The sequence below is a fragment of the Micromonospora sp. NPDC049580 genome (genome assembly GCF_040675595.1).
In the GTDB taxonomy this organism is placed as follows: Bacteria; Actinomycetota; Actinomycetes; order Mycobacteriales; family Micromonosporaceae; genus Micromonospora.
In genome coordinates, this window is sequence record NZ_JBFAPG010000001.1 from 1 (window position 1) to 56153 (window position 56153).

The window sequence follows — 56153 nt, forward strand, 5'->3', positions numbered from 1 at the left end:
CTGGCCCGCCTCGGTGGTCCGGCCTGGGAGGCCGACTCGGCCTGGCCCGGCGTCCTCGCCCCGGCCGGCGACGTGGCCCGGCTCGACGTCGGCGGATTCCGGGACGGCGAGCCGGAGGAGCACCTGTCGCATGCCGAGGGCGGTGGCGTCCCGGGTGGTGGTGGCGCGCAGCTCGGCCAGCGTCGCGGCGTCGCCCGGGTGGTCGCGGCCGGCCAGGGCGTTCACCAGCCCGGCGCGGGCGATGAGCGACCAGGGTCGGGAGCCCATCCGGTCGGCGGCCTCGCGGGCCGCAGTGAATCCGGCGATCGCGTCGTCCCAGCGTTCCTCGGCGGCGTCGACCACGGCGAGCCAGTGGTCGATGGGCCCACTGATGTCGCAGCCGAAGAGCCCGACCGCCCACTGCCCCCGGTGCGGGGTCAGCGCGGCCCGCGCGTCGCGGCAGCGCCGCGGATCGCGGGACGCGGCGGCGGCCTGCGCCCGCAGGCGCAGCCACAGCGGTGACACCGGGCGCGGGTAGTGGATGTCGGCGGCCTCGATGACAGCGGTCAGCCGCACCGCCGTCTCGTCATCGCCGCGCTCGGCCGCCGTGATGGCCGACAGCAGCTCCCGGTAGGGGTAGTCGGTCGGCGCCCACTCGCGCAGCAGCGCGTCGATCTCGTCGAACCGCCCCTGCAAGAGCAGCCGGGCCCAGCGCAGGTGATGGCCCATGAAGGCGAACTCGGCGTGCCCCGGGTCGGACAGGTCGGCGATGACGGTGAACCGCTCGTCGGCCTCGGCGAAGTCGCCCCGGAACGCCGCGATGATCCCGCCGTCGACGGCCGCCGCCATTCGGGGACGGGCCAGCTCACCCTGCTGACCCACGGTGACGAAGGCGGTGAACTCCTCGACGAAGCGCGGGTCGCCCAGCTCCAGCAACGCCACCCAGCGCAGCGAGGTGGCCCAGAGCTCGGTCTCCCGGTCGCCCGAGCGGCGGGCCACCTCCCTGATCTCGGCGGTGAGCGCGGCTCTCGCCGCCGCGGTGCCCAGGCCCCAGGTGGTGTCGTGGCGGGCCCACAGGCTGAAGGTGAGCGCCTCGTCGTCGCGGCCGGAACGGGCGATGGTCTCCGTCGCGGTGATCAGATCGGCCACCAGCGTGGCCACCGACGCGGTGGCGGACGGCTCGCCGATCAACCGCTGGTACGCCTCGCGCACCAGATTCGCGGTGTCAACCGAGCGGATGGTGTCCACCTGGCGCGACCGGTGCACGGTGAGCGCGACGCGGGCCAGCAGCACCGGGTCGTCGAGCGTGCGGGCCAGCGCCGCGGCCTCGGCGAGCAGGCGTACGGCCTCGTCCCGACCGGCGTGGTGATATTGCACCTCACCGAAGTCGACGAGCAGCCGGACCCGCTGCGCCGGGTCCTCGACGATCTCCAACGCCCGGCGGAAGTGCACCCCGGCCTCGTCGGCGGCGAGCCGGGCGAACGCGTCCCGCCCGGCGGCGACCAGCAGCTCGACGACCCGGGCCCGGTCGAGCGCGGCGCCGGCCAGGTAGGCGTGTCGGGCCAGGTCGGCCGGGATCAGCCGGTCGGTCAGGGCCGTCGGCGGGTCCACCGCACGGACCACCACGGCGTGGCGAGCCTGCCGGTCGTCGGCGGTGAGCCCGTCGTAGAGGGTCTCTCGGACCAGGTCGTGGGCGAAGGCGAACCGGCCGCCGCTGCGGGCGACCACCAGCCGGGCGGTCACCGCCTGGTCGAGCAGCCGGTCGACCTGCGCCGCCGGGGCCGCCGCGCTGGCCGCCAGGACCTCCCGGTGGAACTCACGGCCGAGCACGGCGGCGACGGTCAGCGCCTCGACCACCGCCGCGGGCAACTGGTCGAGCCGCCGGCGCACCGCCTCCCGTACGCCGGGCGCGATGGTGCCGGTCGTGCCGTCGGCATGCCACAGCCGGGCGGTCTGTTCGACGAAGAAGGGGTTGCCACCGGTACGCCGGTGCACCTCGTCGGCCAGGTCGGCGTCGGGCTCCCGCCCGGCGGTACGCGCCATCAACGCGGCCACCTCGTCGCGGGCGAGGCCGGTGAGGGTGATCGTGGTGGCCTTGGCGACCAGCGGCATCAGCAGCGGGCGCAACGGGTGCTCGCCCGCCTCGACCTCCGCGTCGCGGTACGTGCCGATCAGCAACAGCCGCTCGAACCAGGTGTGCTGGGCGGCGAACGCCAGCAGCCGCAGCGAGGCCGGGTCGGCCCAGTGCAGGTCGTCGAGGACGACCACCACCGGCCGGTGCGCCGAGACCGCGACCAGCGCGGCGGTCACCGCGTCGTACAGGGCGAACGCCTCCTGGTCGGCGACGTGGCTGCCCTCGTCCGGAGCGGTCCAGGTGGCGGCGAGGCCGGGCACGTCACCGGCGCCGGTCTCGCCGAGCAGGGCGGCGAGGGCCGGCTCGGCGTCCGGTCGGGCGAGCGCCCAGTCGTCGGCGGAGCGGCGCAGGGCGCGCAGGACCTGCACCCACGGCCAGTAGCCGGGGGCGCTGTCGGAATCCCAGCAGGCCGCGCCGAGCACGAGCGCGCCACGCCGGCGGGCCTCCCGCGCCACCGACGTGACGAGGGTTGTCTTGCCGATGCCCGGCTCACCGGTGACCAGGACGAAACCGCCGTGACTCGTGGCGGCCCGATCCAACTCGGCGCGCAGCAGAGCCGCGGGGTGATCCCGCCCGATGATGGCGTCGCCGACCCGCGCGTCCATGGTTCCCAGACGGTACTGGACCCCACCGACGCTGGGCGTCGAGATGTGACAAGCCGACGGCGCATAATTCCTCATCGTTCCCTGTAGAGGTAGGATAGGGAACGATGACAGAAGAAATGTACTCGGTAGAGCAGGTTGCCGACCGGCTCGGCCTGCACGTGCGGACGGTGCGCGGCTACATACGCTCGGGCCGGCTGCGCGCCGTGCGGATCGGCAAGCAGTACCGGATCGCCGCCAGCGATCTCGACGCGCTCACCGGGCGGCCGCCCGCCGCCACCGTGGCCGGCCAGGCCGAGGTGTCGAGCATCGTGCAGATCGACGGTGTCGACCGGGCCGCCGCCGACCGGCTCGGCACGCTCGTGCTGGCCAGCGTCAACACCGGGCACGACCCGGCCCGGCCGCTGCGGGTGCAGACCGTGCACGACGATGACCGCCGCCGCCTGAAGATCATCATCCTCGGCGATCCCGCCGGCACCGCCGAGGTGCTGCACCTGCTCGACGCCGTCCTCAATGCCGACAACGGCCTACTCGACCGGGAGGTCCACGATGCCTGACCAGATCCAGGAACGCGCCGGGGTGCCGGTGCTGGTCTGCGACCCGGCCGGCCCGACCGTCGCCACCGAACAGGACGCGCTGGACCTGATCGGCGCGGCCTTCGCCGGCGCACAGGTGGTCGCAGTGCCGGCCAACCGACTCGACGAACGCTTCTTCTCGTTGGGCACCCGCTTCGCCGGCGAGGTGATGCAGAAGTTCGTCAACTACCGGCTGCGCCTGGCCGTCGTCGGTGACATCTCGGCGCACCTGGACGGCAGCTCGGCGCTACGGGCCCTGGTGCACGAGTCGAACCAGGCCGGGCACATCTGGTTCGTCCCCGACCTCGACGCCCTCGACGCCCGCCTGCGCGCTATCTCCTAGCCGCCTCGGCGTCGTGCACGACAGCCATCTCGACCGCGTCCGGTTCAATGCCTCTGGCCTGGGCCTGCTCGGCCGCCCAGCGCAGGTACGCGAGCCACTCCTCCGACAACCAGCCGGAACGACGGCCGACGCCGGCCTCGCTGGGGAGACGGCTGGCCACGACGCGGTCGAGGATCAGCGGCTGCACGCCGCCAACCCCTCGCCGGTAGCCGGCGAAGTAGAGGACCTTGGTGAACAATCCCGGCCCCAACCACGGCAGGCGAGCGTGGTTGGGGTCGCGGAAGCGGCGGTACGCGGTGCGCAACGCGTCCTCGTCGGGTGCTGACGCGGACACCTCCTCAAGCGCGTACGCCAGGCGTTTGCCATCGGGGTCGGCGCCGAGCGACCTGGCGGTGCGCCACGGCCCGTACCCGATGGGTCCGTAACCCCAGACCAGCACAGCGGTCAGCAGTTGCCGGGCGGTGGCCGAGCCGGCTCGGTACGCATCGGCCACCGCGAAGGCGTCGCGCCGCCAGACCTCGCCGCTCGATGGGAAGTTGTCGGGCCAGGCGTCCGGCGGCAACCCCGCCCGCCACCGGTCCAGCTTTACGGTGATCGGGGCCTGCTCCCCCGGTAATGGCCTGGGCATGTCTACCTCCCTCAAGTCGCGGAGCAGTCCGCCCTACGTGGGGATCTCCGCTGCCCGCAGGTTATGGCCGGCCTCGACCATCCGGCGGCCGAGAACGCCATGTCGGGGTATCGAGGGGCGTAAACGCCATCTAGATCCGTAATGTCGATTCGCTACGGTCGAGACGTAGAGCAAGGGCGCGTGCGATTATCGCACCATGACCGAAACCGGCGACTGGACGACGGTCGGCGAGCAGGTGCGCCAGACCCGACTGGGGGCTGGCCTCTCTCAGGCCGAACTGGGTGCTCAACTCGGCCTCGATCGAACGATGATCGCCAAGATCGAGTCCGGCGTTCGGCGGGTAGACGCCTTGGAACTCATCAGGCTCGCGGCCGCACTCGACGTACCTATCGATCACCTGCTTGAGCGACGATCGGCGGTGATCTCGCGCCGCTCGGAACTCATGGCCGAAGACAACGACACAGACGTGGCGAGGCGTTCTCAACGACTGGAGATCACACTCGCCTCCTGGCTCAGGGACGTCCGCCAGCTACTTGACGCCGGCACCCTCACCCTCGTCAGTCCCGTCCGGTACGAGGGGAGTGTCACCTCCGATGATGACGCCCGTATCGCTGCTCGATGGCTGCGTGACAGGCGGGGGATTGGTACGGAGCCGATTGACACCCTGATGGAGTTCTGTGAACGCAGCGGCCAGTACGTCCTCGTCAGTGACCTTCCGGGAGAAGGCGCATCGATGGTGGACGGGGACCTGGCAGTGTCGGTCGTCAGCTTGGAGGGAGATCCTGGCCGGCGTCGAGCTACCGCCGCCCACGAGCTGGGCCACCTGGTTCTGGGCGACGAATACTCCAGCGATCTGGCGGTACACGTTTCCCGCGCCGATCGGGAAAGTCTGATCAACGCTTTCGCCGCCGAGCTGCTCCTTCCGGTCGCCGCGTTCGGCGATGTCAACAGCCGTCCAGCCTCCCGCGAAGAGATGATCCAGCTCACCGCGCGCTACCGCACGTCATGGTCCCTGACCGTGCGCCAGGCGGAACGCGCTGGGTGGCTCGATGCGTCAGCGGTGCGCTGGAGCCGAACCACCCCAACCCGGGCGGAGATCATGGATGCGGTTGGCTGGGCCCCCCAGCCAGATCTCGACGCCATTCGCGTACCGCCGGGTTATTCGCACGCCGTCATGGAGGCGTGGCGCCGGTATCTCGTATCGGACGCCCGCGCGGTCGAACTCCTGCATGGCCAGATCGGGCTGGATGACCTGCCCGCGCGCGATGAAACAGACCTGGCACCGTGAGCAACGCAGGTCAGGATTGCGAGCCACTGCTCGTCTTCGACACCACCGTGCTGCACCATTTCGCCCTCGCCGACCGGCTCGACGTGCTGGCGGACCTGATCGTTGGAAGGCGCGCGGCTACCACCGCCGTCGTGCTCGATGAGCTCCGCACCAGTGCGCAGCGGGAGCCGGCTCTCACCGCGGCGCTGAAGCTTGCCTGGATCGACGTCATCGCACTCGACACAATCACCGAGATCCGGTGCTTTTCGGATTGGGTACGCCGTATCGGCGCCGACAGACGAGACGTCGGTGAGGCGAGCGTCTTCGCAGCGGCCGAGATACACGGCGGTACGGCGGTCACCGATGACCGCATTGCCACCAAAGTGGGCCGTGCCTACGGGCTGGAGGTGCACGGGACGATCTGGCTTCTCGCAGATCGGTGCCGATCCGGCAGGCTCACCGAAGTCAACGCCGGTGCCATCATCGACGCACTGCGCGAGACACAGCACCGACTGCCGTGTACCGGGGCGGAGTTTCCCTCATACGCACGAAAGGCCGGGCTGCTCCAGATCGGCCGTCCGCCCTACATTCCGGGTCCGACACGGCCGCCGACCTGGGTCCATGACTAGCCGCAGGGTGACCGGGTACGCGCAAGCCATGGGTAGCCACAAGCAGAACAAACACGACAGCGGCGGCGAGTCGGCACGAGGCCGGCGCCATCCGGGCAGCGGCGCTCCGGGCCGCCAGGGTTCGCCCGTGGAGCACTCGCCCGACCAGCGGCACCGCCGTACCGCGACCGGCCCCGCCGGCACTGAACGCGACCTGGATCGGGCCAAGGTCTCCGGCGACGGACGGGTCCAACGCCAGGGCGGCGCCTGAGCCGACCGGTCAACGGTGCAGCCGCTCCGCGGACGCGCGGGGCGGCCACACCGGATGAGTGACTGCTACGCCGTGGCGCAGATGGCGTACGCCGTGTCGGACCAGTTGCCGGCGAACGCGTCCTCCTCGTACGCACCCGAGGTGGCCGACGTCGGGGCGGTCGCGGGACCACCGTTGGGGCGGAAGTCGTCCACGATGCCCTCGCCGGTGACCCCGTTCAGCTCGGAGCCCGCGCCGGTCAACACCTTCCCGACCGGGCAGGTCGCGACGCCGCTGGGGGAAGTCGAGGGAGTTGGTCCAATAATCCGACCAACGCTGGGCAAGCTCGACAACGTCGACGTCCGCGACGTCTGGGCGCACACCTTCACGCCATGGCTGCTCGCCAACGCCGAGGTTCTCGGTGATGTGCTGGGAATGGAGTTGGCGCTCTCGGCCGCGGAGCACCCGGTGGGCGGCTTTTCCCTGGACCTCCTCGGCTTCGACGAGGCGACGAACGAAACGGTAATCATCGAGAACCAGCTGGAGAGGACGGACCACAGCCATCTGGGCCAGCTGCTCACCTATGCCGGCGGGACCGACCCCGTAAACGTGGTCTGGATCGCGACCAGCTTCCGGGAGGAGCATCGCGCGGCCCTCGACTGGCTGAACACCAGGACCGACGAGAACACCCGCTTCTTCGGCATCGAGATCAGCGCCGTACGGATCGGCCAGTCCATTCCCGCACCGCTCATGCGCTTGGTCGTGCAGCCCAACGACTGGGGCAAGAGGGTAAGGGCGAGCACCCACGACGCCGCGACGAGCGGCCGCAACCCGGCCTACCAGTCGTTCTGGACGATGTTTCTGGCGGCTATCCAGCAGCGCCAGCTCCAGTGGACGACCTCAACCAAGGGGTACCCGCAGAACTGGTACTCGTTGCTCAGCGGCATGAGCGGGGTGTCCTACGCCTGCACGTTCGGTCGCGCCGGGTTGTCGAGCGAGATCTTCTTCCAGCACCCCGATCCGGCCGTCAATGACACTCGCTTCGCGTCGGCACAGTCGAAGCTCGAACCGGCCTACCCGGCATCCCTGTCCTTCGAACCGCTGACTGGCAGGAAGGGGTGCCGCATCGCCGAATACCGGGAAGGCGACATCGTGAACACCGACGAGTGGGACGACTACGTCGAGTGGTTCACGCTGCTCAGCTCCGCCTCCGCCAGGCGGTGGCCGCCGCTGGCGGCCTGCCCTCCCTCATTTTCTAGCCACGCCAAGGAAGACGCATGCCGCTGTACGAGATCCATGGGGACCGGCTACGCCGGCATGACGCCGCACGGTTCGCGGCTCTCGGCATCTACGAGCGCAACGATCTGCAGCGGCTTCTCCGCGACGACATCGCTGTGCTCAGTCCGGATCTGCTCGTCATCGCCGAGGAGTTCGGGAACTGGGAGGACTCCCGGCGTCGCATCGACCTGCTCGCGGTGGACAAAGCCGGGCACCTGGTGGTCGTCGAGCTGAAGCGCACCGACGACGGCGGCCACATGGAGCTGCAAGCTCTGCGGTACGCCGCGATGGTGTCCGCGATGAGCTTCGACGAGGTTGTCGCCGCGTTCGAGGTGCACCTGTCGAAGGTGCGACCGGATGCGGATGCCGACAAGTCGCTGTACCTCATGCGTCCAGCGTTGTTCCCCATCCTCGACAGCCGCCTGCTTCCTGTACCGAGAGTCGGCAAAGCAGGCCGCGCGGGACCTCGGGCGGCTGCAAGGGCGTTAGGCTGCACCACGGCGGTGCCTACTGGGCGGCACATACGGACGGGACGTGGTTCGGGCTCGCGATCCTTCGTGAGGTCGCTGGCCGACACCAGGATCGCCTTGTCGTCGAGGCAGCGAGCCGGCTCACCGACGTGCGAATCATCGATATTCTTGCGTGGTCTTCAGACCAGCCCTGGTTGCCCGCCGGAGCCCCCACCTATCAACAACTAGCCACTTACCATTGCCTGCTATCCCGGCAGTGCAACGTCATCGGTACGGATCATCTCCTGCAGGTCCAGGAGGTGCTTCTCCGTGTAGTCAATGGTCGCAAGCTCGCCGCAGAGCTCGACCCGCAAGCTGTCACCGAGCCCACCCTCGACACTTGTCTTCCATTGCTGGATCTGCGACAGGAGATCCTCGGATCGGACCTCGCCGTAGAGAAATTTGCTGGCGCAAGTCGGGCAGAGGCACAGTATGTTACCCGGGCGACCGATCCATGCGGCAGCCGTGTGCGAGACAAGATGGATAACCTCGAAGTACGGCATACCGTCGCGCTTCGGAAAGGTAGCAGTGCAGATCTGGCAGCCGCCGGCATACTGCTCCAACAAGAACTGCCGGACTGCCGGGTCCTTGCCGTCCCAGACCTTGCGCCCGATGACTCGGAACCGGTCCCGCCGCGCGGGCTCCTCCGACAAGTCATCGCTGATCGCCTCCCGGGTGCGCTGCCTACGCGCTGCTGGGGCTACAACTCGACCTCCGGACGGCACCGGGGCAGCTTCCGGCTCATCCTGTACCGCCGGCTTGTCGAAAGCATCCTGTAGGGCGTCGGCGTAACCCTCAGGAGTAAAGGCGGCGCCGGCTGCCGCCTGAGCACCATCCTGTTCCTTCTGTTCGTAGCGTTGGCGCAATTGGTCGAGCTCGACGGCCGCGTCCGGGTTCTCGGCCAGGAAGCGCAGCGTTGCCACGGACAGGTTGAGTTCTGTGCTCACCTGCACAATGGCGGAGGAGACCATACCGAGTGCGTCGGCAAGGGCTTGGCTCGGCTCGAAGTCGTCGGGTAGGTCGTCCAGCGACAGCTTGGCGGGCTCGACGAACTCGCCCGTCTTTCTGGGAAGCCATGCGTGAGCGACAGCGACTTCCAGCGCCTTGGACATCGTCTCGACGGACCTGCTGTTGGAGTAGTCCTGCCGACCTGAGGACTCCACGATTCCGCGCAGCCGGCTCGCGTACGGCAGCAGCAGCCGATTCCACACGTACGCCGACCGCTGGCGATCGGGCTGGGTCACGGCAGCTTCGAGGCCGGCGAAGCGCAGGTTCGGGTCGAAACCGTGCAGTCCTCGGCTGTGGTCGCCCCAGTCTGCGCGGAGGACGACGTGCCCGAGTGGGTTCGGCGGCGACGACAGCACCCGGACCCCCTGCGCCACTCCCACCGGGCCCAGCTCCTGTTGGTAGGGCCGATAGCGCTCGTGCAGGAACCAGCCGTGCGGGGTTGGTAGAAAGTAGTGCTCCAGGTCCTCGTGGGGCCAGTAGGCGACGGAGGGAGACCGGAACGAAAAGGCCGAAGCCCCAGCTGACCGGCACTGCAGGAACGGCGTGTTGCGTAGCACCTCGACCAAGGTGTCTCTGCGTCTTCTCGTCGCAGCCTGCATCGCGCGGAGAATCTTTGCAAGATCGTCGTCGTGCTGCTCGTCGGCAATCGCAGTGGATGGATTGCCGTACTTCGGCACGACGTATTCGAGAACCTCGTCCACGGCGTCGGGCTCGGACAGGCCGAGTTCTTCGAGGAAGGCCCGCGCCTCTGCATTGGCAGCGACCTCCGCCCGCACCATCGGAAAGCTCGACGACACGGGTCCGGGCAGGTACGCCCGCGGACGTCCGTCGGCACCGAACGGCACCACCTGCCGACCGTCTTCCAGCCGGATCAGCGGTAGCTCCCGCGCGGGTCCCGGCCGGTTCCAGGGCGGCCGCGGCCTGCGCCACAGTGCGGGGCTCTGAGCGAGGAATCGGTACAGCTGAACGAGCCACGCGTCCTGAGCTACCTCCAGAAACGTCCTGTCAAGCTTGTCGACGAGCCACTCGGCGTCGAGCTCGTCGATGTTTACAACGTCGTGCAGGTAATCCCACAGGTCGCGATTCCGTTCCCGGGTGAGCCGCGCCGGCTGCCATTGCAGCGGATCGCCCGTCCCCTCCAGGACACCGAGTTGCTCCGGCGTCAACAAGTCGCGCAGGCCCGAGCTCCGGGCAAGACGCATCCGTGTGGCGGGAGCGTGGCCCAACGGTCCGGCGACCGGAAGAAGTGGTCGGGTCCGCACCGCGTCGAGAAGTGCGTCGAACAACGGCCGCAACAAGGATCCGGCGGGGAAGTCCACCACAGTGATGGGCAGAACGTCGAACACGTCGATCCCAAGACGCCCCTTACGGCGCAGCTCCTCGAGACCTTCGATCAGCAGGTGGCCGGCTTCCAGGATGACTCGGGCGTTGTCCGGATCCCGCTCCGGGATGTTGTCCCGTGCCGGGGTCGTTCGCAGCGGCGCCTGCAACAGGAACCCCAGGCCGCTCGGCTTGTCGGTGGGGAAGTACACCACCAGCGGCGCGTGGGGGATGCGCTCGACAGGGGCGTCCGGTGCCCCACTCGTCCGCTTGAACGCCATCTCGACCCGCCGTCCGGGGTGGCCGATGCCGTCCAAGCTCCGGCGGTACACCCCCAGTACTGGTGATGGATCACCCGATCGTTCTGGCGGACCACCAGCTCCACGTCTGGCGACAACTCGCCGCGCGCCAGCCGGGTGAACGTGACCGCTCCGCTGCCTGCCAGCACTATGACCTGTCGAACATGCTGGAGGAACAACAGGGCAACCGGATCGAACCTCTTCAGACCGCCGCCGATCTCGGTATAGGCGGTCTCGGCAGGCACACTCTCGCGGTCGAACGGGAACTCAAAGCGGGTGAGGCCAGCGGGGAGGTCCGGCGGACCATCAGCGGCCTCAGGGCGTACGTAGTGGCGGATGCGAAAATGCTCGGAGCCGGAGTGCACCATAGGTGCGAGGGTGTAGGCGTAGACGGATTTGAAGCCGATGCCGAAATTGCCGATGCTGGTCAGCTCGCTGGTCTTGGTAGAGGCGTCGACCCCGCAGATGCCCCGAACGTCCTCGTCGTTGAACGCGCGGCCGTCGTGCTCCACGACCAGTCGGTCCGGGTGCAGGGTGAACGTGACGTGCGATGCCCGAGCGTCCTCAGCGTTCTGCAAAAGCTCGAGGATGAAGTGGGTGCGGTCGGCGTACAGCCGTTGCAGGAAGTCCAGGTGGCGGGTGCCCTCGCCGTACTCCCGGATGTTGTCCTCGCGGATGCGCGTGTAGTCACTCGGCATGGCCGATCGTCAACACTCCCTCCGCGATCCGATGGCTGACGATGTCGACCCGACGTCGTCCTTCCAGTTGTTCACGGCGCTGCTCGAATTTCCGCACGGCGCGTGCGCGTTGTGCCGTGAGCATGGTCCGCATTCGAGGCTCGGTCTCGCCAGTGAGACGGTCGTTGAGGCGCTGCAGGGCTCGCTGGTGGTGAGCCTCGAGGCTTCCGGTTCGGCGGGCCAGCAGTACCTGGTTGAGGGCATGTGCGTCCCTCGCGGCGTCTCGGCGGCGCTGCTCGGCGTAGCTGTCAAGTGCCGCTCCCGCATCCGGCAGGTCGGCGGCGGGCCCGGCCTCCCCCGGCAACGCGTCGGCCAGCAGCGCAAAGAGGCGACGTTCCACGGTCTTGCTGGCCGTCAGCCGGGCTGCGTCCACGACGAACGACACGGTGCGGAACTCCGGCCGCACGGCGATCGTCTCCCAGGTGTCGCAGGCAAAGACATAGCGGCCTTCTGGCAGATCCGGATCGACGATGCGAAGCTGCGGGCGTAGCTGCTCGTCCTCGGCGGGCGCGAGGGCCGCCACCGCGAGGCGAATGAGCGGGTGGGTGGCGGTCAGGAAGGTGATCGACCGGTCCCGGCTGGCGGCCTCGGCGGAGAAGGTCAGCCGCAGGCCGCTGTCCTTCTCAAGGAGCCAGTGGCGTAGCTGCTGGACGGGCCGGCCGCCGCCGAGCCGGGCTTCGTTCCGACTGATGGCGGCGAGCAGTTCGGACCGCGCGGACTGAGGCAGTCGGAGCCGCAGCTCGTCCTCGGACAGCCGGTCCAGGTGCCCGGAGACAGGGGGCCGCGTCAGGTACGCGCGGACCAGTTCCTCCAACTGCTGCTCGGTGACCGCCCGGCCCTCCTCGACGAGGGCGTCGAGGTCCTGAGTGATGCTGTCGTCCAGGCCGAGAAGGTCCTGGCTCGCGTCCTCGACGCCTCGGGTCTCGGCGACCAGCCGGACGGCGTTGTCGGCGAGCTGTCGAGCTCGCTCCTCCATCTGCTCGGGCGTCAGGTCCGGGCTGGTGGCGATGGCCGCCAGGTCCTGCGTCATCTCGCCGAGCACGCCTTCGAGGTCGCCGACGGTGTCCCGGAAGAGGTCCAGCCGTTCCCAGCAACGATAGAAGACCCGCTCCTCGACGGTGTCGGGGGTCACGAAGTTGAGGATCAGCACCTTCGGGCTGCGCTGCCCGAACCGGTCGATGCGGCCGATGCGCTGTTCGATCCGCATCGGGTTCCAGGGGATGTCGTAGTTGACTAGCCGATCACAGAACTCGTAGTCGAGGCCCTCACAGCCGACCTCGCTGGAGAGCAGGACGTCGATGGACTCCGCATCGTCCCGGTCGAGGCGGAACCGGTCGCGCAGGCGCTGTCGGTCGGGCTCGGCTACTCGTCCGGTGACGACCCCGACGCGGACGCCGGCCGCCGTCAGGTGCTCGGCGAGGTAGTCGAGGGTGCCGAGGAAGAATGAGAAGACGAGGAGCTTTCCGGGACCGTCGATCGCACGGGCTTCGCTGACGGCCTGGAGGAGCCGCTCGAGTTTGGGATCATCCGGCGGCAGTTGACGGGCCAGCTCACGGAGGTCCGGGTCCGTCGGAAGGGGAAGCCTCGGCGGATCTTCGTCCGGTTGGGCCTCGGGGGCGTCGGTCAGATCCGTGATGGCCGGCTCGCCGGCCGCCACGATGCGTCGAGCGAGTGCGGGCAGGCAGCTCGACGCCTGCCGCTCGAGGGTGTCGAGAATCAGGCGGACCACGACCGGGTTGTAGCGGGTGAGCAGCTGGTCGCGGCGGGCTTCGAGCAGGCGGTCGTAGAACTGGCGCTGCACCGGTGTGAACGGCACCGACACGGTGTGGGGCTCACGGATGGTGAACCCTCCGATGTCCCGTCGGCGGGTACGGTTCACCACTGGCGCGAGAGTGTTCAGCTCCTCGATCTCGCGCATGCAGCGGACCCGGTCGTCGGTCGTCAAGGTGGCCGCGTCCAGACGCCTGCGCACGTCGTCATACCGGGGGTCAATGGCGATCGCCTGCTGGCCCCAACTGGTGTACGCCGCAGTGTCCAACGCCTTGAGCGCCTCCTTGGCGGCCTCGGGCGCACCGCTGCGCAAAGCCCGTACGGCGGCGTTGAGGTGTCGGTTGGGCTCGACGACCTCGAAGAACGTCTGCCGGTCCGGAAAAGGTCGGGACGAAGGAGGTTGAGCAGGGTGAACAGGTCCCGGGCCTGCGTCTGCACCGGTGTCGCGGAGAGCAGGACGAGGGCGGTGCTGATCTCGCTGAGGTACGCGGCGAGTTCGTGCGAGTTCGTGCCCGGCGTACGCAGATGGTGGGCCTCGTCGGCGATGACCAGGTCGAAGGCGGGCGGTGGGTCCAGCTCGCGCAGGCCTTTGTCCTTCTTCCGCTTGCCATCCCCCTTCAGGTATGCCGTGCGGGCGAAGAGCTCATAGTGCACGATCGCCCGCCGGTACTCCTCGGGCCAGGCGCCGTCCAGGTGAGCCTCGTTGAGGCAGTAGCGCAAGCTCGACGAGTCGAGCACCCGGAAGTCCTCGTCGAATCGGCGCATTTCTTCGCGCCACTTGACCGTGAGCGCCTTCGGGCAGAGCACGAGCACGTGGTCCAGCGGCTGTCGGGCAGCCAACTCCTTCATGATCAAGCCCGCTTCGATTGTTTTACCGACGCCGACGTCGTCGGCAATGAGCAGCCGCGGCTCGTCGGCGCGGGCGAGGCGCAGGAGTGGCCGGAACTGAAATGGCACGTACTTGATTCGCGCTGCCCGCAGCGAATAGACGTGATCGGTGAGCGGGTGACTGAGCCGGGCGGCGACCAGGCGGGCTCGGAACTCTTCGGGAGACAGGCCAGCAGTCGTTGCCTCCTGTTGCGCCGCTGCGAGCACCAGCTGGTCCTCCGCGTACTCGCGCATGCTTCCCGCTTCGTGGAAGACGCGATAGCGGCCGAACCCATCGACGCTCTGAAGAATCTGGATGACCGGTCCGACTCGACTGGGGTCGGCTTGAACGGCAACGATGTCGCCGACGTTGAATCCCACGCGCGCCCCTCGAACTCGCCCCACGCGGCTGGCCCCTAACCGCAGCCTCGCCCGATGCCGAGAGCATAGGCGCGCTTCTGCCCCGTTGACCGGCCCGCTCAAACGAAACGACATCGATCTGCGCCGAAGGGGCGAGCTCAGGGAGGCCTTTGCCGGAAGCACCCAGCAAGGATCGACTCGTACGGTCGATCTTTACGCTGACGTGTTGGCGCAAGCTGGGGAGGACGGGCGGATGAAGCCGAGAAGAGTCAGCCTGCTGGACCTCGGGCTGGATTCATCGTTCGACGCGGCGATGACCTTCGTGCAGTCAACGCTGCAGAACATCAACGCCGGGGGTGACGAGCCGATCGTGGACATCGACTTCGTCCGGTCACGTGACCCCGACACGGTACTCTCCGCCTTCACCGCACCGTGCGATGTCCTGCACGTCATGGCACATGGCGACCATAGCGTGACCCCCAGCTTCACCAGCTCCGACGGCAAGGTGACGGTTTCGCTCGAGACGCTGGGTGAGGTTGCGGCGGACCGAGGACAGGGCATCTCGGCGGGTGCCATCATCGCGGACGGGTGCAAGACAGGCATCGGAGTGTGGCAGAAGGCGGTGCGGGACTGCCTCCAGGGCGACGTGACCTACATCGGCACGTCCGCCATGATTGGCTGGCACGAGAGTGGGGTCTTCTGTTCCGCCTTCTACGGCGCCCTCTTCCGCAACCGGGGCAGGGGCATGAGCCCGGCGGAGCAGGCCCGGGACGCGGCGGAACGCGCCATCGAGGCGTACCGGCTGCTGACCGACAGGGCCCTGCCCGTTCCGGGTGATGACGCTGGGACCGAGCAGGAGGGCCCGCATCCTGCTGACGTGAACCGGCCGCTGCGACACTTCAGCGGAGATTGTCGTCGTGCCGTCTGGCGAGCCCGCTCAACCTGCCTGAACGGCCGCCCGGCCGAGCACCTGGTCGGCGAGCTGGTAGTTGTGATGCCGGGCGTTGTTGGTGACACCGGTCAGGAGCGAAGCCGCCAGCTCGCGGGCGGCGACGGCGAACGGCTCCTCGGCCAGGGCGGCGATCAGCTCGTCGTACCAGCCCCAGATCCTGACCTGGTCGTCGCCGGCATCCCGGTAGCGCCGACTCCGATCGAAGGTCAGGTGCGGGTTGAGTTCCTCCACGCCCTGCCCCGAGCCGGAGTACCGGCGCAGGACCGATTCGCGCACAACCATGAACCCGTGGACGGCGGTGTCATCCTCGGGCTCCTCAGTCCGAAGCAGGACGAAGACCTCCATCCGCTTCATGTTCACGGTCGAGAACCGACGCCCCCTGTTTGTGTCGGGCAAGCAGGACAAGGCCCAGCGATCACGTTCGGTCGCCGTCAGGTGGGCACGGCGGCCCGAAGGTACGCCTGGTTGGCCGAGACGACGTGCGCGAAGTAGGGGTCGGCCGCCAGTCTGGCGAAACTCTCCTGCTTCTTTGGATCGGCGCGCATCTCCGCTTCGAGGTCCGTGGGGAGTGGCAACGGGGCGGTCCGTTCAGTTCGGGCGTCGGTCGAAGGGACACTGTAGACAGTGCTGGCGGATGAGCTCCTCCACCGAAGGAAGGCTTCGCACTACCGGTGCGGCAGGGCCGGCATTTCGTCCGGCCGGTAGCCGCTCTGCCATTCGCCACCGTCCACGTGGCGTGGCTTCGGCAGCTGCCGGTTGAAGCGCGGCTTGAGGGCGACGACCAGGGCTTCCTTCGTACCCTCCGGGTTGTCGGTCTCCTGCCAGCGGACCTCGCGCCGACTCAGCCAGCCGGCGATGTCGGCGGCCGACGCCGCGTTATCCGGGGTGTCGAGGAGCTGTCCGACCTGGTCGTGCAGCACCGACGAGTCTCGGTTACCGGTCAGGTGCTGCCGGAGGCGGTCCCGTAGGCCCCGCCTGGTCCGGCCGACGTAGATGACCACACCGCCGTCGAGGACCACGTGCACCCCGGGGGCGGGGGGAGCGTCGGCGACGGCCTCCATGGTGTACGGCTGGGGAGTCGTGAAGCCGGCCAGCAGGTCGTCGTGCGCGGTGTCGGGCATCCCCGGACGCTACCGGCGTGGGCCCTCATCCGTGGCCCCGCACGGGCCGTCGTGGTCGTCGCGGCGTCGGCAGCGGTCGGCCCCGTCGAGCTTGGCGTCACACCAGATTCGGGTACGCAGGAACTGCTGACCTTCCTCGCTGAGGGTGGTCTCGCCAAAGTCGATGGCGGTGACGTGGCCGAGTGAGTCGCGTAGGGCTGCGGCCAGGGTGATGGCCTCGTCGAGGCTGGCCAGAGTCGTGGGAAGGTGGATGATCCAGGGGGGTGAGGTCCGCCCAGCGACTCGTCATGCAGAGAAAGGCAGCCGCCGTCCCGATCGTTGACGATACGGCAGTTGCGGGGCTCCTCAGCCCTCTACCAGGGCCGTAGTACGCGCAACCTTGCGCACGGCACCCTTCACCGCTGCGACGTGCTCCACGACTGTCGCACCTACAGCCCTCGCCAACAGTGGCGGCACTGCATTGCCAATGAGACGTCCAAGCGGCGCGAACTGCGCCGGCTCACCCGGTCGGACGAATTCATAGTCCTCGGGAAAGCTCTGCAAGATGGCAGCCTCCCTGAGTGTCATCGCTCGGTCCTGCTCGGGGTGCCCGAATCGTCCCGCACCGAAGCTGTACGCCAAGGTGGTGATGGTGGGCGACGGCTCGTCCCACATCATGCGGGCATACACGTTCCTGAACGTTGCACCTGACGCCTTGCGGTGACAAGGAGCGCGCAGTTCTTCCGGCCACTCCTCCCAACTGCCGCCGGGGCTGGACCGCTTGATTCGCTCGAGGTTCAGCGGTGTCAGAGTGCGGCTCTTGTGAAGGGGGTCCCCGGAGTGGGTTTCGCCGTTTCCGATCGGCGGCAGGCTGCCGATCGCCCGGCGGACGGTGGTGTATTCGGCGGGAGTGATGGAACCCTTGGGCACGGCAATGTCACCAAGCAATGAGGCGACCAGGACCAGACGTCGGCGGTGCTGAGGGACGCCGTAGGCCGGGCAATAGCAGGACCCGAAGTCCACCTGGTATCCGTACTCGCGCAACTGCTCGACGAAGTCCCTGAAGATCCGCGTGCCGCCGATCCGAGGGACGTTCTCCATGGTGACGATTTCTGGCATCGTGCCTTGGACCAGCCTGCGAACCTCATCTACGAGGGGCCACTGGGCTTCCTTCGACGTGTCGACGCCGCGGCGGTAAGAGGAAAATGGTTGACACGGCGCGCACCCAGCGAGGACGCGGACGGCGCCGGCGGGCCACATGGCCGAAAGTTCCTCGACGGTGAGGTCACGGACGTCTCGCCTATGGAATGGGGCCCCAACGTTCCGTCGGTACGGATAGTCACACGTACGGTCGAGGTCCACGCCGGCAGCTACGTGGATGCCTGCATCCTGCAGCCCGTGCGAGAGCCCTCCGACGCCGCAGAAGAGATCGACGGCGGAGATCCTGACAGCTCGGGCGGGCATGCTGGGACTGTAGTAGATCACGGAGCGGAGGCGGTGTCGGGCGGGTGCGCGACGTGGGCTCCATCGCATGGACAAAAGTCAGCCGACCCTACCGTTCTCACGCACGGCTGGGAGTAAAGATCAGCAGCAACTGACAGCAGGACATGCCGGGGCGACTGTGAGCCCGACTCCTTCAGGTTGATAGGACCGTTTGGGCTGGTTTGCACCTCGATCACGACCGTTGATAGATGTTCGCGTAGTGCCAGGCCAGATAGCGCTCTGCAGGTGCCGTGGCTCCCTCTGGCAGCAGCAGCCGACGTGATAGCGGTGGACTTCCGAAGGACGAACGCGCCGCCGGATCCGCTCGGACCGCCTCCTGCACGTCTGGACGGACGTGCACCCGCAGCTCGTGGTCGATTGCTAGGAGCCCAGTGTCGAAGGCGACGTCGTGCGTGGGGCAGGCAGCAACACCGTTCTGCGGGTCTAGCCGCTCGGCGGAGGTACTCACCCGCCACGGCTTGATGTGACTGGCGACGAGCATCCGTTGGGCCGCGCGGCCCTTCGTCTTCACGCCCAAGCCACAGAAGGCGCACCGATGGCCATGGTTATGGAGGACGTCGCGCGCGAACCGATGCTGGCCCACCCGCACCGCAGCCATGAGCAGTCTTTCGGTCACTCGCTCCGAAAGGTCCGGTGCCTTCCGCGACCAGGCGGCGACCTTCTCCCGGACCGCCATCTCCAGGTCCGAGTGGGTCAGCTCTTCCTGCCCGAGGAGCTGCAGCTCGCCGCCGCTCTCCAAACCTAGGAAGTCGGGCAGGTCGTCCGGCCCGATCCCTGCCTCACGGCCTGCTTCCAGGATGAGCCGGTAGGTCGCTTCCAGCCGCCCGGGGTCGGCGAGGAGGGTCGATGCGACATGGACCTCGTACCTGGCCCCGTGGGCCAGGCCACCATCGAGGTTCCCCATCTTGGCGATCAGGCTGCCGTTCGGGCGCCTGAACAGCCGGGCGAGCGTAGGGATCGGTTCTTCGGCGAGGTGGGCGGTCGATCCGCGGTACCGGCGATGGTTGAAGACGAGACTGGCCGCAAGGCACAGGAGGGTCTCGACGGGAGTAAAGTCCTCTTGCCTGGCGCCAGGCCTGGGAGTCCGTCGGAGGATCGACCTCCACTGACTCACCGCCTGCCCGGCGCTCAGATCGAGATAGTCGCCGATGGTCGGCATCGATGTGCTCCTTTGCATGCCCTTCGACCGCGGGCACAGCCGCAACTTCCGCCAGCTGTCGCCGCCACGGTCCCGATCCTTTCGCTCGCCTGCTGGCGGGGGCACCTGCCTCCCGGACCTCCGCTCAGCCTCGGGTCACCACCACCAGTCGGTCTCGGGCTCGGGTAGCTGCCACGTACCTCAGGGATCGGGCCCGCAATTGCGCATCCGCCCGTTCAGACGGGTCCAACGACTCGATGCGTGCCAATTCGGCGGGCGACGGGTTGCCAGTCACGAGGACGACCTTGGAGAACTCCGTGCCCTTCGCCCGATGCATGGTCATGACCGGCACTCTCTCGGCTTGCGGCCGTTCACGATCGACGGCGCGGGCCGGGACGTCCGCGTCGGTGAGGGCGGTGACCACGCGGTCTCGGTGGAACCGGTCCGGCACCAGGACCGCTACGGTCTCGGGGGTGTCTCCGTCGTCGAGCCAGGCGCGGACGTGGTCGACGATGGCCCGCAGCTCGCCGGTGAGTGAGTCGACCGACTCGATGGCGGGTGCCGGCCCGGTGCGAGCGGAACGGTAGCCCGTCGTCTCGCCTTCTTCCTCGAGGTCGACGTACTGGCCGCCGTCGAGGATGCTCATCGCGTAGTGCAGGTTCTGCGCGGTGGTGCGGTAGTTCAGCGTGAGCCGCTGGGACCGACCGACGATGGCGACGCCGTATCGACCGAGGACGACCCGTGTGCCGTAGATGCGCTGGTGGGAATCCTCGGCGATGAACAGGTCGTCGGCGTGTTCCCCGACGAGGGCACGCAGGAACAGCCAGTGGGCGGGAGAGAGGTCTTGCCCCTCGTCGACGAGCACATGATCGGCGGGGTGGTCGCCCTGCTGCGCCAAGTGGGTGGCAGCGACGGCAGCGGCCTCGGTGAAGTCGAGGCTTCCGTCGGTGCGGCTCTGGGACCGATACGCGGAGATCAACGCCCACACGGCCGACCGCTTTGCGCGGTCGAGGGCGACGCTGCGCCCGGGGCGGCGTACCCGGAGGTAGCCGGCCTCGTCGTGAATCTTGTTCGGCAGCACGACGTGGGCGTACTCGGTGGACAGGAAGGTCTCGTTGGCCAGCTCGTGCGGCAGGGTGGTGCCGGTCGACTCGACAACCTCACGCCACCGCGTCCCAACCGTGCGAGCCAGCGGGGCGGAGCGTTCCTCGCCGAGCACTTTGCGAACGGCCTCGGTGAGGCTGCTGCCGGCCCCGCGGAGCACCGCGGCGGCAAGGGCGTCGACGCCGGCGACGTGGACACCGGGCTGGCCGAGCGCCTTGGCTTGCCGCACGCGCGGGTCGAGCTCGGTGAGACCGTCGCCGAGAGCTTCGGCGAGGTTCGTGGTGAAGGTCGTCAGGACGATGCGTGCATCTGGGTTGCGCTGGGCGAGAGCGCGGGCGCGGTGGATGAGCACCACCGTCTTGCCGGTGCCGGCCCCGCCGGCGAGACGGAAGGGGCCCTTGTAGCTGCGGTCTACGTAGCGACGCTGCTCGGGGTGCAGGAAGATGCGCCACGCACTGAAGTCGCCCCCTTCGATGACCCTGCGAAGCTCGTCTTGGTCGTCGATGAACGCGTACTGCAGCGCAGCGGCGGGTCGTCTTAGGGACTGGAGGACATCGGCGTCGGCGTCTCCGGACGACGGGGTCTTCTCGAGCTGCATGCGGGCGACGATCGAGTCGACCGTATCGCCGGCGGCGAGGTCGACGAGGATGGTGCCGATCCACCCTTCGTGACGTTGAGCGAGATCGAGCACGGCGTCCTCGTCGGCGGCGGCCATCGCCCGATCGACGATGTCGTCGGGTAGGCCAAGGGTCTCGACGAGATCGACGGGATCGTGCCCCAGGCGAACGAAGAGCGGCTTCGCCGGCTGTTCCGCCGCCGGCGGGGCGGCGGGCAAGGCCGCCGTCGGCAAGGCGATCTCGTCGATCTGCGGTAGGCCGTTGATGGGGTTGACCTTGAGCCGTACACGTCGGGCGACGGCGATCGCGTCGTCGTGCGCCCAGATGCCGTGGATGACGTAGTGGGTCTCGCCGTCTCCATCGAGCCGGAACATGACCGCTCGCCAGAAGTCGTCGACGCGACCGGTGCGCACCCGCGGGTCGACGCAGTCGTTGATCGGTTCGACGTGCAGGCCCGGCGTCGTGTCGTCGGCGCCGAGCTTCTGCAGGAAGGTCATCGCCTTGCCGCGGATCGAGCCATCGATCTTGCTGGCGAGCTTGCCCATGATGATCGTCGGCATCAGCCGTCTCCGTGCTTCTCAGGGGCGGCGCCGGCCAAGGTGGCGGCCACGCGGTCGGGCGAGGGATCGAGGACGCGCCAACCCGCAGCGGCAAGATCGACTCGATCTTGGCGTGGCATGTGTGGGAACGCAACCGCGACCCGTTGGTCGGGCCAGGAGAGGTCGAGCGGGATGCCGTCGGGGCCTTCGGCACCGACCACGGGTGGAGCGAGGCCGTCCTGGGCGGCGAGGGCGGCGACGAGGTTGCGCTCGTCGCCGGGGGCGGCTGCGTCGTAGACGTCCGCCCACGCACCCAATGGACGGCCAGGTCCGACAGGGTCTGCGACGGAGGTGCTGCCCGACGGTCCAGCAACCAGGCTCGTCGTCGTCACGACGGTCGGCCAATCGCGCAGCGCGAGGGCGTTGGAGAAGCGGAGCCACGCCCGCCACGCCTTCGCGTGGGCGTCGTCGAGGACCTCGTCACGGTCGTCGAGGACGGCGGCGACGTGCACGACCATGGTCGACGACATCTCGACCACGACAGCGAGCGCGCCCGCGCGGTGGACGAACAGACGCCGGTCACCGGCCGGCAGGTGTTCGTCGACCAGGACCGCCCGGCCGACCTCCTCCAGCGCCACCGTCTTGGGGACCTGGACGGGCTGTGCCTTGCTGGAGACGAACATGGGTACGGCTCGGGCCACGGCCCGGACCGCGGACGGGTTCGGATCGACGACCCAGTCGATGAGCCAGTCGACGGGACCCCTCCCGAGCGACTTGTAGGCCTCGGGCGGCGCCTGGAGCTGCGGGATGTTCATCAGGTTGCCGGCCAGTCCAGGGTTGTACCAGTCCGGGGCGGACCCGCTGCCGTCCTCGACGGCGACGTCCTGCATGGTGACGCCGAGGACGATCAGCCCTTCGTCCCGCAGGTCCGCGCGTTTCCGGGCGTCGTCTGCGAGCCGGTTGACCGCCGCACTCGCGTGGTAGGCCCGGCCGTCGGTGAAGATGGCGACCTCGGGCACGTTCATGTCGTTCGTCTCGAGCAGGAAGTCGGGCCGGGAGCCTGCGACGTTGACCTGCGGGGTGAGCGTCCACTGGCGGTGTGCGCCGGGCAGGGTGAAGCGCACGATGTTTCCGCTCGGTCCGGGCACCTCCGTGACCGCCGCACCGTTCCTCCGCAGCCGACCGACGATCAGCCGATGGAACGCGCGCTCCAGGTGCGATTCGGGCTCCTCGTGGGGTGGCACCTCGGTCACCGTCCAGGTCGTTCCTTCGGCGGTCTCCGCGTCGGGAGCCAAGCCGAGGAGGGTACGCAGGTGCCGCTCTGCCGACGCCCGCGAGACCCGCCGGACGGCGCCCGGAGCAGTGAAGGGTAGCAGGCATCGATGGCAGGCGAGCCGCTCCTCGTGCCGGCATTCGCAGTCACGGACCCGGTTCCACGCGAGGACCAGCAGGTCGCGCAGGCGTGCCGGGTCGGCGGTCTCGGCGAGGTAGCCGGTGCCGCCGGGCACCACGTCGTGCAGCAGAAGCGCTTCGTGGTTGTCGGTGCCGTCCGAGAGCGTCGGATCGACGACGTGTTCGACGCGGATGTGGTCGGGGTGGCCCCCCATCTGCTCCCGCAGGCCGAGCAGGAGTGCAGCGGAGAGGCTGGGCAGGGCAAAGTCGTCACCGAGGCTGACCACCTGCGGCAGCCGGATCAACAGGCCCTGGGTGCGCAGCGTCCGGGACAGCGCGACGGTCTTGGTCGTCTCCTTCGGCGACTTCCGGTACGGGCACCAGGGCCGGTGCTCGTGGGGCCGGTTTCGCCCGGACTCGGTGTCCTTCTTGCCGCAGCCGGCGCAGACCCGGAAGAGCGTGCCCTGACGTTCGGCGCCAGCGATGGTGCGGGTCGTTCCGTGGCCGGACGGGCCCATGTTGAGCCATCGCAGGTCGACGGTTCGCAGGTAGGTGCAGCCGAGGCCGGTGCTCTCGGCGAACCATCGACGGGTGACGTTGGCGGGATCGACGTCGGCGGTCGGGACGATCTGGAAGGCGACCCTTCCTCGCTCGTCCTTGCGGTCGGAGATCGCCACCTCGTCGCGCCGCACTTCCGCCGACACGCGGGTCAGCTCCACCACGTCCAGGCGCTGACCAGTGTCACCGATTCCGGTGCTGCCGCAGCGCGGGCACGACGAGACCGGCAGCTCTCGGCCGGACTCCGCGACGTCGACCGCGTATCCGCAGTCGGGGCAGAAGGCCCAGGTGCGGATGGAGGCACCGTCGAGGCCAAGGTCGACCGCGTCGATTTCGATCTCCCAGCCACGGGCGTAGAAGGTCGCACCAGGGGCGAACTCGACGAGGGCCTGCGCGGAGCCCCGCTCGAAACGGGCGCTGCCGTACTCGTGGGTGCCGCTGTCGGGATCGGTCCAGGACAACCCGACGTCGAGGGTGACGGTGTCGTCGAGGAGGGTGTAGTTGGGCAACAGCCCATACTCTTCCAGGACGCTGATCCAGTAGACGCTCCGCAGGTGGGCGAGCTGGCCGGCGGTGAGCTTCCGGGTGGCCTTGGCAGACCGCAGGGCCTGCTCGTCGTCGTCGGTCTTGGCCGGTGACTGGAAGCGTGCCTCAAGCTCGGGCAGAAGTGTGTCGATGTCCTTCTGCCGACGCGTCAGCGTCTCGACGGTGTCCTGCCAGCGTCGACTGGCCACCCGAACGTGGTCGGCGAAACCACTGGTCCGCGGGCCGTTGACGGGACGTAGCCAGTCGCGCAGCCCGGCCGCGACCTCCTCCGGCAGCTCGCCGAAGGTGGCGAGGAACCGGGGTAGGTTCTGGTCCACGGTCTGCTCGGCGTGCAGCACCAGGTCGCCGAGGAAGGTGCCCGGCGCACTCGATTTGATGGCGCCGACCGCCGACTGTGGGGTTCGCCGCCTGGGGTTCCGAGCGAAGCCGTCCACCAGGTAGGCCGTGTACTGCCGGCGCAGGATCTCCTCTGCCGCCAGGTACGTGGCGGGTGGCCGTACCTCGCCGTCGACGACGGAAAGGGGGTCGCCGAGCTTGGGAAGGTGCTCGCCGCGGCCGGCGACGAAGGCGAGGTTGAGCGCGTTGCCGGAGAGACGCCCGGCACGCCCGACGCGCTGAAGGTAGGAGGCGACGGTGCGGGGCAGCGAGGCGAGGAAGACCGCCGACAGGTCGCCGATGTCGATGCCCATCTCCAGGGTGGGCGTGGCAACGAGCACGTTGGGTGCCTGCGGGCTGGTGGCGGCGTCCCTGAAGCCGTCCTCGTACTGCAGCCGGGTCTCGTCGTCGAGGAGACTCGTGTGCTCGCGCGCGACGATCCGGCGCATGTCCGGGGAGGCATAGAGACGCCGGTAGAAGTTGTCGGGCACCCTGCTGGTCTCGAGGTGACCGCCGCAGCGGACGTTGAGACAGGGTGCGCCGAGGAGCTGTTCGACAGTGGCGGCCGCACCCGGCGTAGCGGCACGGCAGGTGCCGCAGACGAGGAGATGACGCCCTTCGTCAAGGTCGTCCTTGCTGGTGGGAGCGACGACGACCCCTGATGGCGGAATCGCGTAGACGGTCGCACCGGAGTCACTCGTCGTGGTGGTGAGCAGGCCTTCCCGGGCGAGCCGGTCGAGCAAGCCGCGGGCGAGGCGTCCACCGTCTGGCGGCGAGACGTCGAGCACCCGGGAGGTCCAGCGGGCGTACCAGGACTTCGGCGAGGTGACCGGGTCCAGCCCTCCGCCGCGGACCGGTTCGTTGGAACCCCCCACCTTCGGGTACGCCGGGGCGGGGCGGCCGTGGGGAAACGCCGGCATGCCGTCGCTACGGGGGCGTCCGATCCAGATCGACCAGCGGCGCCCGTCTTCCATCCGGTACCGGGTGAACCACGGGTGATCGATGGCGCCTTGGGCCCGCATCCGTTCCAACACGCCACGGACCCACTGCACCAGCGCGGCATCGTCGAGGCCTTCGGAGCCGAGCTTGTCCTGCCAGGACACGGCCTGTAGGGCGGCGCGGGCGATCCGGGCCATCCGCGCCGCCTTACCTGCCTCGACCTCGACCGCGACGGAACCGGTGAGTTCGAGGGTGCGACCGAGATGCGAGTTGAGCCCGAACTCCAGTGCGGCATCGAGGGCGATGCGCTTACGGACTCGCGCCCGCACCTCCGGGGGCACGGACCGCAGGGTCTTCGCCTGCCAGAAGGGCGTGAACGACTCGCGGTCGGCACAGTCGGGGGCGATGATGCGGTAGCGGGTGAAAATGTCGTCGCCCGCCTGCTGGATCACCTCGTTCACGAGCGCGTCGAGCGTGAGAGCACCCTCCGCCACTGCTTCGCGAAGCACCGAGCGCAGGGTGAAGGTGTGGGAGCGGGCTTGCACGAAGCCGGCCCGGTGGGCGGCGTCCTGCACGGAGTCGGTGAAGACCAAGGCCTTCTTCTCGCTGGCGTCGATAGCCGGCGAGCCGAACAAGGTCGAGAGCGACACCGACAGCAGGGTGGCGACGGCGCTGCCCAGGAACCGGATGCCGTCCTCCTGCCCACAGGACGGACAGGTGTCCTTGCGGCTCTGCTCGTCCGCGTCTTCCCCGAGGTTGGTGAGTACCGGCAGCACCCAACCGTCCCGGAGGTCCCGGTCGTCCTCAGCTACGTCGCCGAGGAGTTCCCGGTTTCGTACGGAGAACCAGACCAGTCCCTCGACCTTCTTGCCCTCGTCGATGTGGACGGCGGCTTCGGCGGGGGCGTACAGCAGCGGCCGGAAGCGCCCTTCCCTGGACGCATGGTTACGACGGATACCGTCGTCCTCAGCCGCGAGGCTGTGGCCTACGGGGGCGAGACCGATCCCCCAGCCAGAGCGACCGCAGTGCCGGCAGTAGATCGCAGGGAACGACGGCCGTGACTCCTCGGCGTCGGTGCCGGCAACCGGCGGTCCGTCGTCGCTCCACCGGAAGCGGGTGGTCGCAGCGGCGGCGCGGTCGATGCGGGTGAGTTCGCGCACCCAGAGGTGGACGTCCACGGAGAGAGCGTCACGGCCGACGACGGCCCGGACGTGACCGAGCATGGCGAGCAGGTACGACAGTAGAGTTTCGGCCCGAGCGGTGTTGCCGTTGACATGTCCGAGCCCGCGTGCCATCAGAGTGCCGAGCTCGACGGCATGTTCCGCCTCCCGGACGAGGTCCCGGACGAGGGGATGCGCGCGACAGAGCGCCAAGAGCAGCTCCGGGGTTGCGTCGGCGAACCGGTCCGGCTCTACGCCGTAGAGGAGACCGAGGACGGTGGGGGTGACCTCTTCTCCGGTCGGGTTGTGGCCGAGCGCCGTGACGGCCTCGACTGCGGCGGCAACGTCGAGCGCGCCGATGTCGGCGGGGGTGAAGCCGGCCGCGGCCACGGCCTCGCCGGCGTCACTTGTCCATTCGTCGAGGCCGAGCCGCGTCTCGGTGACGACCGCGTCGGTGTCGAACCCCTCCCCGAACACGGTGCGAGCGAAGTCGAGCATCACCGCTGGGTCGCCCTTGTCGCCGAGCGTCGCCGACGTCGCCACCGGCGTGATCAGACCGAGCGGGCGGTTGCGGGCGGCCTCGTCAATCTGCGGGTCGTCGTCGTTCCAGTGGCTCTTGAGCGCCAGTCCGAGACGGCGCAGCAGCATCGCCACGTCGGTGCCTTGCGCGCCGTCGTAGGTGTGGAACTCGTCGAGTACGAGATAACGCAGGCTCGTCGCCGACTGCCGCCACAGCTCCTGGTCCTCAGCACGCAGCAGCAGCTGGTCGAGCATCTTGTAATTGGTCAGCAGGATGTCCGGCGCGGTGTCCCGGATGATTCCCCGGTCGGTGATGAGTCCGTCGGGCGTCACGGCGGTGCGGGTCGGACCGGACTGCCCGGTGTAGAGGGCAGCGGTGACCTCGGCTAGCTCCGCGTGCGTGGTGAGCAGCTTCGTCAGCCGCGCCGCCTGGTCGTTGGCGAGCGCGTTCATCGGATAGAGGATCAGCGCCTTCGTTCCCGACACGCCCTGGCGGCGGGCGCGCAGCACGTGGTCGAGGATCGGGTAGAGGAACGCCTCGGTCTTACCCGAGCCGGTGCCGGTGGTGACCAGCGTCGGCAGCGGCCGGCGCGGCTGACCGCCCGCCGACGAAGCGAGCCGGGCGAACGCCGCCGCCTGGTGGCCGTAGGGCGGGAAGCCCTCGTACCACTCCAGCGTGTCCCGCCAGCCCTCGTCGGCGGGACGGAACGGCAGGCGCAGCCGGACGTACGGACCCTTGAACATGCCAGACTCGGGATCCGACAGGAACCGGTCCAGGCTGTCGCGGGCGTCTCCGTCGGTCAGGCCGAACGTCGTGGTCAGGTAGTCGACGAGGCTCTGCCGGATACTGCTCGCCTGGAGCGTGGGGAGGAGGGCACTCACGAACGCTCCGTCAGCAGCCGCTCGAAGTGGGCGTACGCCTGCCGCATGTCCTCTTCCCGATCCAACGTCGCGAACGGCAATTCGTAGGTGTATGTGTTGCCCACCTGGTTGGTCGCGGTCCGCTCCTCCTCAGTGATCCGGCTTCCCTTCTTCCGCCACATGCTCAACACGGAGTTGGGTACCAACCGGCCGTTGACGTCGTAGCGGTAGACGTTGCGGTCGTAGCCGTGGAGGACGGCGAACTGAGTGCGGTAGATCGTGCACAGCTCGTCGGCGGTCAACCCGAGCATGAGCGCAACGAGCGCGTCGATCTCCACGAGCGCCTGGCGTCGGTCGGCAGCTATACGTAGCGGGCTGTTGCCAGTCCAGTCGGTGCCGATGCCGCTGAGTGGAGCGCGACGGGCATGCTCCAATCCCCCTGCCCAGGTCTCGCACCGGAAGGAGGGCAAGTAGCAGTCGCGCCAAAGCGCGGCGTAGGCCGCGGTCACACAGTTCAGCCGAAGAGCCCGAAGGATTAGGCTGCCAAGGAGTGGTTGACCCATGTCCACCCACGGTAGCCGTGAAACTGACGAGGAACGGATATCGCCCTTCGGAACCGCCCGTGTGATGAAGTCGCTCAGCAGTGACCCAAGGACCGCTTGCAATACTAAAAGCTGGTTCGCGGATCCGCGGGGGATGCCAGCGCTGAAAACGCCGTCCACGTGGGCCACCCCGGGCGGAATGATGGCGGGCATCAAAGTTCTTTCGCCGGTGTTCGCTGCCATACGCCGCCAAGCGACACGGTAGAAGTCGCGAGCTGATTGCTCGCCGTTGCTCCAATGCACGTAGGCCCGGTCGTATCGGCGCAGGTCACCTCGCGGCTTATATACAGTTACGGGGATAGCGTCTATCGGTAGGGTTTCAAAGTCTGTGGCAGACCAGTCCTTGTTGCTGTTCATAGTCTTGTTTGGTGACTTGTACATGGGCGTGGAGACGAAAAGGTGTGGTCCTTGAAGAATGACCTCACTCCAACAAGCAGCAGGACCCCATTCTGAATCGTAGTAACCCTTGATCCGGTCGTCTTTTTCGCGCCACCCCGGCGAAAACTCGAGGTCCAGTTCCCCGATCCGCGGCCGGTGCGAAAGCTTGTCGAGGACCGACGCGATAGAGCGGTTGACGGCATACACCATTCGCGTCTGAGAGACGGGCGAATTGGGCGACTCGAGTACCACGTGCCATGTCGCCAACGTCTCGTCGGTAACGGTAGTGATTCGATTGCGGTGGGGGCGCAGATCCCAGTTGCCTTCCGGATCCTTTAGGCCCGGCTCTGGGCCAGAGCCGTCGTGGTCAAGCGATCGAACAGCAGTGTCCGGATGATAAAGCGATGTGGCCATGAGGAAGCGGGCAGCTTTATTCTGCCGCCCGTAAACGTGAACGCCATAGGTCACGTGATTGTCAATCTCGAAAAGCTTGAGATCGTTCGAGAATTGCCAGTGCCGTCGCAGCCGCCGGTAAGTCGCTTCGCGGAGGATGCCGGCTTTCTCGTCTGTGAAATGAGACTCGGGATGGATGAAGCCTACTGTCCCCTGTCTCGAAACATTGCGCCAGGCCTGTTCCATGAAGCAGCGGTAGAGGTCGGGCTGAAGCCCTTGAAGGTGTGGATATTGGGCCGCCGATCCCACGAACTCGTTTAGGCAGGCAATGTCCGTTGCGCCATCGACAACAAGGCCTCGAATCCGAGGTAGGGCGAGTGTGGCCTCCCGCCGGACCCTTATCTCGGCCTGTGTCGGCCTTATCTCGAGTTCCCACCACGGATCACCCTCGGCTAGCAGCGCGGCCACGTCGGACCGTGGGCGGACCCACGGTGGGTTACCGACCTGGAGGTCGAAGCCGCCTCTGGCGAACACCGTGACGAAGTCCAGGTGCCAATGGAAGAACCCGTGTTGCTCCGCGACCCGCTCGCACACCACGAGCCACGGGTGGTCGCGCAGCACCTCGGCAACCGGTTTGGCGTGTGCAAACCCTAGGTCGATCTGCTCAGCCTGGCTCAGCTCCTCCCAATCCGTCGCGGCACTGAGCTGGCCGGTCGCCGCCTTGACCTTGGTCCTTTCCGGGCGCAGGTCGTGGGCGCGGCCGAGGAGTGCCCGCAGTCCGGCGATCCACTGCGCCCAGCTGGGCGGCTCGACCCGTACCCCGTCGACCGTGGTCGGCTCGTCGGTGAGTGGCCAGAACCAGAGGGCCGTCCAGGCGTCCATGACCCGACGTAGTCGCTGGTAGGCCCCGTTGGCGTCGGCCAGTACAGTTTCGATCTGCTCACGTTGCACGGCTCCGCCAGCGGAAAGATCGTCCTTCCCCCACACGGGGATGGCACGGCGGATTTCCTGCTCGGCGATCTGTAGGCGGCGGTAGGTGATCTGCCACAGCACCTCGACCCGGTGCGCCAGCTCGACCAGTGCCTCGACCTGCTGCCTGGTCGGTTTCGCCTTTACACCACGCCGCCAGTCCTTCAGGCGTTTGGCCGCGTCCGGCGCGATTGCGGCGGCCTCCTTGGCGTCGGCGGCGGCGCCCCATCCTTCGGCGGGGAGCAGGAAGTGGTGGACGCCGTCGCTGGCGACCCGACCCGCCTCGACGTCCTCGGCCAGTGCGGTGAGCGGCAGCTCGCGCGGTATCTCACCCAGCCACGACTTGTCGCTCACCTGGCTGCGCCGGTACACGGCCCGCCGCGCGCCAACCAGCGAGTTGCCGCGTCGCAGGTGCAGCCCGAACCACGGTGCCGACAGTTCCTCGATCATGGTGTCGAGCCAGAGCGAGATCTCGGCCAGTTCGACGGCCGTGGCGTTGAGGTCGACCCCGTACACGTTGTGCAGCGCGATGTAGGCCTTGGCCTTCTGCAGTTCGCGCGGGTAGGCGTCAGGGTCGATCCGCTCGCGCAGCTCGACCTGACGACGCTTGAGATATTCCTCGGCGAGCTGCCGCACCGCCTCGATGGCGAACGCGCCCGACCCGAGGGCAGGCTCGCAGACGGTCATCTCCAGGATCTCGGCGGCGCTGTTCTGCTGCCCGTCCTGGTCGAGCAGCTCCTCCAGCGCCTGCCCGACGGTGAAGCGGGTCAGCACCTCCGGGGTGTAGTACGACGCCGATTGCTGGCGCTCTCGTCCGGCGAGGCGGAACACGAAAGCGCCCTGCTCGTGCACCACCGGCTGCAGCTCACCGGTCACGGGATGCACGGTCTTTACGAAGTCGGCCGGCGAGATCCCCTCGGCCCGCTCGGCGGGCACCACCCACGAGCCCTTCGACGCGTCGCCGTTCTTGGCGACTTCGTAAAGATCGGTCTCGGCGAAGAACCCGGTGTACGACATCAGACCCTCGTAGACCGCGCCGAGCTGGTTGATGCCCAGCTCCGCGTACGAGATGAAGCCCCGGTCCTTGCCCCGCGCCTCCTTGCTGAGCAACAGGTGGGTGAGGACCTTCTGCATCGCCTGGTTACCTAGCCCGACGGCGTCGATGTGTGTGGTCGCCTCCGGCCGGAACAGGTCGGCGCGCAGCGGGTTGAACTTCAAGCCTTGCGCGATCGCGGGTCCCTCGTTGCCTTTGTCCTCTACGACAGTCTCGTCCGGAGGGTGGCCGGAGTCGACCAATCGGAACAGCATGCCGAGGGAGTCGTAGAGGTGGGTGCCCTTCTGGGCGCGTGGGGTGGCCAGCTCGACTTGCGCCAGCTCTCGCAACCGGTCCAGGCTGTAGCCCTGGTCGTACTCCGGCGCACCCACCGGCAGCACACCCAGCTCGGGCGACGCCTCGGCATACAGGAGGAACAGGACCCGGTAGAGGAAACGCAGTGACTGCTTCGCCAGCGGCTGGGCCTCATCTGCCGGAAGCGGGTCGAGCCCCTGGTCACGTCGGCGCTTGACGACCTCATTGGCGATGATCTCGATGGACAGGCGGACACCGTCGCGCAGGTCCTTCGAGACGCCGACGGTGTGCTTGACAGAGGCTTCGAGGATGCTGTGCCACCACAGCTTGCCGTCTGCGTCCGGCGCAATCGACTGCGCGCAGAGGCACGTCAGGGCACGGTCGATCTCACCACCCTTCTTTCCATCGTTGCGCTCGCAGACGAGCTGCACGTCGACTGCGAGGTAGCGCCCCTCGGCCCAGCGCTCCCGCTCGGCGAGCAGCGCCCATCGGCCGGCGAGCACGAGGATCAGGTCCGGAGCGTCGTCGGCGACGAAGAGCGCCGACACCAAGCGGGCCGCGGACTTCAGCTCGTCCCCGTCGTCGGTGAGCCTTACCGACTCAGGCAGCGTCACTGCGTCGCGAACCAGCAGTTCCTCGACGGTGATGACCGGTCGTGCGGAAACCACGACCAGCGGCGCGCGATCGGTGATTCCGGGTGACGACACCCGCCACAGCGGCCCCTCCTGGTCGAGGACGAGGCCGTGTCCCCGCAACTCCAGCACGTCGAGCAGCTGTCGGTGCACTCCTGCCGCCACCACGTCGGGGCTGCGGCCGTCGGTGTCGCGGCCCTCGCGTACCTCACTGCGCTCGCTCGGGTCGAGCAGTTCGGCTAGCTTCGCGAGCTCGGCCTCGAGCTTCTGGCGCGCGTCGACGAACCGCGACCGCGGCGTCTTCCGGCCCGCCTTCGCCTCGGCGTCCCACTCGTCCCGGTGCTTCTTGACCTCCGCGCGGAACGACTCGCCCTTCGCCTCGGTGGTGAAGTAGTGCTCCGAGATCCAACCCTCACCGACGATGATCGCGTCAGACCCGCTCACCGCTTGCCACCTTCCATGTCGGGCACGACCATTAGCAGCGGCCGTACGAGCTGCCGGTCGGGTGCCATCGCCTGCACCAGGGCCTTCTCCTGTTCCACGCTCGTCCTGCGCTGCTTGAGGTCGCTGCGCTGGACGAGCACGTCGGCCTCTGCTTCCCAGTCGTTCAGACGCCCTGTCCACTCCTCGACCCGCTGTGCCGCGTCCCGCTCGGCCGCCTCGAACACGTTGAGCAGATGGCTCTGTGCCTGGTGGACCGCGGGAGCCACCAGCTTGCTCAGTGCCTCGACGTCGGTGACAGGCGCGGGGTTGTTACGTGCGATGTCCCAGCCGAGGGCCCGGAGGGCCGCCCGAGCCGATTCGTGGGGAGAGATCGGCGCAAAGGACGGATCGGTCGGCGTCGGAAACTCCGCTGTCAACCAGGCGGTGGAGACGACCTGGCCACGCCGGTTGGTGAGCGTGCCCAACAGCAGCACGGTCGGAGCCTCGACGGTGCCGCGTACGGCGAACACCTCGTTCCGGCCCAGCGCTGCCAGTGCCCGGTCGGCTGCCCAGTCCAGCACGGGGTGCAACGGGCTCAGGTAGTGGGCGTCCGGCCAGGAGATCTTGTCTTCCCGGCGTGCGGCAGCCAGTCGGTCCTTGCCGCGTGCCTGGGTCGTGGCGAGCACCAGCCGCTCGGTCACCTTGCGCTCGGCGAGATACGCCTGCGGCAGCACCTCCAGGCGCTGTGCCAGGTCCGGCGGCGGGCTCAGCTCCACCGTGCCGAAGGCCTCGTCTCGACGCCAGCCGACACCACCGCGGCTCGGCTGCGCCGTCGGGTCGATGAACGCCTCCCGCAACGCGTCCTCCAGGTAGGAGACGTCGTCGGCGTAGAGGCCCGAGTCGAGGTCGAGTTCGGCTTCCGATTGGTCCTCAGCCGGCTGGGCGGCGGGCTGCTCGCTCGGCCCCTCGAACATCTGGGCGAACATCGCCGCCAGATCGTTGCCGGCCGCCACCGCTGCTACTGGACGCACCACGTCGTCGAGTTGCTTGTTGCCGGCGAGGACGTCGCGGATCTGGTCCTCCTCGCCCTTGACGTCGTAGCAGCCCATCAGCGAGGCAGCGTCGCCTAGCGCGGTGTGGGCTTCGTCCTCCTTCTCCACCAGCTTCGCGAGGATCCGCACGTCGCCGGCGAAGCGCCGACTCGCAGGGTCCAGCAGCAGGGCCGTCACCCGCGGCGGGTGCTTCTGCCCGTACCGGTCGATACGGCCGTTGCGCTGCTCGATCCGGATCAGACTCCAGGGAATGTCGTAGTGAACCAGCTCGTGACACTGCGCGTGCAGGTTGACGCCCTCGGACGCCACGTCACCAGCGACGAGAACGCGTACCGGCGCCTGCTCCTGCTTGAACTCCTCGACGATGCGCTGCTGCTCGTCGTCTTCCCCACCGCGTACCATCTGCACCGCCTCGGCGGGCAGGCCGAGGTCCTTTGGCAGGTTCTGGTGCAGCCAGCTCAGGGTCGCCAGGCGCTCGGCGAACACGACCACGCGGGCGGGAGAGCCCCGGCCGACCCCGCACTCCTTCAGGTGCGCCACCAGTCGGGTGTACTTCGCAGAGGGCTGCCTCAGCGTCTTCTCGTTGAGCGCGGCCAGTCGTTCCAGCGCCTCGCACTCGCGCGCCTGCCGCTCCGGGTCTCCCTTTTCGTCCTTGCGAAGCCGGTCCAGCCGTGCGTCGATCGTCTCCTTCAGCGCCGCCGGCGAGGAGAGGAAGGCCTTTGCGAGGGTCCACGGGAAGAGTGAGGCGTTCTTACCGGAATAGGGGCTGCCGCCCTTGCCGGGCCAGAGCCACGTCGACTCCAGTTCCTCGGCCACGGCGTTCTCCGCTGGCGTCGCCGGCACCAGGACGTTGTTCGGCTCCTGCCGCTCCGCCCAGTCGGCGCCGACGACCTGCGCGACCTCTGGGCTGTGCCGATGCCGCCGCACCACCAGCCGCCGCACCTCGTCCGGGACGAGCTCTCCGTCCGGCCTGACGGCTGACGGGTCCAGCAGTCGGATCAGCTCGGCGAACGACTCTGCTCGGCCGTTGTGCGGGGTCGCCGACGCGAGGACGAGCGCCTCGCTGTTACGCGCCAGCAGCCGCGCCAGCCGGTTGTTCAGCGTCGTGGCGTTCGCCAGGTTGTGCGACTCGTCGATGACGACTGCGTCCCAGCGATGCTTCCGCAAGCTCGCGACGTACCGGTCGGACTTCAGGGTGTCGATCGAGATGATGACGCGCTTGTAGTAGGTAAACGGATTGCGGGTGGCCGGAAGCTTCTGCCGCACCCGCTGGATGCCAGCCGAGTCGAGGCGGACGAACGGCAGCGCGAACCGGGTCCACAGCTCGTGCTGCATCTGCTCGAGCACGTGGCGCGGCGTCACGATCAGGATCCGATCGCCACGGCCCCGTCGGACGAGTTCCGCGAGGATCATGCCGATCTCCAGGGTCTTGCCGAGGCCGACCGCATCGGCGAGCAGGATCCGTGGGCGCAGGTTCTGGCGGTCCAGGGCCTTACGGACCGCAGCCTGCTGGTAGCTGAGCACGTCGGCGAGTCCGCGAGTCGCCACCGAGAGCGAAGTTTCCCCAAGTGGCACGGCGGTCTTGCGGATCGTCGACTCCAGCCACAGCCGGGCGGTCCGATAACGCGGGCTCCCGTCGGCCACGACCCGGGCCGCCGACGGCGCCAAAGGAGTGACCACGTCGAGGCTGTCGTAGAACGAGGCGGTGGTGTCGCGGACCAACTCGCCGAGGCCCTGGACGTGGAGCAAGGTGCCGTCGGTGGTTTCCTCGGTCGCCCGCACCAGCCACTCCTCGTCGCGGATCACCACGACCGAGCCTGGAGCGTATACACCCTTGAGGTCGGCCTTCGTGGGCTCGGACGGGGCAATCTTTGCATTCTTCACGAAAAGGGCACCTAATGCGAGGGAAGCTACCATTTCCCTCGGAGCGTAACTATGAATGATCTTTCGTGATGTCGCCGGATAGGTTTAAGAGATGGACCGAAAGTCCACCTTGCCGAGACCTCTGGACGCCGCGACCTCCGCTCGGCTCCGGCGAATGCCGCGTGCCTCGACGAAGCCCGAGCTGTCGCTACGCCGCGAGCTTCATCGACGCGGCCTTCGCTTCCGGGTGAACCATCCCGGCCTACCCGGACGCCCCGACCTGGCCTTCACCCGGGCGAAGGTGGCGGTCTTCGTCGACCGTTGCTTCTGGCACCGCTGCCCCGAACACGGCACCCTGCCTCGCAACAATCGGGACTGGTGGCAGCAGAAGCTCGACCGCAACGTCGCCCGCGACCACGCGAAGGACGCCGCCCTGGCCGAGCTGGGCTGGATGGTGCTGCACGTCTGGGAGCACGAGGCCACCGACGCCGCCGCCGACCGAGTGGAGGCCGAATGGCGGCGCCGGGTGCCTCCTGCTACGCCCTGACCGGCGTACGCAGGTATCCGTTGGTACCGAAGAGCACCTTTCGATCCAGGAAACGGTTGAAGAGCCGGCACGACGGCTCCCCAAGATGGACGCAAGCGCTGCACGCGCCACTGCCACGGGCACACCCCGGATCCAGCGGGCAGCGGTGCTCTGCGTCGACGAACGCGTCGAGCAACTCGTCGAGGTTCGACTCGAACACCGCCTGCATGCCGCCGAGGACGAAGTCACCGCGAGCGGCGGCGTAGACGAAGAAGCCGAGGTGACCGGGTACCAGGTACTCGCTCAACGCGTCCCGTTCGATGCCAGAGAAGACCGCGGCCTGCCGAATGAACCTGTGGGCGTAGGTGTGCACCAGCTTGAGCAGGTCGGTGCCGGCGGACTCGACCGACGGGTCGTCACGCTTGGACGGCACCTGCACCTCCTGCAGGATCGCGACTCGCGCCGCGACCGCCCCGTCTCCCGAGGTCCATCCCGGCAACCGGTGCCCTCTCCCGACCAGCCAGGTGGCGACCCGTACCGGGTCCAGGCGGACCAGGAAGGCCTCCGTCTCGGCGAGGTTGCCGTAGAGCCGATAGCCGCCCTTCTTCCGCCGGAAGGGCACCAGCCGACACTTCGACGGGTCGTCCTCGCCCCGCGTGTAGCCGTACATCGCGTTCAGCACCGGGAACCGGTCGACGAGGTCCAGGCCGTCGATCCCGGCCCGGCCGAGCGCCGCCGGGTAGCGGTCTCGGTAACGCACGTCCAGGGCGTCACCGGGCGTCGCACTGCGCAGTGCCGTCGTCGGCGTGCGGCTCTCCGCGAGCGCCATGGCGATGTCGACCGCTTCCCGCTCTGCTTCCTCGCGCCGTTCGCCCGAGAGCCCGTCGATCGGGTGGTCGCCGGCCTTCGCCAGTCCCCCCTGATCGGCGGCGCTCTTCGCGGCGACCTCCGCGATCTCCCGGGGAAGCCCGGTGTGCATGAGCTGCTCGATCAGTTCTTCGAGGGTCGGCGGGGAGATCACGTCGGCAGGCCGGGGCACGGTCAGCCCATCGACCACCCAGACCAACGCCTTGCGAGCACCTCCGGCGAGCTTGAGTCCCTCCCGGTGCTCGGGTCGTGGCGGGTTGATCAGCACCATCCCGCGAGGCGTGTAGACCATGCGGGCCTTGTGCACGTTCCAACGGAAGGACCCCTGGCCGCATCCGCAGGGCTTGTTGAAGCCGAGCCCCTGCATCAGCCGGGTGTCACAGACGGGGCAGACGAAGGAGATGTCCGCGGCCTTGGCGCTCTTGGGAATCACGACCTTGACGTCGTCGTGCGTCGGGCACCGCTTGATGTATGGCTCAATGATCGCGCCACAGTCGTGGACGCCGACGAAGTGCAGTTGGCCCCACTTGTTGCGTTGCCCGCACTTGCACGGCCGATCGAGAGACCGTCCGATGCGCTTGCACGTCCGGCAGAGCCACACTTGCGGATACCGTTCGACCGTGACGCCGCGTCGCTCGTCGAGTTCGACCACCTCGACAGGAGCGTTTCGCATCAGGTCGTCGGCCACTCCGCCGTCCGTGCCGTGGAACGCCCACGCACCCACCTCGCGAAGCAGGTGACGTCGGACTAGATCGGTATCGACGTGGATGGGGCTCGGCGCCGACCACTCCGCGACCCGATAGACGTCGCCACGCAGGTCGACCGTCTGATTGGGCAGGAAGGTACGCAGGATCTGGCTGCCGCTGCGGGATCCAAGGACCGTCATCTCGTCCGCCTGTCAGTCGTGGATGGGAGCGCTGGCCTCGACGTCGCGGAGGCTCGTCATGGGAGATCGAGGACCGAGTTCGCTGACGAAGGTGGCCGTGGTGGCAGGGTCTTCCAGATCGGCGAACCACGCCTGCAGCCATTCGCCGATCTGTTCACGATGCAAGGAGTCCTCCGCCCCGTCGAGGCCGAGGACCGACGCCACCGCGGCTGCTTCGGCCGCGGGCGTCATCCCTGAATCGCGGGCGTACTGGCGCAGCTTCGCTGGCGTGCTGAGCCGCTGCTTGCTGGCCGGCTCGCGGATCATCAACGTCCGTGCGCCCACGACGCCAGCCACGGTGAGGTCCAGGACCCGGCGACTGCGACGCGTGATCGGAATGGCGTCGACGAAGCGGTCGCCCTGCCGCACGTACTGCGTGAACTGCCGGAACGTCTGCGCATCGCGTTCCCGGCCGATCTTGTGCAGGACGTAGACCAGGCCAGGATGCCTACGACCGACCCGCGCCGTGGTCTGGATGAACTCTGCGGTCGTCAGCGGCAGGCCCAGCATCACCATGGTGTTCAGCCGGTCTACGTCGACACCGTGCGAGAGCATCGAACTGGCGGCCACCACGTGGATCCGCTCGGCGAAGTCCTCCTCCGGCTTCTCCAACCGGTCCAGGATGGCCCGGACGTCGTCGAACTCGGTCTGCCCGGTGAGCTGCTCGACGTTGATGCCCTCGACCGTGTTGTTGCTGCCAAGACTTCGCCCGGCAGCTTCCACGTCGTAGAGCGTCGAGCCGTAGACCACGTCGGTGCCGTAGAGGCTGACCAGCGTGTCCACGTACTTCCGGTCGATGCCGGCTTCGGCATACACGGTCGCAGGGTCGTCCTTGAGCTGGCGGACGCAGCGCTGCAAGGCGTCGAGCGTCCGGTCGCTGACGTGCTCCAACGTGACGCCACGGGGCGCGACGGCGACGAACCGCCGCAACGGTTTCTCCGTCGGGGTCGTCCAGAACGATTCACCCGCTCGCGGGCCCGGCTGCGGAAAGACCCGCCCCTCTCGCTGGTAGAGGACCTTGGTCTGGTGTTCGTATCCGGTCAGCGTCGCGCTGCTCGCCACGATCTTCGCCCGAGTGCCACACAGCTCGAACTGGAGGTGGTCGAGCAGGCTCTCGTAGTGGGAATCGACCGCGCCGAGGCTGTCCCGTAGGAGGTGCAGCTCGTCCTGCAGCCGCAGTGACGGGCCGAACCGCTTGGCGTCCATGGGCAGCGGCCTGAGGGCCTTGCCGCCCTGGCAGTCCGGCACCAGACAGCCGTTGGGGTTCTTGGACCGCTCCGCGTACGTGAAGCCGTGCCATTCCACTGGGCAGAGCTTCTGTGGCGGCCCCACGAGGCCGCGCATCGCCTGCTGCAGACCGATCGATGCGGCCTTGTCGAGGGTGCCGACCACCACCGTCGGCAGGAACCTGAACACTTCCTGGTCGACGACGTACATCGGCAGGGCCTGCCCCTTCCAGGGGCAGCTCCGGTTCGTGCAGCGATGGTCGAGCTTCCACCGTTGGCGGTCGAAGCGCATCTGGAGGTTCTCGTCCCGACAGAAGGGGCAGTGCAACAGCACGCGGTACTTGTCCGGCATGCCTGGGCTGTCCGGGGTGATCTCGTCGGTCTCGGTCTTCGGCACGATCTTGTTGGGCGTTCCCGCCCGACCGACGAGGAACCCGAGACTGAAGGGTGCGCCCTTGACGCCCTCTTCCTGGCGCACAATCTCCGCGCCGGCCAGAGCGTCGGCGAACCGCTGGGTCTGCTGAAGGCTCAGTAGCCGCAGCGGGAAGCGCGACCAGGCCGTCACTCCCAGGGCTTTGCCGGTGAGGCGGTCGAAGAATGCCGCCGTCAGGAGCAACCCCAGGTAGGTCTCCGTCTTGCCGCCACCGGTCGCGAACCAGACCGTGTCGACGTACCTCGCCTCGTCCTCCGGCTCGGCGAGGAAGCGGATGGCCGAGAGCAGGAAGCCGACCTGGAAGGGTCGCCAGGCTGTGTACCCACGTCCCTCGGCGCTACGGGCGATCGCCTTGTTCATCAGCCGGAAGGCACGGAGGATCTCAGGACGGTCCCGTAGCAGCGCGAGACCGGACCGGAGCCTCTTCAGTTCCTCGAACACCTGTTCGGCAGACTCATCGGCCTTGGCACGCATGGTCGGCGTCCAACCCTCGGCCGCCTGCCGCGCGTCGAGGGCTGTCGAAGACCAATGGACGTAGTCGTATTCGTGGAGGGCGTCAACCAGGGCTTGGAGCTGAGGGAGCGGCTCGGATGCAAGCCTCATGAACGACAGGTCCGGCTGCGGAGCTGCGCCACTCCAGTAGTCGGGACGGTGGGTCTGCACGCTCACGGTGTCCGACGTGCGGAACAAGCCGGGCGCCAGGACCTCGACGCCGACGTTCACCCCATAGGCATGCACCTTCCGGTCGTATCGAAAGCTGTCCGGTAGCGCCTCCAACTCGAACGGCACGGTGGTAAGGCCAGAGACTTCGAGCTGCGTCTCGTACAGGTGGGAGTCGGTCAGGCCGGGTGCCTTCTCCGGGCTCGTGTTGACCAGCTGCACCACGACCTCGGTCTGCCGATGCCAGTCCTCCACGTCCACCCGCACCTCGGCGGAGAGGCCCGGCGCGCCCACTGCGGCGAATGCATCCCGAAGCTGCTTTCCGCCGAACGTCCCGCCCTCGCCGGAGACCAGGACCGACACAATCTCCTCGACGAGGCCCGTCCGCCACCAGCGCCGCTCTGGGTCCGGCCCGTCCTTCGGATCCTTCACCCACGCTCGTGCCCGTACGGTCACCGTCATCGACCACGGTGGCGCCCCCGCAGGGCGAAGCCGGATGGCGATCGCACATGGGTCCAGACGCTCCGACCGATCGTCGGAGGCTCCCTTGCGCACCTCGTCCTCGCAGGCGAGACGGCCCAGCCAGAACGTGCCGGAGGGTGCCACCTCGAGACGGCTCAAACCGTCGCCACGGCCCGCCGCCACCACCCGCCGGTCGAGCCAGTCGACGAACGCCTCGCAGGCTTGCTCCAGAGACTGACTCCCCACGCCGCTCATGACGCCTTCCTCCTCACGGGAACGCCGAACTCGCCGGCCTTCGAATCGTCGACCAGGTACGACCGCAACGCCACGGCCTCCTCGCTCTCCCGCAGCGTCGCCAACGACTTGCCTTGGATCTGTCTGATGCGTTCACGAGTGACGTTGAAGTGGGCGCCGATGGCGTCGAGCGTCTCCTCGTCGCCTGTACCGAGCCCGAACCTGCGCTCGAGGATGCGAACAGCCCGATCTGGCAGAAGGTCAGCCAAGGTGCTGGCGACATCCGTACGGAACATCGCGTGAATGACGATCTCGGCGGGATCAGTTCGCCCGTCGCGGTTGTCGTCGTCGAGCAGGATGTCCGACAGGCGCAGGTCACCCTCGTCTCCCAACAGCATGTCGATACTGATCAGCGGACGATCGAGATCGAGGATCGCCTGAACTGATCCAGGCTCCACGCCCGTCTCCTCGGAGATCTCCGCCAAGGTGGGTTCACGGTCGAGTTTCCATGTCAGTCTCGAGACCGCCCGGCGCACCTTCTGCATCTTCTCGTGCAGGTGAGCCGGGATGCGGATCGTTCTTCCCCGGTCCGCAATGCCCCGATCGATGCTCTGCCTGATCCACCAGGTCGCGTAGGTCGAGAACTTGGTGCCCATCGACCCGTCGAACTTGTCGGCGGCCCGCATCAGGCCGACGTTGCCGTCCTGGATCCGGTCGGCGAACTCGACGCCGCTGCGATCGTAGTGGCGCTGCTTGGCTATCGAAACCACCAATCGTAGGTTCGCGCAGACCAGTTCTGCATGTGCGCGCCTTCCGTCCGCTACCCGGCGTTCGAGACTAGAGCGGGCGCTTGGCGCCAGCTCTTCACCTCCTGCTTCCAACTCATGCTGAGCAGCGACGCCCTGGGAGATCAAGGACCACAGCTCGACCTCACGCGACGCGCCGATCAGTGGGTAACGACTGATCGCCCGCAGGTACTGGCCGACGGAGTCACCGTCATGTTCGTACCCTTCGGGTGCAGCTTGCTTCGGTCGAACCTCCGTCGACCGCGGAAGGTCGACGCCTGCATCCTCCAGCAGGCTGAGCAACTCGCCGTGCTGTGCCGAGGACAACTTCCGCTTCGTGGCCAGCAGTGCGACGTCTGCACGGCTCAGCTGGCCGCTACGTGCCCAGTCACCTAGGAGGTCGTCGAACGTCTGACCTACGACGTCATCGACCGCTCTCGCTGCTGAGCCCTGCGAGTCACCTCCGAACATCCATGCGAGGTCGTCGTCCGCGGGGGCATCGCTCTCGGCCTGTGCCGCCTCGACGTCCGATGCGTCGGCCTGGGCCTCCGAGAGTTCCGCCGGCTCGGCACTGCCCTCTGCACCATCCGTCCGTGGACCGTCGATGGACGGGCCCGTCGTAGCAGGCGGATCCTCGTGCGGTGCCGCGTGCGAGGGCTTTCGGGTCAGCGCGACCACCAGCGCATCGACCTGCCGGTGGGTCAACCGGTGCCGGGCAACGAAGTCGGCTACGACCGAGTGCGCCACTCGTGCACCACGGCGGTCGAGCATCGTGCGCAGCTCGTCCACCAACGCGTCCGTGACGAGTGGCGCGGCCTTCGTTGCGGTGACCCGCTTCGGCGAGGGCATGACCACCATCGGTCCCACGCTCAGCGGTGGAGGCTCCGCCACCACGTCGTTGGCCGGCGTCTCCGCCTCCACCACGCGAGAGCAGAGCAGTTCGAGGACGGCGGCCTCGACCGGAGGATTGGCGGATGCTTCGGCGGTCGGGAGCGCCTCCGAGTCGGATGACGAGCCAGGTGCAGCCACTGCTTGCGGGGTAGGTCCTCCGCCCACCGTCTCCGTCTTGGACGGCGCATGGACCAACGTGGGCGACGGCGTGGACGGTAGCTGGTCGCGGAGGATCCCCATCGCTGCCGGGCGTGCATAGAATTCGGCCGGCTCTGCCACGAGCGGAACGTCCCGCACCGGCGAGATCCTGCCTGCCACGGCTACGGCAGTGCTGCCCTGAGCGGCCCTCAAGGTCGCTTCGGGCGGCACCGGTGCGGACGACCACGAGGGTGCTGCCGGGCCGATGCGCGGACCGGGCAGTGCGGACCGCGCTCGGACGACCGTGCCACCCCCCGGCGCAGGCCGATGCGGTGGAGTCGGCGGCGACGGCGGATCAGGCGGAACGACGATGCCCAGCTCGTCGATCCGCTGCCAGAGCGGCTCCAGTGCCGCCTCCGGATCTCGGCTGAACACACTCCCCCGGATCCGCACGAAGACGCACTTGCCGACCCGCTCCAGCACCGCCTGGCGGCGCATGTCGCTCTCCCACTGGTCCGGCCCGTGGTAGGCGTCGCCGTCGCACTCGATAGCCAGCCGCCGGCCGTCCGGCGCCGGCAGGACGAAGTCGATCCGGTACCCGCCGATGCGGAACTGCGGCAGCGGCCGGTACCCGCGGCGCAGGATGCGGCGCAGCACCTCGCGTTCGAAGTCGCTGTCGCAGCGCTTCTCCAGGTCGTCATATGCCTCGTCGACGGCGGTGACGTTCTGGCAGTAGGTGAGCAGCAGGCCGCGGGCGTCGTCCTCGCGCAGGTCGGCGGGCTGCACCGAGTGGAACACCCACAGCTGGTCCCGGGCGCGGGAGGCGGCGACGTTGACCCGCCGGTGGTGGTCGCGCTTGGTGAAGGCGGAGACCGGGCCGTGATGCGGCTCGACGACCATCGACACCAGGACGATGTCCCGCTCGTCGCCCTGGAAGGTGTAGGAGTCGCCGACGCGCAGCCGGCGCCGTTCCATCTCCTCCTCGCCGACCTCCTCGCGCAAGCGGGTGAGCAGGTAGAGCGCCTGCCCGCTGGTACTGAGCAGGCTGACCACCCCGATGCTGCGGCCCCCGTAGGCGGGGTCGGCGACGATCGCCGCGACCCGTGCGACGAGGGCTTCGGCCTCGGGGACGTTGACGTCGCCATAGCCGATGAGGCCCTGGCGGATGCCGTCCGGGACGTGCACGGCCATGACCGGGTCGCCGATGCCCGTCGGCCGGTCGGTGCGCAGCGGCTCGATCTCCCCGCCGTAGTACGTCTCGCTGGAGAAGCCGATGATCGCCGGCACGGAGCGGAAGTGCTCGGTGAGCAGGATGCGCTCCGGGGAGCGTCGGACGGCGTGGTCGTAGAGGCTGCTCTCCGGGTCGAAGTGCTCGGCGGAGGGCACGTCGACCAGGTGCGAGTTGATCAGGCCGCTGACCGTGCCGACGAACGAGAGCTGCGGTCCGATCTGCTGGTCGTCGCCGACGACGACGGCCCGCTCGGCGAGGCTCAGCACGGGCAGCGAGAACATGTCGGCCTGGGAGGCCTCGTCGACGATCACGACGTCGAAGTGGGCGCCGCCGGCGAACTGCTCGATGGCCCGGTCGACGGACATGACCCAGACCGGTACGGCGTCGACGGCGGCGCTCATGGCCCGCTGGGCGTGCGCCTGCCACTGGGCGGCGTTCTTGCCCGTACCCTTTCCGATCTTCCTCAGGGCGGTGGTCCAGTCGGCGAGCGCGGCCCGCCGGCGGTCGTCGAGGGCCTTGGAGACCTCCAGCCAGGAGGAGGCGACGACGAGTTCCTGGGTGAGTCGCCGGATGCGGTCCCGGGTCTGCTCGACCCGGCGCCCGAGCGAGACCGGGTCGACGCTGCCCACGACGGTGTCGAACCAGGTCTGGGCGCGGCGCCACTGCCAGCGGTGCGGGCAGTCGCCGCCGCTGCCGGCGAGGGCGGACGCGGTGCCGGCGTCGATCTCGGCGGTCCAGGCGGGGGCGGCCGGGCGGAGCCGGTCGGCGAGCTGGGTGAACCGTTGCGAGTCGGGGCGCAGGCCGGCCAGGCGGCGTACCTCGTCGAGGATGCCGTCCCAGCCAGGCAGGTCGTCCTGCTGTCGGCTCTGGTCGAGCAGCCGCCACAGTTCGCTGGCGTCGCTGGTGGACATGCCGGCCTGGAGCAGGGCACCCAGCTCGCGCTCCTCGGCGACGAGCCGGTCGTGGGTGAAGACGGTCGCGCACCGGGCGACCAGGTCGGTGAGCGCGGTCAGCCGGCGTACGTCGACCGCCGGCTCGACCCGAGGCACCAGTCGGCGGACGGTCGCGTGCAGGGTGGGCCAGCGGCGGCGGTCCCAGTCCAGGGCGGTCGCCGCGTCGCTGAGCAGTCGACCGGCCCAGAGTTCGGGCTGGTCGCCGGGTTCCTGCGGCAGGTTGAGCAGGTTCCGCCACTCGGTCCACCGGGTGGCGAGTTCCTGCCGCAGCCGGAGACGGTTGACGTACGCGACGACGATCTCGACGTCGTCGGCGGTGCGCAGGACCTCACCGTCGATGCGGCAGTCCGCGGCGAGCTTGGCGAGGGTGCCCTGGAAGAACTTGCTGACGCTCTTGCCGGCGGCGAAGCGCTGGCGCAGGTCGCCGAGCTGTGCCAGCAGCCGGCGTGGTTCGGTGAGGTGCGGATCGGCGACGGTCACCCGGTGGCCCGCGACGACCCGGGTCGCGGTGGCGAGTTCGGCGAGCGCCCGCTGGCACGCGGCGACATGGTCCTCCCACATGGCCCGCCAGTTCGGGTCGGCCTGCAGGAGTTTCGCCAGCGTGTCCGTCCAGGCACCCTCCCGGGCGGACAGCAGGGTGAGCGCCTCCCGCAGGTGCCCGGCGAGCTCGTCGAGGGCGGGCCGGCCGAACGCCCGTACCTCCGGCAGCACCACACCCGCGGCGGCGAGGCGGTCCAGCTCAGCACGGGTGGCGGCGAGTTCCCGCCGTGCCGCGAGAACGGCCGAGGCGGTCGGCATCGCGGCCACCGTCGGCAGGTGCCGCAGCGCCTGCGTGCGGTCCTGACGGGCGGTACGACGGGCGATGTCGAGCAGGTCGGTGAAATCCTCGACGGTGAGCGGCGCGTCGAGGTCCGGTGGGATCTCGTCGGGGATGTCGCCGTACCGGTCGGCCCGGTCCCGCAGCCAGCTGCCGACGTCGCTCGGCGACAGCCGGATGCCGTCGATCTCGTACTGCGCGGACTCGTTCTCCGCCAGGGTGCGCAGCGCCCCGAGCGCCTGGCCGAGGTCCCGTTCGGCCTCCTCGAGCTGGCGGCGCAGCCGATCCACCCGCTGCTGCTCGCTGCGCTTGTCGAGGGTGGCGCCCCGGTCGGAGAGTTCCCGGGCGGCGAGCTGGAGCTGGACGAGCTGGTCGGTGGAGCGGCCGAGCACCGCCAGGCAGAGCGACTGGATCTCCTCGGGCAGGCCGTCCCGCAGGACCCGCAGCGGATCCTCCTTCTGCGCGACCACGAGCACCCGCTTGCCGTGCGCCATGAGGTGGCAGATCAGGTTGCGGATGGTGTGGGTCTTGCCGGTGCCGGGCGGACCCTGGACGGCCACGTTGCGGTGCTGGGCGAGCCGCCGGGCGATGGACTCCTGCGCCTCGTTGGTGGGCAGCGGCATGAGCAGCCGCTCTCCCAGCGGCGCCCACCGTGCCGGCTGGTCGTGCGGCATCTCCAGGCGGCTCGGCTCGTGGGCGAGGATGGCGGCCAGTGCGCCGATGCTGGCGGTGTCGCCGCTGAGCAGGCGGGCGCGCAGTTCCTCGAGGAAGCGGCGCAACATCCGTTGCCGGGGCCGGACGAAGAGCACGCCGGTGTCGTGGACGTACGGGCCGACCGGAGCGGGTGCGTCGTCGGCCCGGACGGTCGGATCGAGCCCGAGGCGGCGCAGGGCCCGCTCGAGGAATTCCAGGCGGGTGAAGTCGTCCCAGACGTCGAGGTCGAGCTGCCCACCGGAACCGGCGAGAGCGAGCAGCTGGCTGAGGTACCGCTCGTCGAGGCCGGTCAGCGGGTCGGTCTGGAGCCGGCCGGCGCCCTGCGGCACCACCCGGATCATCGACCGGTCGGCGTCGAACTCGATGGCGACCGGGGTCACGACGAGCGGGTACTGCACCCGGTTTCCGACCACGTCCGTGCGCAGGACACCGTGCCCCCACACCAGCTCGTGGGTGGCTGCGTTCATGTCGATGCGGTGCTTCAGGTCGAACAGGCTCCGGTGCAGCCTGCGGACCGCCTCGGTACGTCGGGCCTGGTCGGCCCAGGGACGCCAGTCCCGCTCCCGCCACTGCTCGAACCGGGTACGGAGGTGCTCGACCGTCTCCTCGTCGCCGGCCAGCCGGGGCTCGGTCTCGTACGAAAGCGGCCCGAGATACGGGCCGAACTCGACGGGCGCCCGCAGCTGCTTCGGCGCGGGCGGCAGACCGACCCGCAACCAGCTGGTGCCGTCAGGGGAGACGCCCACCTGGCAGTCGGGGTGAGCCGGCAGCTCGTGCTGCCAGAACGCGTCGGCCTGCGGCACCGTCCGGGCCGGCTTCTCCATCTGCGCTCGGACGGCCATCAGATAGTCGACGAGGGAGGTGGCACGGTCCAGGATCAGCGCCGGCGATTCCGTGGCGGACGGGGAGCGGGAGAGCATGCGGCACCTTTGGTTCTGGCGGGTGGGGCTGGCCCGGTGACGAGTCTGGTCCGACGTCAGCGCACGTGGTGCGGCACTCCCACCTCCCCACCGGCGGTGTCCGAAACACTACCTGCGGCACGCCAGCCAGCGGACCCTCATCGTTCACCCGATCGGGCGGCCCTGTCGGCCCGCTCAAACCCTGTCAAGAACCTGCACAGGCAATAGTGCCCGCAGCAACAATTGCCATCGAGCGGGTGCACCTGGCGCGAGCAGGGCGACATACGCCGCGCTGCGCCGTCGCCTCGTCGGGCACAAGGCGCTCGGCCACGGCCGGTGCTCATCCGCAGCGCGACCAACGACCAGAACACGCCGTCGAAATGCCACTCGAGGCAGGTGGAGCGCCAGCGGCGCCAGGGGGACGTCCTCGGCCCGGTAGCCGAGCGGATACCGGCGGCGGTCGGGAGACCCGAGGGGCCGCCCGGGGCGGACGTACCAACGGGCGCGGGCCGCACCGCAACGACCGACGCCGGACCCGACGTCAGCCCGAGTCGGCAGGGGGCCGGCCCCTCACAGGCTGGTGGCCGCCTACGCATGGGCCGGCGGCCACCAGTGTTCAAGCGGTGAATTGGGCTATTGGACGCCCCACCCTCTGCTTGTTGTAGTTGCTGCCCTGACCATCCGGCTTGTAGTTGCTTTCCACGTTGCCGGCGATGTCGATCGAGAACCAGTTGACGGTGGTGTCGCTGTTCACCTTGACGGTGGTGTCGCTGTTCACCGTTTCGGGCGCTCGGGTTCTGCGTGAGCATCGGGCACGCCGAGTTCATGGCGGACTGGTTCACCAAGCACGGCGTACTGTCGGCGGCGGTGACCTCGCGGGTCGACGCCGCCGGGCGGCAGGCGTTGCTGACCGCCTTCCGCAAGCGTGAGCTGCGGGTGCTCTTCACCGTCGACCTCTTCAACGAGGGCGTCGAACTCCCGATGGTCGACACGATCCTCATGCTGCGGCCCACCGAGAGCGCCACGATCTTCCTGCAGCAGCTCGGTCGTGGTCTGCGCCTGGACGACGACAAGCCCTGCCTGACCGTGCTCGACTTCATCGGCGGCCAAAACGCCAACTTCCGGTTCGACCTGCGCTGGCGGGCGCTGACAGGGGTCAGCCGTCGGGCCGTCGAGGCGGCCGTCCGGGATGACTTCCCGTCGCTGCCGAGTGGCTGCCACGTCGAGCTGGACCGGGTGGCGAAGGAGGTCGTGCTCGCCAACCTGAAGTCGACCCTGCCGACGTCGAAGAACGGCCTGGTGGCGGAGCTGCGGCAGCTCGGCGATGTGAGCCTGGCCGAGTTCCTGCGCGAGACCGGCCTGGAGATTGAGGACGTCTACCGGTCGGCGAGCATCGGCGGGTGGCGCGGGCTGCGCCGTCTCGTGGGCATCGACAGCTCGGCCGCCGGCCCGGACGACCGCGAGCTCGCCCGGGCCATCGGGTGGATGCTGCACATCGATGACGTCGACCGCCTGGACCTCCTCGCTCGGGTCGCGGGCATCGCCGGCGGCGCGCTGGGCGTGCCGGCATATCTATACGCCGGGCCCACGACCTACCGGTCGCACACCGGCGACCGACGCAGATCGAGTGGCAACTGAGCCACCCGCTCCCGGCCGACATGTACTCGGCCGCTCGGGCGATCGCCGCCTGAGCGACGACCGCCCGAACTCGACTGAGCTACCTGCGCGTCAGCTTGGCCGTGGCCAAGCCGTGTTGGCGAGGTTGGCGAGCACCAGGCTCCGCATCCAGACGTGGTCCTCGGTCCACCCTCCGGACCAGTTGGGGATCTTTCCGTCTGGCACGCCCGGAGATGCTTGCAGGACACTGGCGGCGGTCAGCAGCAACACCGCGTGATTGGTCAGTGCCACCCGCTTGGCGGACCAAGGCCCATTGCTGATCGACGAGTTGAGCTTGGTGGTAGTTAGGGTCAGGTTGCCGAGCATGTGAATGACTTCGTCCCGTCGCTCCCTGGCCTTCTCGGCGGGCACCTCGGTGGGAAGCGGGTAGTGCTGCTCCCACTGCTGCGGGAGCAGGTGCTCGACGCTGAGCTTGGCCGCCTGAGCCGGGCTAAAGCCCATCTCCGACTTTTCACCTCGCAGCTGGGCTTCCAAGCCGCCGAGAAGGACACGCAGCCGGGGACCGCGCAGCAGCCTGTACAGGTTTCGCTGCAGCAGACCCGTCGCGAACTCGCCGTCCTCCGGCCAGTAGCGCGAGTCGGCGGTCTGCCCGGCGAGCTGGTCCCGCAGCTGCTCACCGGCGACGGTGTCGTCGACCTTGCGGAGGTTCTGCAGCAGCGACAGAAACAGCCGGTTGTAGTCCTTGGTCGTCAGGCCGCAGACGAACCGCCGGACGATGAAGGATTCGATGGCGCCGGCGGCGATGGCACGTTGCTCGGCGCTGATGCCGTCCTTCGCCTGCAGGTGCAGCAGGATCGGCACCGGCGTGGTGGTGCTGAGCAGGTCGAGCACCTGCAGGAGACGGCCGGTCGGGTCTGAGCCGGGCAGGCTCTCCATGCGCTGCATGGCATGGCCGTGGTGGGCCAGGTCGGCCAGGACCTCCGCAGCGGACGCCTTCTTCTCCCCCAGCCACCGGCGGAAGTCGGCGAACAGCTGCTCCACGGGAACTTCCAGCCCAGTCCGGATTGACAGCCAGTAGGAGAGCAGCAGGTCGATGCGGGCTCGCCTGAACCGGCCCGTGGTGACCTCCTCACCCCACCGCGCGGCTTCGAGCGGCACCCAATACTTCTGGTGCAGGTCGGTCACGTCCTCGCCCTGCTGCTCGGCCAGCCGGAACAGGGTGTTCTTCACCAGGTCGGAGGCGCGCAGGCGGGTGCCCCGGTCGTTCAGCGTCTCGAAGATGACCTGGGCGTCGTCGTGCCCCTCTAACTGGATCTCCACCAGACCCAGGCGCTCCCGAAGGGCGATGACCAGCGCATCGGCCCGCTCGACGGGCTCGGTTGTTTCGGCAAGCCAGGCATGCAGCTCGTCGTCGAAGTACCGGCGCGCTGCGATCAGCCGGTGTTCCCCGGGCCGCTCCGCAGGGAGCTTCGCGGCGAAGAGCGCCTTGAACGCGTCGCGGTCCGGCAGCGACGGCCAGACCTTGTACCGCTCGTACGGGTGCTGCTTGTGGATAAGCTGCTCGGTGTTGTTGAGCAGCAGCTTCAGCAGCCCCTCGGCGTTCTCGGCACCGTGCTCCCGCGCGGCGACCCAGCAGGCGGCGAGCAGGACCTGGAGGGTCGTTAGGCGCTGCTGCCCGTCGATCACGTTCATCGCGAGGATCCGGCCGGGCGCCGGAGGCATCCGCTCCAGCACGATCGCCCCGAGGAAGTGGGTGCGCGGTGTCGCGGTGTACGCGTCGGGGACCCCGCTCATCTCCGTCTCAACCTCCTCGGCCGCCGCCCGGACGTCCGACCAGAGCGGCGCCCAGTTGCGCTCCTCGTCCCAGACGTAGGGGCGCTGGAAGACGGGAACCACGTGGCGCCGGTCAGTGCCGAAGATATGAACAAGCTGGACAGTATCCGCCTTCATGCACGCACTCCCCTACTCAGCGATGCGGGAACAGTACTGGCACCAGCCCGTCGATGTAAGCCCTCGCCGTGCCGTCCAAGCCATCTAGGCCAGCGCTTCATGCGGTTACTCGAAGCGGCGGGCGGAAGAGCAGGAAATTGATGTAGTCGGTGCCGATGCCGAACAACACGATCAGCAGGATCAGCAGGATCAGCAGGATCAGCAGGATCGTCTGCAGATCCTGACTGACACTGAGATCGAATGCCTTGCCCCCTTGCCCACGGCGGCGACGAGACCCGTCGTGATGCTCAGAACGACGCCGACGACCGCCACGGGCAGCAGCGCGGCGATGGGGCTGCGGAAGATGATCAGGTTTAGTCCGATGATCAGGATGATCGTCGCGACGCCGACCACGGCGAAGGCATCGTTGAAGGTGTCCTCGTTGTCGACGAAGCTCGCCGCGTCGCCGGCCACGCCTGCGGTCAGCCCACTGTTCGCCAGCTCCGGGCCGATGTCCGCGCGCAGATCGCGTACGGCGTCGAGCAACGCCGGGTCGTCTGGGGCAGGGGCGTCGAGCCGGACGTTGACCGCCTGCACCGACTTGTCCGGCTCCACAGCTGGCGGACTGGTCAGGTAGCCGGTCGTGTGCGGGATGTTCTTGGCCTTGAGCGACTGGGCGAGCTGGCCCACTCTCGCCTCGTCCGCCGGCGTGAGCTTCTGTCCGTCGGCGCGCTTGACCACGATGATCGCCGTCGCTGTGGCCTGCTGCGGAAACGCCTTCTGCCCGAGCTCGGTGGCCTGCACGGACTCGTACGAGCGGGGCAGGAAGCTTTCCTGATCGGCGGAGGTGATGTCGCTCAGCGATGGTGTGGTGAGGATGATGGCGGCTGCCGCGAGCACCCACCCGGCAATCACCCACCACGCTCTGCCCACAACGAATCTGCCCAGCCGCTAGGTCTGGATCCGCTCGCTCTTCAGGATGGGGCCGCCGGTCGATTCGACGGTCGTGTAGAAGTCGACGTCGTACTAAGCAAGGCTCAGCCACTGTCGCCTGGCCCCATCCAGCAGGTCACGCATCCGGATGTCCTGGTAAATCCGGCGGGTGTGTCCTGTCGTACCGAAGTCTCGCCTGGTGGGTCTGCCAGGTGCGCAGGGCGCTCTTGATGCGGTGGTTCTCGGCCTGGGCGAGGTCGAGTTGGCGGCCCTGTTCGTGCAACTCGTGGGCGAGGCGGTGGAGCAGCGCGTTGACGTGCTCGGGTTCGTAGCCACGGCGTCCGAGTCGGGTGCGGGGCAGGTCCAGGGCGGCGACCCGGTCGGGGGTGAGCGGCCCGGTCAGGGTGTGTCGACTGCGGTAGACGGCCATCAGCGGGTGAAGCTTTCCGGCAGGTGGATGCGGGCGGCGGGGACACCGAGGGCGAGAAGCCGTGGTCGCGCGGCGGCCAGCATCGCGGACGGGCCACAGAGGTAGATGTCCTGGTCGGGCTGGTGGTGGTCGAGGGCGATGGTGAGGGCGTCGCCCTGCTCTGCCGGCTCGGCGCAGGGGTCGTCGGAGAACGCCGGCACGATCGTCAGCCAGTCGTGGGCGCATTGCAGCTTGTCGAGCGCTATCGCGTCGTACAGGTCGACGAAGGCGCGGACGCCGACGATCAGGGTGACCCGTCGGCCGTCCGGTGCGGCGGCGACCTGTTCGACCAGGGCGCGTAGCGGTGCCAGGCCGGTGCCACCGGCGACGAGCAGCAGGTCGCCGGTACGCGTCGGGTCGAGGCGTAGGCCGGTGTTGCCGGGTGGGCCGAGCCAGAGCAGCTCTCCGGGGCGTACGTCCTGGACCAGGCGGTGGGAGACGGCGCCGGCGGGAACGGCGCGGACGTGCAGCTCGACGGTGCCGTCGGCGCGTGGGAGGTTGGCCGGGGAGAGCCAGCGCCAGCGGCCGGGCAGGCGTGGTGTGCAAACGGGGACGGCCTGGCCGGGGTGGTGGGGCAGCCGCCGCCAGGGACGTACCGTCAGGATGGCGATGCCCGGCGACGGCCGTTCGTGGCCGATCACCTGGGCGGGCCACCAGGCCGGGCCGTCGCCGACGCGGGCGGCGGTCCGTCGGATGGCATGCGTGGCGCGGTCCACGGCGCGCTCCCCGATGGTCGTCCACAGGGGATGCGGTGCATGGCGGGCCAGGGTGGCGAGCAGCGCGTCGCCGATGGTGGTGGCGTGTGGGAGCAGGTCGTAGCGACGGTACGCGCGGCCGAGCACCATGAGCAGCGCCGCGCGGCCCGCCCGGTCGTCATCGCCGGCCACGAGACCGCCAAGCGCGGCGAAGAACAGCGACGCCTCGCGCTGCGGCAGCAGCCCGGGGCGGCGGTCCTCCAGGGTGCACCAGAAGTCGGCGGCCGCCCGGTCGTCGACCGACGCCCAAGCGGCGGCGAGGCTCATGCGGCCACCTCGAACGCCCGCCTGACCCGGGCAATCCGGCCGTCCGGCAGCTCGGCTGCCCTCAGGACGCCCTCCAGGTAGTCGAGGACCCGCCGATGCTGCGCCTCCGACCAGCCCAGACCGCACCATCCGGTTGCTTCTCCGTCGAGCACGGTCGCCAGGTGCGCGGCAAGCCGGCCCAGATCAACCCCGATGAGGTACGGCGACAGCTCCGCGTCCGCCGCCACCAGGCGCAGCCAGCGGGCGACCAGTTCGGCCGGTGTCGTGAGTTGCTCAGGGGTGGTCATGGCGGCTCCGAGACGTCGACGGATCGAGTGGCGCCGGGGCGGGCGGGTGCGGGACTGCGCCGTTGAGGGCCAGCGCAGCTCCGGAGCCAGCACCCGCCCCGGGCCATGCGTCCACCCTGGCCAGGCCCTCGGCTTCCCGGTATGACTACTCGCTGTATCTGCGCTGTACCTATGCTGCACCGGGAGCCGATAGGCTGCCGGAAGCGGCCATGATGCGATGGGAGGCGAGAGCTTTGCCGACTGTCGAGGCGTGGACAGGTCGCGAAACCCGTGCACTGCGACAAGCTCTGCGGATGAGCATCCGCGACTTCGCGGAGAACCTCGGCGTCAGTGAGCGCACCGTCTCCAAGTGGGAGGCAGGCCGAGAAGCGGTTCGTCCGCGGCCGGAGATGCAGGCCGCACTCGACACCGTGCTGAGCAGAGCCGGCAGTCAGGTGGCAGATCGCTTCATCAGCACCACCAGCAGAGCCGTCCCCCAGCACAACCTCGTCAGTACTGGCTACCGGGTTCAGTCCCACAAATTCATACCGGTTTACACAGGCGCATCCGCAGCCGTGGAAGTTGTGGCGCAAGAAGCCTTCGAGGCACGTCACCACGAGTGGATGAAGGTCGCGGTCGCCGGTTTGCACCACCCAGAGGGAACGTGCACCGCTCACGTCTTTGCCTGCGGCGTCGTGGTGCTGCACGTCATGCAGGAACTGCACCTTCCTAACCTGGCGGCACTGGCGACGTGGCGATACGCCAGCTACGAGGATGACGTGCCCTGGGCGGCCGATCAGGTTGGGCGGCTTCTCTCGTCTCCACCATCCTCCGACCACGTCGCGCCCGAGTACGTCCTGTCGATGTACGTCCTGCAGGAGTCGGCGTGGACCGGTGACGAGCTCGAAAACGCCCTGCGCCTGATGAGCCTGCCGTCCGTGCTGGTCAACCGGCGCGCACAGCCAGGTCCCGAACCAGTCGGAGACCACGTCGAACGCCGCCTGCTGGCCCAAGGCTTCGATCAGCCCTCCGTTCAGCCCTTCGGCGTGCAAGGAGTCTCCGTCGGCTACGCCAGTTGGGCGGGTGTGGCCTACCACGCTCTCTCGCCCGAGCAGGCCCTCATGGTTGACGACCTGGTGTCCTGCGAGGTGGACGTACAAATGCTCTGGGCCTACTGCCGCCACATCCAACGTCAGGTCGAAGAAGGGCGGGACCCCACCATGCCGCCCGAGTTCGGCTGGCGATTCCTCCGCGCTGCCCACTCCCGAATGACGACCGCCAGAGCTCGCGAGACAGCGCAACACTGCATGATGCGCGAGGCGACCCTCGTTACAAGCGGCCTCCCAGCACGCCTGACGCAGGCCCAGGCCGCCCTTCGCGAGACCGCGGAGTTGAGTGGCAGAGTCGACAGATGAACGAGAAGCGTGCCGCCCTGATCGTCATCGACATGCAGAACGGCTTCATCAACGACCTCAGCAGAGGCGTCGTCCCGAAGGTCATTGAGCTGGTGGAACACTGGGAGGCAACCGGGCGGCCGGTGGTGTTCACCCGCTATCACAACTACCCCGGCAGCCCGTTCGAGCGGTTGATCCACTGGTCGTCGGTACAGAACCCACCCGAGACGGACATCGTGCCCGAGCTGACAGAGCATGCGAGCCGCGCCAGAGCGGTGATCGACAAGAAGATCTACTCGTACTTTTCTTCCGCTGGGGTTGCCTTGACAGAACAGGAGGGATGGACCGACCTGGTGTTCTGTGGCCTCGCGACGGAAAGCTGCGTGATGAAATCGGCGGTTGATGCCTTCGAACGCGACCTCACACCGTGGCTCGTGACGGACGCGTCGGCCAGCCACGGCGGACAACCCGCACACGAGGCGGGCCTGTTGGTTGCCCGCCGGTTCATCGGAGCCGGGCAGCTCATCAGCACCGACGATGTGCGCGTCAAATTCTGAGAGACGCCGCGAGGGCCGGCTCGTATCCACTCGATCGAACGTCGTCCGACTCGGGCAGACTGCGGTCATGACGGAACGCCCGGTGCTGTATCTGGTCGTCTGCGCCGCCGGTCCCGCGGAGCACATCGACGAGCTGGTCGACCTGCTGATTGCCGACGGGTGGCAGGTGTGCATGATCGTCAGCCCCACCGCCGCGCCGTGGCTCGACCGAGCGGCGTTGCAAGAAAAGACCGGCTATCTCGTACGCGTGGAGTGGCGCATGCCCGGCGACCCGGAGCCGCACCCGCCGGCCGATGTGGTGGTGGCCGCGCCGGTCACGTTCAACACCGTGACGAAATGGGCGCTGGGCATCAACGACACGTTGGCGCTCGGCGTGCTCAACGAGTCGCTGGGCGCGGGCCTACCGCTCGTCGCCTTTCCACACGTCAAGGCAGAACTGGCCGCCCATCCGGCGTATTCGGGTCACTTGGCGATGCTGCGCAGTGCCGGTGTTGTCGTCGCCGAAGAGAGGGCGCTGAACTCGGCGGGCGGGCGGGATCGGTGGGACGTGGTCATCGAGGCAGCGCGCTGGGCTCGACGGTCCTAGGAGGCGGTTCCCCGTCGGCGATGTCGAACCGCGCGGTCGTTACGGGCGTTGCGTTAAGCCGCCCAACGCTAGCCACGTCGGGGAGCAGGCCCTGGTAGTGCGCCAACACAGGCCCGAGCGCC

33 protein-coding genes and 2 pseudogenes are annotated in these 56153 nt (G+C 68.6%); 12 read left to right on the forward strand and 23 right to left on the reverse strand.

Features of this window, described 5'->3' with window-relative positions; translation table 11 throughout:
- Positions 1 to 2718, reverse strand: a 2718-nt coding sequence (locus AB0J68_RS00005; protein WP_363935073.1) for an AAA family ATPase, incomplete at its 3' end; no start/stop codon positions are given.
- 104 nt (positions 2719 to 2822) lie between these two features.
- Between AB0J68_RS00005 and AB0J68_RS00010 the strand changes: the two genes are divergently transcribed.
- Positions 2823 to 3272 carry a helix-turn-helix domain-containing protein gene (locus AB0J68_RS00010; RefSeq protein ID WP_363935075.1) on the forward strand — a complete coding sequence of 150 codons (450 nt, stop codon included), beginning with the start codon at positions 2823 to 2825 and terminating at the stop codon, positions 3270 to 3272.
- Positions 3265 to 3633, forward strand: a complete 369-nt coding sequence (locus AB0J68_RS00015; protein ID WP_363935076.1) for a DUF4180 domain-containing protein — start codon at positions 3265 to 3267, stop codon at positions 3631 to 3633. The genes AB0J68_RS00010 and AB0J68_RS00015 overlap by 8 nt, the downstream gene beginning before the upstream one ends.
- Here the strand turns inward: AB0J68_RS00015 and AB0J68_RS00020 are convergent.
- Positions 3623 to 4261 (reverse strand): hypothetical protein, encoded by a 639-nt coding sequence (locus AB0J68_RS00020; RefSeq protein ID WP_363935078.1) that lies wholly within the window; start codon positions 4259 to 4261, stop codon positions 3623 to 3625. The two genes, AB0J68_RS00015 and AB0J68_RS00020, sit on opposite strands and share 11 nt — an antisense overlap.
- A 196-nt stretch (positions 4262 to 4457) precedes the next feature.
- Between AB0J68_RS00020 and AB0J68_RS00025 the strand changes: the two genes are divergently transcribed.
- The 3 genes from AB0J68_RS00025 to AB0J68_RS00035 are packed head-to-tail and all read left to right on the forward strand — an operon-like array spanning position 4458 to position 6407.
- The gene (locus tag AB0J68_RS00025) at positions 4458 to 5549 is read left to right on the forward strand and encodes an XRE family transcriptional regulator (protein WP_363935079.1); all 1092 of its coding nucleotides are present in this window, start codon (positions 4458 to 4460) and stop codon (positions 5547 to 5549) included.
- On the forward strand, positions 5546 to 6157 hold the full coding sequence (locus tag AB0J68_RS00030) for a hypothetical protein (RefSeq protein ID WP_363935081.1): 612 nt from the start codon (positions 5546 to 5548) through the stop codon (positions 6155 to 6157). Before AB0J68_RS00025 ends, AB0J68_RS00030 begins: the two co-directional genes overlap by 4 nt.
- 28 nt (positions 6158 to 6185) lie before the next feature.
- Entirely contained in the window at positions 6186 to 6407 is a 222-nt protein-coding gene (locus AB0J68_RS00035; RefSeq protein ID WP_363935083.1) for a hypothetical protein, read from the forward strand.
- 65 nt (positions 6408 to 6472) lie between these two features.
- On the opposite strand, the gene AB0J68_RS00040 is transcribed toward AB0J68_RS00035, so the two are convergent.
- Positions 6473 to 6601: a hypothetical protein gene (locus AB0J68_RS00040; protein WP_363935084.1), complete on the reverse strand. Its 129-nt coding sequence runs from the start codon at positions 6599 to 6601 to the stop codon at positions 6473 to 6475.
- A gap of 13 nt (positions 6602 to 6614) precedes the next feature.
- Between AB0J68_RS00040 and AB0J68_RS00045 the strand changes: the two genes are divergently transcribed.
- A complete protein-coding gene (locus AB0J68_RS00045; RefSeq protein WP_363935086.1) occupies positions 6615 to 7898 on the forward strand; it encodes a DUF4268 domain-containing protein in 1284 nt (427 codons plus the stop codon).
- Between the two features lie 481 nt (positions 7899 to 8379).
- Here AB0J68_RS00045 and AB0J68_RS00050 read toward each other — a convergent pair whose 3' ends face one another.
- From AB0J68_RS00050 to AB0J68_RS00060, 3 genes are all read right to left on the reverse strand, one after another.
- Positions 8380 to 10716 (reverse strand): hypothetical protein, encoded by a 2337-nt coding sequence (locus AB0J68_RS00050; protein WP_363935088.1) that lies wholly within the window; start codon positions 10714 to 10716, stop codon positions 8380 to 8382.
- Positions 10717 to 11487: 771 nt separating this feature from the next.
- Positions 11488 to 13455, reverse strand: coding sequence for a helicase-related protein (locus tag AB0J68_RS00055; RefSeq protein WP_363935122.1), 1968 nt, complete (start codon positions 13453 to 13455; stop codon positions 11488 to 11490).
- Between the two features lie 23 nt (positions 13456 to 13478).
- Complete coding sequence (locus tag AB0J68_RS00060) at positions 13479 to 14555, reverse strand: DEAD/DEAH box helicase (RefSeq protein WP_363935089.1); 1077 nt, start codon at positions 14553 to 14555, stop codon at positions 13479 to 13481.
- An 85-nt stretch (positions 14556 to 14640) separates the two neighbouring features.
- Here AB0J68_RS00060 and AB0J68_RS00065 point away from each other — a divergent pair, with 85 nt between their 5' ends.
- Positions 14641 to 15978: a hypothetical protein gene (locus tag AB0J68_RS00065; RefSeq protein ID WP_363935090.1), complete on the forward strand. Its 1338-nt coding sequence runs from the start codon at positions 14641 to 14643 to the stop codon at positions 15976 to 15978.
- Between the two features lie 173 nt (positions 15979 to 16151).
- Here the strand turns inward: AB0J68_RS00065 and AB0J68_RS00070 are convergent, their stop codons facing one another.
- The 8 genes and pseudogenes from AB0J68_RS00070 to AB0J68_RS00105 form a co-directional block, all read right to left on the reverse strand.
- Positions 16152 to 16607, reverse strand: coding sequence for a GIY-YIG nuclease family protein (locus tag AB0J68_RS00070; RefSeq protein WP_363935092.1), 456 nt, complete (start codon positions 16605 to 16607; stop codon positions 16152 to 16154).
- Positions 16608 to 16643: 36 nt separating this feature from the next.
- Positions 16644 to 16862 (reverse strand): annotated as a pseudogene (locus AB0J68_RS00075) (hypothetical protein); the annotation flags it as partial.
- A gap of 90 nt (positions 16863 to 16952) precedes the next feature.
- The gene (locus tag AB0J68_RS00080; protein WP_363935094.1) at positions 16953 to 18119 is read right to left on the reverse strand and encodes a DNA cytosine methyltransferase; all 1167 of its coding nucleotides are present in this window, start codon (positions 18117 to 18119) and stop codon (positions 16953 to 16955) included.
- Between the two features lie 142 nt (positions 18120 to 18261).
- A complete protein-coding gene (locus AB0J68_RS00085; protein WP_363935095.1) occupies positions 18262 to 19248 on the reverse strand; it encodes an HNH endonuclease in 987 nt (328 codons plus the stop codon).
- 124 nt (positions 19249 to 19372) lie between these two features.
- Positions 19373 to 21508: a UvrD-helicase domain-containing protein gene (locus tag AB0J68_RS00090; protein WP_363935097.1), complete on the reverse strand. Its 2136-nt coding sequence runs from the start codon at positions 21506 to 21508 to the stop codon at positions 19373 to 19375.
- Positions 21508 to 27858 (reverse strand): DEAD/DEAH box helicase, encoded by a 6351-nt coding sequence (locus AB0J68_RS00095; protein ID WP_363935098.1) that lies wholly within the window; start codon positions 27856 to 27858, stop codon positions 21508 to 21510. Before AB0J68_RS00095 ends, AB0J68_RS00090 begins: the two co-directional genes overlap by 1 nt.
- Positions 27855 to 32603, reverse strand: coding sequence for a DNA methyltransferase (locus tag AB0J68_RS00100; protein ID WP_363935100.1), 4749 nt, complete (start codon positions 32601 to 32603; stop codon positions 27855 to 27857). The genes AB0J68_RS00095 and AB0J68_RS00100 overlap by 4 nt, the downstream gene beginning before the upstream one ends.
- Entirely contained in the window at positions 32600 to 35518 is a 2919-nt protein-coding gene (locus tag AB0J68_RS00105) for an SNF2-related protein (protein ID WP_363935101.1), read from the reverse strand. The genes AB0J68_RS00100 and AB0J68_RS00105 overlap by 4 nt, the downstream gene beginning before the upstream one ends.
- A gap of 91 nt (positions 35519 to 35609) precedes the next feature.
- Between AB0J68_RS00105 and AB0J68_RS00110 the strand changes: the two genes are divergently transcribed.
- Positions 35610 to 36044: a very short patch repair endonuclease gene (locus AB0J68_RS00110; RefSeq protein ID WP_363935103.1), complete on the forward strand. Its 435-nt coding sequence runs from the start codon at positions 35610 to 35612 to the stop codon at positions 36042 to 36044.
- Here AB0J68_RS00110 and AB0J68_RS00115 read toward each other — a convergent pair.
- The 4 genes from AB0J68_RS00115 to AB0J68_RS00130 form a co-directional block, all read right to left on the reverse strand.
- Positions 36034 to 37776: a hypothetical protein gene (locus tag AB0J68_RS00115; protein ID WP_363935104.1), complete on the reverse strand. Its 1743-nt coding sequence runs from the start codon at positions 37774 to 37776 to the stop codon at positions 36034 to 36036. The genes AB0J68_RS00110 and AB0J68_RS00115 overlap by 11 nt on opposite strands.
- 12 nt (positions 37777 to 37788) lie before the next feature.
- A complete protein-coding gene (locus AB0J68_RS00120; RefSeq protein WP_363935106.1) occupies positions 37789 to 40851 on the reverse strand; it encodes a helicase C-terminal domain-containing protein in 3063 nt (1020 codons plus the stop codon).
- Entirely contained in the window at positions 40848 to 47279 is a 6432-nt protein-coding gene (locus AB0J68_RS00125) for a sigma-70 family RNA polymerase sigma factor (protein WP_363935107.1), read from the reverse strand. Before AB0J68_RS00125 ends, AB0J68_RS00120 begins: the two co-directional genes overlap by 4 nt.
- Positions 47280 to 47874: 595 nt before the next feature.
- Positions 47875 to 48036, reverse strand: a complete 162-nt coding sequence (locus AB0J68_RS00130) for a hypothetical protein (protein WP_363935109.1) — start codon at positions 48034 to 48036, stop codon at positions 47875 to 47877.
- A 5-nt stretch (positions 48037 to 48041) separates the two neighbouring features.
- On the opposite strand from AB0J68_RS00130, the pseudogene AB0J68_RS00135 reads away from it, so the two are divergent.
- Positions 48042 to 48949, forward strand: a pseudogene (locus AB0J68_RS00135) (helicase-related protein); the annotation flags it as partial.
- A gap of 37 nt (positions 48950 to 48986) precedes the next feature.
- On the opposite strand, the gene AB0J68_RS00140 reads toward AB0J68_RS00135, so the two are convergent.
- From AB0J68_RS00140 to AB0J68_RS00160, 5 genes are all read right to left on the reverse strand, one after another.
- Positions 48987 to 50825 carry a DUF262 domain-containing protein gene (locus AB0J68_RS00140; RefSeq protein WP_363935110.1) on the reverse strand — a complete coding sequence of 613 codons (1839 nt, stop codon included), beginning with the start codon at positions 50823 to 50825 and terminating at the stop codon, positions 48987 to 48989.
- Positions 50826 to 51023: 198 nt separating this feature from the next.
- The gene (locus tag AB0J68_RS00145; protein WP_363935112.1) at positions 51024 to 51704 is read right to left on the reverse strand and encodes an MMPL family transporter; all 681 of its coding nucleotides are present in this window, start codon (positions 51702 to 51704) and stop codon (positions 51024 to 51026) included.
- A gap of 169 nt (positions 51705 to 51873) precedes the next feature.
- Complete coding sequence (locus AB0J68_RS00150) at positions 51874 to 52167, reverse strand: hypothetical protein (protein ID WP_363935114.1); 294 nt, start codon at positions 52165 to 52167, stop codon at positions 51874 to 51876.
- Positions 52167 to 53228 carry an FAD-binding oxidoreductase gene (locus tag AB0J68_RS00155; RefSeq protein WP_363935115.1) on the reverse strand — a complete coding sequence of 354 codons (1062 nt, stop codon included), beginning with the start codon at positions 53226 to 53228 and terminating at the stop codon, positions 52167 to 52169. Before AB0J68_RS00155 ends, AB0J68_RS00150 begins: the two co-directional genes overlap by 1 nt.
- Positions 53225 to 53515 (reverse strand): hypothetical protein, encoded by a 291-nt coding sequence (locus tag AB0J68_RS00160; RefSeq protein WP_363935117.1) that lies wholly within the window; start codon positions 53513 to 53515, stop codon positions 53225 to 53227. Before AB0J68_RS00160 ends, AB0J68_RS00155 begins: the two co-directional genes overlap by 4 nt.
- Before the next feature lie 212 nt (positions 53516 to 53727).
- Here AB0J68_RS00160 and AB0J68_RS00165 point away from each other — a divergent pair, with 212 nt between their 5' ends.
- The 3 genes from AB0J68_RS00165 (at position 53728) to AB0J68_RS00175 (ending at position 56031) form a co-directional block, all read left to right on the forward strand.
- Positions 53728 to 54909, forward strand: a complete 1182-nt coding sequence (locus AB0J68_RS00165) for a helix-turn-helix domain-containing protein (protein ID WP_363935124.1) — start codon at positions 53728 to 53730, stop codon at positions 54907 to 54909.
- Positions 54906 to 55445, forward strand: coding sequence for a cysteine hydrolase (locus AB0J68_RS00170; protein ID WP_363935118.1), 540 nt, complete (start codon positions 54906 to 54908; stop codon positions 55443 to 55445). Before AB0J68_RS00165 ends, AB0J68_RS00170 begins: the two co-directional genes overlap by 4 nt.
- 67 nt (positions 55446 to 55512) lie before the next feature.
- Positions 55513 to 56031 (forward strand): flavoprotein, encoded by a 519-nt coding sequence (locus AB0J68_RS00175; protein WP_363935120.1) that lies wholly within the window; start codon positions 55513 to 55515, stop codon positions 56029 to 56031.
- Positions 56032 to 56153 lie beyond the last annotated feature (122 nt).

Bases quoted from the DNA above. Each gene is read 5' to 3' on its own strand.
- AB0J68_RS00010 (WP_363935075.1), top strand. From the start codon at position 2,823: ATGACAGAAGAAATGTACTCGGTAGAGCAGGTTGCCGACCGGCTCGGC.
- AB0J68_RS00015 (WP_363935076.1), top strand. From the start codon at position 3,265: ATGCCTGACCAGATCCAGGAACGCGCCGGGGTGCCGGTGCTGGTCTGC.
- AB0J68_RS00020 (WP_363935078.1), bottom strand. From the start codon at position 4,261: ATGCCCAGGCCATTACCGGGGGAGCAGGCCCCGATCACCGTAAAGCTG.
- AB0J68_RS00025 (WP_363935079.1), top strand. From the start codon at position 4,458: ATGACCGAAACCGGCGACTGGACGACGGTCGGCGAGCAGGTGCGCCAG.
- AB0J68_RS00035 (WP_363935083.1), top strand. From the start codon at position 6,186: ATGGGTAGCCACAAGCAGAACAAACACGACAGCGGCGGCGAGTCGGCA.
- AB0J68_RS00055 (WP_363935122.1), bottom strand. From the start codon at position 13,455: ATGCGCGAGATCGAGGAGCTGAACACTCTCGCGCCAGTGGTGAACCGT.
- AB0J68_RS00070 (WP_363935092.1), bottom strand. From the start codon at position 16,607: ATGCCCGACACCGCGCACGACGACCTGCTGGCCGGCTTCACGACTCCC.
- AB0J68_RS00080 (WP_363935094.1), bottom strand. From the start codon at position 18,119: ATGCGATGGAGCCCACGTCGCGCACCCGCCCGACACCGCCTCCGCTCC.
- AB0J68_RS00085 (WP_363935095.1), bottom strand. From the start codon at position 19,248: ATGCCGACCATCGGCGACTATCTCGATCTGAGCGCCGGGCAGGCGGTG.
- AB0J68_RS00090 (WP_363935097.1), bottom strand. From the start codon at position 21,508: ATGCCGACGATCATCATGGGCAAGCTCGCCAGCAAGATCGATGGCTCG.
- AB0J68_RS00110 (WP_363935103.1), top strand. From the start codon at position 35,610: ATGGACCGAAAGTCCACCTTGCCGAGACCTCTGGACGCCGCGACCTCC.
- AB0J68_RS00115 (WP_363935104.1), bottom strand. From the start codon at position 37,776: ATGACGGTCCTTGGATCCCGCAGCGGCAGCCAGATCCTGCGTACCTTC.
- AB0J68_RS00120 (WP_363935106.1), bottom strand. From the start codon at position 40,851: ATGAGCGGCGTGGGGAGTCAGTCTCTGGAGCAAGCCTGCGAGGCGTTC.
- AB0J68_RS00125 (WP_363935107.1), bottom strand. From the start codon at position 47,279: ATGCTCTCCCGCTCCCCGTCCGCCACGGAATCGCCGGCGCTGATCCTG.
- AB0J68_RS00140 (WP_363935110.1), bottom strand. From the start codon at position 50,825: ATGAAGGCGGATACTGTCCAGCTTGTTCATATCTTCGGCACTGACCGG.
- AB0J68_RS00150 (WP_363935114.1), bottom strand. From the start codon at position 52,167: ATGGCCGTCTACCGCAGTCGACACACCCTGACCGGGCCGCTCACCCCC.
- AB0J68_RS00155 (WP_363935115.1), bottom strand. From the start codon at position 53,228: ATGAGCCTCGCCGCCGCTTGGGCGTCGGTCGACGACCGGGCGGCCGCC.
- AB0J68_RS00160 (WP_363935117.1), bottom strand. From the start codon at position 53,515: ATGACCACCCCTGAGCAACTCACGACACCGGCCGAACTGGTCGCCCGC.
- AB0J68_RS00165 (WP_363935124.1), top strand. From the start codon at position 53,728: ATGCGATGGGAGGCGAGAGCTTTGCCGACTGTCGAGGCGTGGACAGGT.
- AB0J68_RS00170 (WP_363935118.1), top strand. From the start codon at position 54,906: ATGAACGAGAAGCGTGCCGCCCTGATCGTCATCGACATGCAGAACGGC.
- AB0J68_RS00175 (WP_363935120.1), top strand. From the start codon at position 55,513: ATGACGGAACGCCCGGTGCTGTATCTGGTCGTCTGCGCCGCCGGTCCC.